48 protein-coding genes, 3 tRNA genes and 3 rRNA genes (1 of these 54 only partly in view) are annotated in these 57,039 nt (G+C 63.9%); 18 read left to right on the top strand and 36 right to left on the bottom strand.

From position 1 onward, the window contains the following. The 17 genes in view from CW360_RS06340 to CW360_RS06260 are tightly spaced (at most 26 nt apart) and all read right to left on the bottom strand, a layout consistent with a single transcriptional unit that may run on beyond the window. On the bottom strand, positions 1-984 hold the start of the coding sequence (locus CW360_RS06340) for a DUF6701 domain-containing protein (protein ID WP_157825256.1). 2,928 nt of this gene lie to the left of the window's left edge; only the first 984 of its 3,912 coding nucleotides appear in the window; the start codon lies at positions 982-984; the stop codon falls past the left edge of the window. Then, a complete protein-coding gene (locus CW360_RS06335) occupies positions 981-1,397 on the bottom strand; it encodes a hypothetical protein (RefSeq protein WP_101193120.1) in 417 nt (138 codons plus the stop codon). The genes CW360_RS06340 and CW360_RS06335 overlap by 4 nt, the downstream gene beginning before the upstream one ends. Further along, positions 1,387-2,247, bottom strand: a complete 861-nt coding sequence (locus tag CW360_RS06330; protein ID WP_093986214.1) for a PulJ/GspJ family protein — start codon at positions 2,245-2,247, stop codon at positions 1,387-1,389. The genes CW360_RS06335 and CW360_RS06330 overlap by 11 nt, the downstream gene beginning before the upstream one ends. Next, the gene (locus CW360_RS06325; protein WP_101193119.1) at positions 2,247-2,693 is read right to left on the bottom strand and encodes a prepilin-type N-terminal cleavage/methylation domain-containing protein; all 447 of its coding nucleotides are present in this window, start codon (positions 2,691-2,693) and stop codon (positions 2,247-2,249) included. Before CW360_RS06325 ends, CW360_RS06330 begins: the two co-directional genes overlap by 1 nt. Continuing rightward, positions 2,690-3,127 (bottom strand): prepilin-type N-terminal cleavage/methylation domain-containing protein, encoded by a 438-nt coding sequence (locus CW360_RS06320; RefSeq protein WP_101193118.1) that lies wholly within the window; start codon positions 3,125-3,127, stop codon positions 2,690-2,692. The genes CW360_RS06325 and CW360_RS06320 overlap by 4 nt, the downstream gene beginning before the upstream one ends. Positions 3,128-3,132: 5 nt before the next feature. Further along, entirely contained in the window at positions 3,133-3,582 is a 450-nt protein-coding gene (locus tag CW360_RS17190; RefSeq protein ID WP_101193117.1) for a pilin, read from the bottom strand. A gap of 24 nt (positions 3,583-3,606) precedes the next feature. Further along, positions 3,607-4,137 carry a prepilin-type N-terminal cleavage/methylation domain-containing protein gene (locus tag CW360_RS06310; RefSeq protein ID WP_101193116.1) on the bottom strand — a complete coding sequence of 177 codons (531 nt, stop codon included), beginning with the start codon at positions 4,135-4,137 and terminating at the stop codon, positions 3,607-3,609. Between the two features lie 26 nt (positions 4,138-4,163). Beyond that, positions 4,164-4,679, bottom strand: coding sequence for a hypothetical protein (locus tag CW360_RS06305; protein ID WP_101193115.1), 516 nt, complete (start codon positions 4,677-4,679; stop codon positions 4,164-4,166). Continuing rightward, on the bottom strand, positions 4,679-5,911 hold the full coding sequence (locus CW360_RS06300) for a type II secretion system F family protein (RefSeq protein WP_101193114.1): 1,233 nt from the start codon (positions 5,909-5,911) through the stop codon (positions 4,679-4,681). Before CW360_RS06300 ends, CW360_RS06305 begins: the two co-directional genes overlap by 1 nt. After that, positions 5,911-7,635, bottom strand: a complete 1,725-nt coding sequence (locus CW360_RS06295) for a GspE/PulE family protein (RefSeq protein ID WP_101193113.1) — start codon at positions 7,633-7,635, stop codon at positions 5,911-5,913. The genes CW360_RS06300 and CW360_RS06295 overlap by 1 nt, the downstream gene beginning before the upstream one ends. Beyond that, complete coding sequence (locus CW360_RS06290) at positions 7,636-9,072, bottom strand: tetratricopeptide repeat protein (RefSeq protein WP_101193112.1); 1,437 nt, start codon at positions 9,070-9,072, stop codon at positions 7,636-7,638. Next, a complete protein-coding gene (locus CW360_RS06285) occupies positions 9,069-10,007 on the bottom strand; it encodes an ExeA family protein (RefSeq protein WP_101193111.1) in 939 nt (312 codons plus the stop codon). Before CW360_RS06285 ends, CW360_RS06290 begins: the two co-directional genes overlap by 4 nt. A 3-nt stretch (positions 10,008-10,010) precedes the next feature. Next, the gene (gene mshL / locus CW360_RS06280) at positions 10,011-11,597 is read right to left on the bottom strand and encodes a pilus (MSHA type) biogenesis protein MshL (protein WP_245874681.1); all 1,587 of its coding nucleotides are present in this window, start codon (positions 11,595-11,597) and stop codon (positions 10,011-10,013) included. Positions 11,598-11,602: 5 nt separating this feature from the next. After that, positions 11,603-11,950, bottom strand: coding sequence for a Type II secretory pathway component (locus tag CW360_RS06275; protein ID WP_101193109.1), 348 nt, complete (start codon positions 11,948-11,950; stop codon positions 11,603-11,605). Then, on the bottom strand, positions 11,943-12,614 hold the full coding sequence (gene gspM / locus CW360_RS06270) for a type II secretion system protein GspM (protein ID WP_093986202.1): 672 nt from the start codon (positions 12,612-12,614) through the stop codon (positions 11,943-11,945). Before gspM ends, CW360_RS06275 begins: the two co-directional genes overlap by 8 nt. Further along, the gene (locus tag CW360_RS06265) at positions 12,607-13,209 is read right to left on the bottom strand and encodes a PilN domain-containing protein (protein ID WP_093986201.1); all 603 of its coding nucleotides are present in this window, start codon (positions 13,207-13,209) and stop codon (positions 12,607-12,609) included. Before CW360_RS06265 ends, gspM begins: the two co-directional genes overlap by 8 nt. After that, positions 13,209-14,120, bottom strand: a complete 912-nt coding sequence (locus tag CW360_RS06260; protein WP_170307364.1) for an MSHA biogenesis protein MshI — start codon at positions 14,118-14,120, stop codon at positions 13,209-13,211. The genes CW360_RS06265 and CW360_RS06260 overlap by 1 nt, the downstream gene beginning before the upstream one ends. 136 nt (positions 14,121-14,256) lie before the next feature. Here CW360_RS06260 and trmL point away from each other — a divergent pair, with 136 nt between their 5' ends. Beyond that, complete coding sequence (trmL, locus tag CW360_RS06255; protein ID WP_093986199.1) at positions 14,257-14,712, top strand: tRNA (uridine(34)/cytosine(34)/5-carboxymethylaminomethyluridine(34)-2'-O)-methyltransferase TrmL; 456 nt, start codon at positions 14,257-14,259, stop codon at positions 14,710-14,712. A gap of 107 nt (positions 14,713-14,819) precedes the next feature. After that, positions 14,820-16,736, top strand: a complete 1,917-nt coding sequence (locus CW360_RS06250; protein WP_093986198.1) for a beta-ketoacyl synthase — start codon at positions 14,820-14,822, stop codon at positions 16,734-16,736. A gap of 18 nt (positions 16,737-16,754) precedes the next feature. Here the strand turns inward: CW360_RS06250 and cysQ are convergent, their stop codons facing one another. Continuing rightward, entirely contained in the window at positions 16,755-17,576 is an 822-nt protein-coding gene (cysQ, locus tag CW360_RS06245) for a 3'(2'),5'-bisphosphate nucleotidase CysQ (RefSeq protein ID WP_101193108.1), read from the bottom strand. Continuing rightward, a complete protein-coding gene (gene nudE / locus CW360_RS06240; protein WP_101193107.1) occupies positions 17,573-18,139 on the bottom strand; it encodes an ADP compounds hydrolase NudE in 567 nt (188 codons plus the stop codon). The genes cysQ and nudE overlap by 4 nt, the downstream gene beginning before the upstream one ends. 87 nt (positions 18,140-18,226) lie before the next feature. On the opposite strand from nudE, the gene yrfG reads away from it, so the two are divergent. Continuing rightward, positions 18,227-18,904 carry a GMP/IMP nucleotidase gene (yrfG, locus tag CW360_RS06235; RefSeq protein WP_093986195.1) on the top strand — a complete coding sequence of 226 codons (678 nt, stop codon included), beginning with the start codon at positions 18,227-18,229 and terminating at the stop codon, positions 18,902-18,904. Between the two features lie 7 nt (positions 18,905-18,911). On the opposite strand, the gene ptsP is transcribed toward yrfG, so the two are convergent. Then, complete coding sequence (gene ptsP, locus CW360_RS06230; protein ID WP_101193106.1) at positions 18,912-21,191, bottom strand: phosphoenolpyruvate--protein phosphotransferase; 2,280 nt, start codon at positions 21,189-21,191, stop codon at positions 18,912-18,914. A gap of 18 nt (positions 21,192-21,209) precedes the next feature. Further along, entirely contained in the window at positions 21,210-21,689 is a 480-nt protein-coding gene (locus CW360_RS06225) for an RNA pyrophosphohydrolase (RefSeq protein ID WP_093986193.1), read from the bottom strand. A 139-nt stretch (positions 21,690-21,828) separates the two neighbouring features. Here CW360_RS06225 and CW360_RS06220 point away from each other — a divergent pair, with 139 nt between their 5' ends. Further along, a complete protein-coding gene (locus CW360_RS06220; protein WP_101193105.1) occupies positions 21,829-22,485 on the top strand; it encodes a histidinol-phosphatase in 657 nt (218 codons plus the stop codon). Between the two features lie 19 nt (positions 22,486-22,504). Here the strand turns inward: CW360_RS06220 and CW360_RS06215 are convergent, their stop codons facing one another. Continuing rightward, complete coding sequence (locus CW360_RS06215; RefSeq protein ID WP_093986191.1) at positions 22,505-22,945, bottom strand: DUF2269 family protein; 441 nt, start codon at positions 22,943-22,945, stop codon at positions 22,505-22,507. Positions 22,946-22,949: 4 nt separating this feature from the next. Then, positions 22,950-24,539 carry a threonine ammonia-lyase, biosynthetic gene (gene ilvA / locus CW360_RS06210; protein ID WP_371870535.1) on the bottom strand — a complete coding sequence of 530 codons (1,590 nt, stop codon included), beginning with the start codon at positions 24,537-24,539 and terminating at the stop codon, positions 22,950-22,952. Positions 24,540-24,602: 63 nt separating this feature from the next. Between ilvA and rpiA the strand changes: the two genes are divergently transcribed. Next, positions 24,603-25,274, top strand: a complete 672-nt coding sequence (gene rpiA / locus CW360_RS06205) for a ribose-5-phosphate isomerase RpiA (RefSeq protein WP_093986189.1) — start codon at positions 24,603-24,605, stop codon at positions 25,272-25,274. 42 nt (positions 25,275-25,316) lie between these two features. Here rpiA and CW360_RS06200 read toward each other — a convergent pair whose 3' ends face one another. Beyond that, positions 25,317-25,883, bottom strand: a complete 567-nt coding sequence (locus CW360_RS06200) for a TetR/AcrR family transcriptional regulator (RefSeq protein ID WP_101193104.1) — start codon at positions 25,881-25,883, stop codon at positions 25,317-25,319. Between the two features lie 85 nt (positions 25,884-25,968). On the opposite strand from CW360_RS06200, the gene CW360_RS06195 reads away from it, so the two are divergent. Beyond that, positions 25,969-26,697: an SDR family oxidoreductase gene (locus tag CW360_RS06195; protein WP_101193103.1), complete on the top strand. Its 729-nt coding sequence runs from the start codon at positions 25,969-25,971 to the stop codon at positions 26,695-26,697. 64 nt (positions 26,698-26,761) lie between these two features. Beyond that, positions 26,762-27,355 carry a 2-hydroxychromene-2-carboxylate isomerase gene (locus CW360_RS06190; RefSeq protein ID WP_101193142.1) on the top strand — a complete coding sequence of 198 codons (594 nt, stop codon included), beginning with the start codon at positions 26,762-26,764 and terminating at the stop codon, positions 27,353-27,355. Positions 27,356-27,416: 61 nt separating this feature from the next. Here the strand turns inward: CW360_RS06190 and gabT are convergent, their stop codons facing one another. After that, positions 27,417-28,694 (bottom strand): 4-aminobutyrate--2-oxoglutarate transaminase, encoded by a 1,278-nt coding sequence (gene gabT, locus CW360_RS06185; RefSeq protein ID WP_101193102.1) that lies wholly within the window; start codon positions 28,692-28,694, stop codon positions 27,417-27,419. Positions 28,695-29,038: 344 nt separating this feature from the next. After that, on the bottom strand, positions 29,039-30,490 hold the full coding sequence (gene gabD / locus CW360_RS06180; protein WP_101193101.1) for an NADP-dependent succinate-semialdehyde dehydrogenase: 1,452 nt from the start codon (positions 30,488-30,490) through the stop codon (positions 29,039-29,041). Positions 30,491-30,761: 271 nt separating this feature from the next. On the opposite strand from gabD, the gene CW360_RS06175 reads away from it, so the two are divergent. After that, entirely contained in the window at positions 30,762-31,217 is a 456-nt protein-coding gene (locus CW360_RS06175; protein WP_371254551.1) for a c-type cytochrome, read from the top strand. A 35-nt stretch (positions 31,218-31,252) separates the two neighbouring features. Here the strand turns inward: CW360_RS06175 and CW360_RS06170 are convergent, their stop codons facing one another. Together CW360_RS06170 and CW360_RS06165 are read right to left on the bottom strand one after the other, a co-directional pair. Beyond that, on the bottom strand, positions 31,253-31,945 hold the full coding sequence (locus tag CW360_RS06170; protein ID WP_101193100.1) for a cytochrome b/b6 domain-containing protein: 693 nt from the start codon (positions 31,943-31,945) through the stop codon (positions 31,253-31,255). 17 nt (positions 31,946-31,962) lie between these two features. Further along, positions 31,963-32,409, bottom strand: a complete 447-nt coding sequence (locus CW360_RS06165) for a DUF2147 domain-containing protein (protein ID WP_245874680.1) — start codon at positions 32,407-32,409, stop codon at positions 31,963-31,965. A 132-nt stretch (positions 32,410-32,541) separates the two neighbouring features. On the opposite strand from CW360_RS06165, the gene CW360_RS06160 reads away from it, so the two are divergent. Continuing rightward, positions 32,542-32,618: transfer RNA gene (locus CW360_RS06160), tRNA-Arg, on the top strand. Positions 32,619-32,827: 209 nt separating this feature from the next. Here the strand turns inward: CW360_RS06160 and CW360_RS06155 are convergent. Beyond that, positions 32,828-33,448, bottom strand: coding sequence for a TetR/AcrR family transcriptional regulator (locus CW360_RS06155; RefSeq protein WP_101193099.1), 621 nt, complete (start codon positions 33,446-33,448; stop codon positions 32,828-32,830). Between the two features lie 150 nt (positions 33,449-33,598). On the opposite strand from CW360_RS06155, the gene CW360_RS06150 reads away from it, so the two are divergent. The 4 genes from CW360_RS06150 (at position 33,599) to CW360_RS06140 (ending at position 36,890) form a co-directional block, all read left to right on the top strand. Then, positions 33,599-34,039 carry a hotdog fold domain-containing protein gene (locus CW360_RS06150; protein ID WP_093986183.1) on the top strand — a complete coding sequence of 147 codons (441 nt, stop codon included), beginning with the start codon at positions 33,599-33,601 and terminating at the stop codon, positions 34,037-34,039. Positions 34,040-34,530: 491 nt separating this feature from the next. Then, on the top strand, positions 34,531-35,535 hold the full coding sequence (locus tag CW360_RS06145; protein ID WP_101193098.1) for a DGQHR domain-containing protein: 1,005 nt from the start codon (positions 34,531-34,533) through the stop codon (positions 35,533-35,535). After that, entirely contained in the window at positions 35,536-36,513 is a 978-nt protein-coding gene (locus tag CW360_RS16745) for a hypothetical protein (RefSeq protein WP_157825255.1), read from the top strand. 182 nt (positions 36,514-36,695) lie between these two features. Continuing rightward, positions 36,696-36,890 (top strand): DUF3079 domain-containing protein, encoded by a 195-nt coding sequence (locus CW360_RS06140; protein ID WP_101193097.1) that lies wholly within the window; start codon positions 36,696-36,698, stop codon positions 36,888-36,890. On the opposite strand, the gene CW360_RS06135 is transcribed toward CW360_RS06140, so the two are convergent. Then, a complete protein-coding gene (locus tag CW360_RS06135) occupies positions 36,871-38,106 on the bottom strand; it encodes an HD-GYP domain-containing protein (protein WP_101193096.1) in 1,236 nt (411 codons plus the stop codon). The two genes, CW360_RS06140 and CW360_RS06135, sit on opposite strands and share 20 nt — an antisense overlap. Positions 38,107-38,286: 180 nt before the next feature. Between CW360_RS06135 and CW360_RS06130 the strand changes: the two genes are divergently transcribed. Genes CW360_RS06130 through recD form a run of 5 tightly spaced genes read left to right on the top strand, consistent with a single transcriptional unit; the run spans position 38,287 to position 50,793 of the window. Next, positions 38,287-40,650: a penicillin acylase family protein gene (locus CW360_RS06130; RefSeq protein WP_101193095.1), complete on the top strand. Its 2,364-nt coding sequence runs from the start codon at positions 38,287-38,289 to the stop codon at positions 40,648-40,650. A gap of 54 nt (positions 40,651-40,704) precedes the next feature. Beyond that, positions 40,705-41,655 carry a class I SAM-dependent methyltransferase gene (locus CW360_RS06125; protein WP_101193094.1) on the top strand — a complete coding sequence of 317 codons (951 nt, stop codon included), beginning with the start codon at positions 40,705-40,707 and terminating at the stop codon, positions 41,653-41,655. 38 nt (positions 41,656-41,693) lie between these two features. Continuing rightward, the gene (gene recC / locus CW360_RS06120) at positions 41,694-45,107 is read left to right on the top strand and encodes an exodeoxyribonuclease V subunit gamma (protein WP_101193093.1); all 3,414 of its coding nucleotides are present in this window, start codon (positions 41,694-41,696) and stop codon (positions 45,105-45,107) included. Further along, positions 45,104-48,739, top strand: coding sequence for an exodeoxyribonuclease V subunit beta (gene recB / locus CW360_RS06115; protein ID WP_101193092.1), 3,636 nt, complete (start codon positions 45,104-45,106; stop codon positions 48,737-48,739). The genes recC and recB overlap by 4 nt, the downstream gene beginning before the upstream one ends. After that, positions 48,736-50,793 carry an exodeoxyribonuclease V subunit alpha gene (gene recD, locus CW360_RS06110; protein ID WP_101193091.1) on the top strand — a complete coding sequence of 686 codons (2,058 nt, stop codon included), beginning with the start codon at positions 48,736-48,738 and terminating at the stop codon, positions 50,791-50,793. Before recB ends, recD begins: the two co-directional genes overlap by 4 nt. On the opposite strand, the gene CW360_RS06105 is transcribed toward recD, so the two are convergent. From CW360_RS06105 to CW360_RS06080, 6 genes are all read right to left on the bottom strand, one after another. After that, the gene (locus tag CW360_RS06105; protein ID WP_101193090.1) at positions 50,765-51,643 is read right to left on the bottom strand and encodes a pseudouridine synthase; all 879 of its coding nucleotides are present in this window, start codon (positions 51,641-51,643) and stop codon (positions 50,765-50,767) included. The genes recD and CW360_RS06105 overlap by 29 nt on opposite strands. Before the next feature lie 63 nt (positions 51,644-51,706). After that, positions 51,707-51,822 (bottom strand): 5S ribosomal RNA (rrf, locus tag CW360_RS06100). A 130-nt stretch (positions 51,823-51,952) separates the two neighbouring features. Further along, positions 51,953-54,844: ribosomal RNA gene (locus tag CW360_RS06095) — 23S ribosomal RNA — on the bottom strand. A gap of 241 nt (positions 54,845-55,085) precedes the next feature. Further along, a tRNA-Ala gene (locus CW360_RS06090) sits at positions 55,086-55,161 on the bottom strand. Between the two features lie 6 nt (positions 55,162-55,167). Next, positions 55,168-55,244: transfer RNA gene (locus tag CW360_RS06085), tRNA-Ile, on the bottom strand. An 89-nt stretch (positions 55,245-55,333) separates the two neighbouring features. Then, positions 55,334-56,870: ribosomal RNA gene (locus CW360_RS06080) — 16S ribosomal RNA — on the bottom strand. The 16S, 23S and 5S rRNA genes sit together here with 2 tRNA genes alongside, the layout of an rRNA operon. Between the last annotated feature and the right edge of the window lie 169 nt (positions 56,871-57,039).

Here is a 57,039-nt window from a genome sequence, read left to right as displayed (position 1 = left end):
GACGAAAATGGTCGAGTAATGGGGCGCGGTAAAGTTGCCGAATGCCTCGCTGTTATTGAGGGTTACGGCACCGGACTGGGTGGTCACCGTCACCGGGCTATCCGGCGTACCCAGCTGGCTGTCGGTGAAGGTCGCGCTGCCCCCTGTCACCGAGCCGGAGGTCAGGGTTACCCCGCTGAACAGGGCCGGATTGCTGTTCGCGGCAAAGTTGCCGCTCAGCGTCCCGCCGCTGATGTTCAGCCCGGAGTTGGCATTGGCGCCGCCGAGCAGGTTGCTGCCATTGCTGGTCAGGGTGCAGCAGTTGCTAGTCACCAGGCCATTGACCTGGCCGCCAGTGAGGTTGATGGCGCCATTGCTTGCAGTCAGGCTCCCTTGAACCTGGCTATTGGTACTGGTAACGCCATTTTGACCATTCACATTACCGAGCACAGTGCTGTCCGTAAGGCTTATAGCTCCACTGCCTGCAGTCAGGCTCCCTTGAATCTGGCTATTGGTACTGGTAACGCCATCTTGACCACTGACGCTCCCACCAATCTGGCTGTTAGCCAAGATAACCGCACCAGTACCGCTGACAGCAGCAGACACTGCAGTTCCACTCAGCGAAATGCCCCCGGAAGCAGACAAGACCGAACCCTGAATGCTGTTGCTGCCAATCGCGTCGACGCTGCCATAGTCCGAACGCAGGGAAATACGGTAGTCGCTGTTACCGATGCTGTTGTTGTTCAGCGAAAAGCCCGCCAGCGCATACACAGTGATATCGCTGGGGCTGGTGCCCCAGCCGGTATTCACACGCAGGATGTCACCGCTAGCCAAACTGACCCGCCCCGTGCAGGTATAGGTGCTACCGGATTGCGACCAGCTCCCCGAGCAGGGTGGATAGTTGCTGGAAACGAACCAGCCGTTGCCAAATCCGTAAGTAGCCGCACTGGCCTGGCCGGCCAGCAGCAGTAGCAGCATGCCCAGCAGGGCTGACCCTCTATTCATGGCAGGCTGACCTCGATTTGCGCCTGCAGGCGACGGAACGCATAGTCGGGACGACCGCCTGGCAGGCCGTTGCCGGCCTCGGCGGTGAGCAAAAGAATCTGCAGGTTGCGCGCCCCGTCGACATAGGGCCCACGCGCCTGGCAGCTCACCGTTACCGTGAACTCGGCCAGGTTGCTGGCTGCCAAGGCAGGGCTGCCCGCCGCACAGGCCGCACTGCCCAAGCTACGCGCGATGCCCCACTCCAGGCCGGCACGCGCGGCCTGGTAGGCCCGCGCCTGCTGGATGGCCAGGCTGTTGCCGCCATGCTGGTCACTGGCCAGGCGGCTCATCGCTGCCACCAGCAAGGCCACCACGATGATCAGGAACATCGCCGCGACCAGGGCGAAGCCGCGTTGTGAGGACTCAGGGCGCATTGTCCACCTGCACTTGCTGCAACAGCTCGACCGCTTCATTGTCGCGGCTCAAGCCCAGGGTCAGGCTGACCAGGCCGGCGCGCTGCTGGCTGCCGGGTTGATAGCTGAAGGCACAGCGGCTGACATCGCTGGCCAATACCTCGCTCTGCTCGGCGCTGAAAGCCGGCGCCAGGCTGCTGCGGGTGTAGCGCAGCAGGCGGCGGTTGGCCAGATCACAGCGCAGTCCCACCACTTCATCCGCCAGGTAAAAGCGGCGCTGCGGCGAGGCAAAGCTGAAGGCAAAACTGCCGCCGGGCGGTTGCAGGCGCAGCACGCCCTGCCCGGCCTGGCTGGCAAAACTCAGGGTACTGCCGCTGGGGCTGATCACATGCCGGCCATCGGCATCAGCGGCAGCCCACAGGTTACTGCCGGGCACCGCTACACCACCACTCTGCGCGCCCACGTTGTACAGCACCAGCCAGCGCGCGCCGGCCACCGCCAGGGCCGGGTCGAGCACCTGGAAGGCCTGGCAGTCATTGCCCGTCGCCGTGCACTCGGCGGCTGTGCCGGGAGCGAAACGCAGGCCATCGCCACCCAGCCGGTTGGGCAGGTAGCGACCCGCCGCCTGGATACGCAGCAGCTCCAGGTCACTGCCCTGCACGCGCACCGAGTTGGGTACCGCCAGGCGGATGTCGCGGGCCATGCGACTCAGCGCCAGACCCGCCTGATCGACCAGCTCGGCACGCCGGCTCTGGTCGACCAGGCCCTGCATCGGGCGCACCAGCACGGTGCTGATCATCACCGCGACCACCCCGGCCAGGGCAATGACCATGACCAGTTCGACCAGGGTAAAGGCGGCCTGGCGACGCATCAGTAGTTGCTCCGATAGCCACCCAGGCGCAGCTCATCGCCCTTGGGGTCGGTCACCCGCACTTCGACATAACGCGCCGCCACGCTGGCCGCCCCCGCCGCCAGGCTGCTGTCGCTGACGCTGACCCGTACGCGATAGCCGGCCAACTGGTTGAGCACACCACCGCGCGCATCCTGCGGTGGCTGCTCATCGAGGTTGTGGTAGTCGAGCACATCGTCAAAACAGGCCCGCTGGCTGCAGGCGGCAGCACCGGGGTCGGCATAGGCCTGGGCGAGGATTTCTTCCAGGTAGGCTTCAGCCAGCAACAGGCTCTGCTGGCGCAGCATGGGGTCGGCACTGCGCCCAGCCAGGCTGGCCATCGCCGAATACAGCGCGGCGGCGGCGATACCGATGATCACAATGGCTATCACCAGCTCGACCAGGGTCATGCCACGCTGGCGCTTCATGGCCCGGTCTCCACCCAGCCGGCGGGAGCATGCACGCGCAGGCTGTGCCCACCGAGGTTGACCGCCACACTGCGGTCGGCCTGGCCGAGGGCGTTGAAGGTGACCGGAAAACTGTTGCCCGACAGGCTGACGCCCGCCGGCAGGGGAATATCCGCATAAGGGCCGTCGGCGGCCAGCAGGCTGGCACTGTAGCTGCCGCTTTCACAGTTGGCGGCACGGCGCAGGCGCAGCCCGCTGTTGTCCAGCTGCGCCTGTACCCGGCAGCCACTGGCCAGCGCGTGCTTCTGTGCATAACGCACGGCACTGGCCAGCTGCTCGTGGAACAGCCGCTCGTCGAACACCTGTCGCTCAAAGAAACGCGGCCCCACCACGGCAGCCAGGATGCCAATGATCACCATGACCATCAGCAACTCGACCAGGGTGAAGCCGCGCATATGGCTTAGCAGCCGCCGGTAGTAGCCGCAATAGTGGGCGGTGTTACCGTGCTGCCGGAAACCGTTGCAGCGGTATAGACCACTTGGCAGTTGGTTCCTGTGTAGCCCGTAACGGTGTAGGTGATAGCACCCGTACCCGGTGTTGCAGTCACACCACTGACCTGAGCTGCACGAGTGATGCCGTTCTCAGTGGCCGCCGGGTAGCCGTTGACCATGTCGATCTGCAGACCTTCGAGGGTCACCGTGGGAGCTGCACTATTGCCAGCGGCCAGGAACGCGGCACGGGAAATGGCTGAAGCCGAACGCAATGAGCCGGCAATACCGTTCATGGAGGCCACACGAGCCTGGTTGCTGAAATCCGCAAACCGCGGCAGGGCAAAGGCCGCCAGGATGCCGAGGATCACGATGACCATGATCAGTTCAATCAGGGTAAAGCCGCCTTGTTGTTTCTTCATGGGTAGCACTCCGGGTGGAAAGTCTTACTGGAAGGTATAGGTCACAGCGCCGGTGTTGGCGTTGTACTGGATACTGTCGTTAGCGCCATCACGCTGGTAGGTGAAGGTGCATAGCGTGCCAGCGGCGCTGGGCACATAGTCGTTGCTGGTCGCCGCGCCGACGGTGGGCGCCGAGCCTTGCAGGATGCTGGTAAACACCTGGGTGCAGGTCGTCGCACTCATGGCGGTCGTGGCGGCCGGGTTGCCGGCGCGCCCGGTACCGATCGGCCAGCCATTGGCATTCACGTCCACCGTGTTGTCGCCAAAGCCCTGCACATCGATCTGGCAGTTGCCGCCCGCACAGCCGTTGCTGCCGCCGTTGCGGTTGAGTTCCCATTGCGAACGCACCAGCAATACCGCCGACGCCAGGGCGCCGGCGGTGCCTTTCAGGGCTGCTTCGTGGGCATCCTTGGTGGCGTTGATGAAACGCGGCAGGGCCACCGCGGCGAGAATACCGAGGATGGCAATCACCACCACCAGTTCAATCAGGGTAAAGCCACGTTGTGGTCGCTGCATGAGTAACACTCCTGGTCGGTCGCCCGTCAGCGGGCGGATGACGGAAATCCGTCGTTCCTGACAGACTGCAATTCAAAAGCCAATCCGTCGTCACGTTGTGATGCAGTTTGCATTTTTTCGGGAAGCCTGCGCAATTGCCACAGGTACAACCCGTCTCCTGCTGGTGCACGCCGGTCGGCATAACGTGCCTGATAGGCCAGCCAGCCGCGTTCGGCGAGGTAATACCAACACCCCGCACGGCGCTGGCCTGGCGGCGGCAAACTGCCGCAGTAGTCGTCCGGCTGCCAGCGCAACAGCTGGAACGGGTTGCCCCGCAGCCAGGCCTCCGGCAAGGGCTGCCCAGCTGCCAGGCGCTCGGCGGCCAGGTCGCTCAGGCCACGCGCCAACGCGCCGTGCATGGCCTGCATGTTACGCATCTCCAGCACGCCGAGGATGCGCCAGGTCAATAGCCAGAGCAGGCCAATCGCCATCAGCAGCACCAGCCACAGGCCCAGGCGCTGCCAGCGTCGGCGCAGGGTCCAGGCCGTCAGCGCTTCACGCATCAGCGCCCCTGCGCCGCCGAGCCGAGTTCCCACATGGGCAGGAACACGCCCAGCGCCAGGATCAGCACCAGCACGCCCATCGCCACGATAAGGATCGGCTCGATGGCATCGGCCAGCTGCTTGAGGTCGTAGTCCACTTCCTGCTCGTAGAAATCCGCCACCTCGACAAACAGATCATCCAGCGCGCCGGTTTCCTCGCCCACCGCCATCATCTGCAGCACCAGTGGGGTAAACAATCCGCTGGCTGCCGCAGTACGCGTCAGTGCCTCGCCCCGCTCGATGCCTTCGCGCATGGCCAGTACGGCCTGGCCGATGTGTCGGTTGCCGACGCTGGCACTGTTGATCGACAGGGTCTGCAACAGGGGTACACCGGCGCGGTACATCATGGCGAAGGTGCGCGTGAAGCGCGCCAGGGCGATACGTTCGAAGATCCCACCGACGATGGGCAGGCGCAGCTTGAGGCGGTCCCAGTGCAAGGCGCCCTGCTCGGTTTTCGTCCAGCGCAGGAAGCCATACAGCCCGCCGGCCAGCAGGATCAGCAGCAGCCACCAGTAGTCCTGGAAGAACTGCGAGGTGCCGATCAGCACGCGCGTCGCCCAGGGCAGCTCGGCCTTGAACTGCTCGAAGACCTTGGCAAAGGCCGGGATCACGAACAGGTTGATCACCGCCAGGGCCACGCCCATGGCGCTGAGCACGAACAACGGGTAGCGGGTGGCCTGCTTGAGGCGCTTGCGGGTTTCCCGCTCCAGCTCCAGGTAGCTGGACAGCTGGCGGAAGGCCCCGTCCAGCTGGCCGGTGTTCTCGCCCACGCTGACCATGCTGATGAACAGGGTATTGAACACCCGGGGATGAACATTCATCGCCACCGCCAGGCCCAGGCCGCGCTCCAGGTCACTACGCACCGCCTGCAGCACCTCGCGCAGGTAGAGGTTGCGGGTCGATTCGGCCAGCCCGCCGATGGCACGGATGATCGGCACGCCGGCCTTGCTCAGGCTGTACATCTGCCGGCAGAAGATGATCAGCTCATCCAGCTCGACACGTCGCCGGCGCAGGCGTTCGAGCAGTTGCTGGAGTACATCGGCGCCCTTGTCGGCCTGCTGGGCATCGATCTGCAAAGGGGTGATCTGCTGCGCCAACAGCTCGTTGGCCGCCTGGTCCAGGCTGGCCGCCTCGACCAGCCCGCTGACCCGTGCGCCCTGGGCATTGCGTCCGCTGTAGCGAAACTGCGCCATTACAGGCTATCCACGTCGGTCAGGGTCGCGCACACCTTGAGCACCTCGTCGATGCTGGTCACCCCGGCCAGTGCATAGTCCAGCGCACAGGCCGCCAGCGGCCGGTAGTGCGGGTTGGCCCTGGCCGCCTCGGCAAAGGCCTGCGGATCGTTGCGGCGCAACGCGGCGATCATCGGCTCGTCCATTTCCAGCAGCTCGTAGACCCCCACCCGGCCGTTATAGCCGGTGTTGTGACACTGGTGGCAACCCGCGCCGTGACGGAATACCTTGCCGGCCAGGCTGCCGCCGTGCAGGCGCTCCAGCCAGGCCAGCTGCTGCGGGTCGGCCTGCTGTTCCTGCATGCAGTTCTCGCAGACCCGGCGCACCAGGCGCTGCGCCAGCACCGCATTGAGCGCGGTAGCCACCAGGAAGGGCTCGGCCCCCATGTCCACCAGGCGCATGGCCGAAGTCTGCGCATCGTTGGTGTGCAGGGTGGACAGCACCAGGTGGCCGGTCAGCGCGGCGCGCAGGCCGATTTCGGCGGTTTCCTGGTCACGCATCTCGCCCACCAGCACGATGTCCGGGTCCTGGCGCAGGGCGGCGCGCAGTACGCGACCGAAGGTCAACTCGATCTTCGGGTTGACCTGCACCTGGTTGACGCGTGGCAGGCGGTATTCCACCGGATCTTCCACGGTGATGATCTTTTTCTCCGGGCTGTTCAGCTCGGCCAGGCCGGCATACAGGGTGGTGGTCTTGCCGGAGCCGGTCGGGCCGGTGACCAGCACCATGCCAAAGGGCCGCTGCAACAGACGGCGGAAACGCGCCAGCATGTCTGCCGGCATGCCGGTGTGATCGAGGTTGAACAGCCCGCCACTCTGGTCGAGCAGACGCATGACCACCGACTCGCCATGCTGCACCGGCATGGTGGATACCCGCACGTCGATGCTGCGGTTGCGTACGCGGATGTTGAAACGACCGTCCTGCGGCAGACGTTTCTCGGAAATATCCAGCCCGGACATGATCTTCAGGCGCATCACCAGGGCCGATGCCACGCGGTGTTCGTTCATCACCTGTTCATTGAGCACGCCATCGATACGCTGGCGGATACGCACCACGCCTTCGTCCGGTTCGATGTGGATGTCCGAGGCCTTCATCTGCACGGCATCTTCGAACAGCGTTTGCAGCAGGCGCACCACCGGCGCATCCGAGGTGCTTTCCGCGCCCAGTTTGCTCAGGTCGAAATCGCTTTCCTGCAGCGAACCTTCCAGTTCGCCAGCCAGCGAGGCGATTTCGCTGGTGCGCCGGTACAGGCCATCCAGGCTGGAAAGCAGCTCGCTTTCCCGGATCACTGCCGGCTGCACGCGGGTTTTCAGGACACGCTCCAGCTCGTCGAGGGCGAACAGGTCAAGCGGATCACTCATGCCGACCAGCAGGCCGCCACCCTCGCGGGACAGCACGATGGCCCGGAAACGCCGCGCCATGGCTTCCGGCAGGCTCTGCACCAGCTGGGCATCGAGTTTGAAATGCTTGAGTTCGATAAAGGGAATGCGCAGCTGTTCGGACAGCGCGGTGAGCAGCTGCACCTCGCTGACAAAACCCAGGTCGACCACCGCCCGGCCCAGCTTGGCACCGCTGATCTTCTGGCTCTGCAGGGCCTGTTGCAGCTGTTCGTCATTGATCAGCCCGGCCTGTACCAGCAGGTCACCCAGGCGCACCTTGCGCTGACGTACGTCGTTCTCGGCCATTTACTGTCCTCCCAGGGCGCGCAGGCGCGCAGCGATATAGTCGCGGGTGGCCGGCTCCAGCGCGCTGTCCTGCAGGGCGCGCTGGTAGTGGAGGCGCGCCTGCTCGGCCTGTTGCAGACGCTCCATGGCCAGAGCCAGGCCGAGGTGCCAGGCACCCTGGCTGCCACGCCGGGCCAGCAGCGCCTGATAGGTGGCCGCGCTTTGCGCCCACTGCCCGGCCTGCTGCTGGGCCGCAGCCAGCACCGCGTGGTAAGCCGGGTCGCTGTCCAGGCTGGGCGCCTGCTCTTGCAAAGTGGCCAGTGCCACCGCCGGCTGGCCCTGTTGCAACTGGGCACGGGCCAGCAACAGGCGCAGTTCAGTGTCGCCTGGCTGCGCCTGCAACTGGCCCGGCAACCAGGCCAACAGAGGCTCCAGCTGGCCGGCCGCCAGGTAGGCACGCGCCAACCAGCGGGTCACGTGGCGATCGCCCGGCTGGCGCTGGTGCAACGCCTGCAGCTCGCTGATCGCCTCGGCATAGCGCTGCGCGGCCAGCGCCTCACGGGCCCGCTGCAAGGGGTCAGGCAGCCCCTGGATATGGACCTGCGGCGCGGCCTGCGGACTGCTCACCGGCCAGCAACTGTCGCCGTGCAGGCATACCGCGCTGCTGCCACGCGCGGCCTTGGCCGGCGCAGGCCGAGCCGGCGCGCGCTGGGTTGCCGGCGGTTGTGGCCAGGCAATCGGCGCCGGCTCCTCGCGCACCTGGCCAAAGCCTGGCGGCACGTCCGGGGGCGACTCGCTCGCCGGCTCCGCCACAACCTCAGCCACCGGCAGGTCGAGCGGCGTTTCCTGCACACGCTCTTCGTCGTTGCGCTGCAGGTCCACCTGCAGCCAAAGCTGCCAGCGCGTACCCAAGGCTTCCAGACGGTCTTCGACCTGTAGTTCACCGCCCAGGCCGACCAGCAGCACATGCACCGCATCGCCCTGCTGCTCGACCCGCCAGGACAGGCTGCGCCCCTGCTGCTGCAGACGACCATGGCGCGGCTCGCCGGGCAGCAGCGTGCCGGGCAGCACCAGGCTGACCGCACCACTCTCGTCGAGGCGCTGATAGCTCAGCGTGCGATCCAGCAACAACTGCAGGACAAAGCGACGTGGCTGGTGCTGCGGCAGCACTTCGAGCAGCTGCACCGGCGTCACGGCAGCCGGCTCTTGGACCTGCGCCTCGCGCGGCGGCGGGATCGCCGGCACGCCCTTGACCACCCGGCCGAGCAGGTTGCCGATGAGGAACGCACCAAGCATCACCGCGGCAAACCACAACAAGCCGCGACGCAGGCGCAGGCTGCGGTCGCGGCGCGCCGCAGCAGCCTCGTCAACCGCATACAGGTCATCGGCCAGCGGGCTGTCACCCGGCGCGGCGCGGCGTTTCTCCAGGTCGCGCAGCATGTCGTTGACCAGGCTCATGGCAGCCACTCCGCCACATTCGGCCAGCCGCGCAGCGCCAGCCAGCTGCCGGCCAGCAACGCCAACAGCGCCGCCAGGCATAGCAACAGGCCACGCAGTCCGGGGCGCAGGGCGCCGCCACGCACCGCGCCTTCGGTATCGGCAATCGCCCGCTGCACATGCACTGCGCCGATCTGCCGGCAGCCTTCGCCAAAGGCCGCCATCAGCGCCTTGTTGGCGAGAATATTGAGCAGCCGGGGAATGCCACCACTGCCGCGCGCCAGGCGGCGCAATGCCGCTTCGCTGAACAGCGGCTCGCCACGGTAGCCGGCCACAGCCAGACGCTCCTGCAGGTAACGGCGGATATCCACCAGGTCCAGGGGCCGCAGGCTGTAGGAAAAGGTGATGCGCTGGCGCAACTGACGAAAGGCCTCCTGTTGCAGGGTGCTGTCCAGCTCCGGCTGGGCGAACAGCACCACCTGCAGCAGCTTGCTGCGTTCGCCCTCCAGGTTGGTCAGCAGGCGCAGCGACTCCAGGGTGCGCGGCGGTAGCGCCTGGGCTTCGTCGATCAGCAGCACGGTACTCTTGCCGGCCGCCGCCAGCTCGATCAGCCGCTGGTTGATGCGCTGCAGCAAACTGTGTTCGTCCAGCTCCGCGGTGTCCTGCAGGTGCAGCTCATGAGCCAGCGCCTGGCGCAGGGCCAGCGGGGTAAGACAGGGATTGGGCAGGTAGGCCGCCTGGAAGCGCCGCTTGTCCAGCAGGTTGAGCACGGTACGGCACAGCAGGGTCTTGCCGGTACCCACCTCACCAATCACCTTGATGAAGCCTTCGCCCTCGGCCAGGGCCAGGCGCAGCAGATTCAGGCAGCCCTGATAGGGCGCCAACTGCACCAGGAACTCGGTATTCGGAGTCAGCGCAAAGGGCTTCTCACGCAGGCCGAAGAACGCTTCGTACATGGCCTACCTCAGTTCCTGGAAGCTTTCCGCACTCCTGCGCAGCTCCTCGCGCCAGGTGTCTTCGCCAACCACCTGGGGACGCATGAGAATCACCAGCTCACTTTGCCGCAGACTCTTGCGCTGCTGCTGGAACAGCGGACCGATGATCGGCAGGCGCGAGGCCCAGGGCAGGTTGGCGTCTTCGTTCTGGTTGGCGTTCTGCAGCAGGCCGCCGATCACCACCACCTGACCGCTGCGGGCACGCACGATGGAGTCCGACTGGCGCGTGGTGGACAGGGCCAGCGGCAGGTTGAAGACATTGTCGTCGTTACCCAGGGTGATGCTCTTGTTCTGGTCCTGTACGCGGCTGACGGTGGGCCGCACATGCAGGGTGACCTGGTCGTGCTCGTCGATCTGCGGCGTCACGTCCAGGGAAATTCCGGAGAAGAACGGCGTCAGGGTAATGTCCAGGTCCGGCGCGGTGCCGCCACCGGACAGGCTGGTGGTGGTGGTGGAAACATCGGTGACGAAGAACTCGTCGGTGCCGACCTTGATCACCGCCTTCTGGTTATTCAGCGTGGACACCCGCGGGCTGGACAGCACGCGCACGTTGCCCTGGGTTTCCAGCAGCTGCACCACGCCGGTGAAGTCGCCTACGCTGAGCGAGCCGGTGAACACCCCACCCACGCCCTGGCTACCGCTGAGTGCTTCGCCACTCAGGCTGAGGCCGAAGGTGCTGTTGCCTTCCTTGCCCAGCTGGGTCCAGTTGATCCCGGCCTGGAAGCCATCGGACAACTCGACTTCGAGAATCTTGCTTTCCAGGATCACCTGGCGCTGCAGATTGCGTTGTGCCTGGCGCAGGAAGGCCTGGACATTTTGCTGATCGGCGGTGCTGGCCTTGACCACCAGCAGGCCGGCCTGCGGGTTGATCACCACGTTGTTGCCCGGCTCGCTGCCGATGATCATGTTCACCACATCCTGCAGCTCCTGCCACAGATCGACTCGGCTGGTGGTCAGCAACTGGCTGGCATTGACGGTCGACGAGGTACTGCTGGTAGTGGTACCGCCAGCACCGCTGCTGACGTTGTTGTCGGTGGTCACCTGGCCGGAACTGATCCGCGTGTCGGTACTGCCTTCGCGCAGCAGGTTGAGGTAGTTGATGTCATAGCTGCGAGTGATCGGCTGATTGGGCAGGATCTGGTAGCCGTAGCTGGTCCGCCGGAAGTCGTAGCCGTAGCTGTCACGTACCGCGCTGAGCGCCTCTTCGAGGGTTACGTTGCGCAGGCTGAAAGTCACCAGGCCATCCACCTGCGGATGTACCACGAGGTTCTGCCCGGCACCCTGCATCAGGCTGAGGAAGAACTCGCGCGCCGGCATCTCGCTGACCGCCACATCGAAGCGCGGGCCGGCACTGTTTGGCAGGTCCAGGCGCAACGGCGGCAGCAGGGCGGCCTGCACTTCGGCGGGCGGCGGGCTGGCCAGCGCCTGCTGGAGGCTCTCGTCGAGCAGTTGCTGACCCTGCCGGGCCAACTGGCGGTCGCCATCCTCGAAGCTCTGGCAGGCCCCCAACAGGGCCAGTACGGCGAGCAGTGGCAGGTGTTTGCTGATCATGCTCATCATCGACTCGGTTGCACAATGGAAGGAGCCAGGCGCAGCCATTGCACCTGGTCATGGCGTTGCAGTTTGACCGCCTGGCTGTCGATCGCCAGGATGCGCGCCTCGCCCAGCCAGTCGCCCACACGGCGTTGCTGGCCGTCGATCACCGCGTAACGCTGTGCACCGGCCAGCACGATGGCTTGCAGGCGCAGGGGCGCTTCGGCGGCTGCCGGGCTGGCCGAGGGCGAGGCACTGCGCGGCGCCTGGGTAGGGTCCAGCGCAGTCTGCGTGGCCGCCCAGGCCGGAAATGCCAGCAGGGCCAGCAGGGCCAGCCGTGCTGCACGAGGCTTGAATTGCTTGTCAGACACCCAGCCACCCCTGTTCACGACTCAAGGTATACAGCAGCAAGACAATCCGCGCGCCGCCCGTTTCCTGTACCTGGTAATCGAGGCTTTGCCAGTACAGCCGCACCTGACTGCCGCGCACCGCCTGCAAATAACCGAGCAGCTCGAAATAGCCCCCCTCCAGGGTCAGGCGCACCCCATGCCGGTACAACTGCAAGGGCAGTGCGGCCGGCGATTGTGCCGCGTCGGCGGCAGGCAGCGTATTGTCCTGGGGCAAGTCCAGCGGTTCGCTGAAGCTTTGCAGGGCCAGCACACGCAGTTGCGGACGCGCCTGCAACAGCTCGCGCAGAACCTGCTGCATCTGTGCCGGACTGGCCAGGCCCGCGGTATCGCTGGCAATGCGCGCCTGCAGCTCGCCGGCCTGCGCCTCGCTCTGCTGCAACGCCTGGCGGTAGGCCAGGTTGGGATCGGCAGCAGCACGCGCCTGCAGGGCGGCCAGCTCCGCCTCAGCCTGTTCGATGCGCTGCACGTCGGCCTGCTGGGCCTGCCGGCTGTGCTGCAAACGCAAGCCCTGCGGGTCAGCCCACAGCAGCACATAGGCCATCAGCACGACCACCAGTCCGGTGGCGTAGATCAGCCATTGCTCGCGCGGCGCCAGCAGCCGCCAGCGTTGCCAGAGTTCATTCATCTGCCGTCTCCTCAACACCCGCACTGCGCAGGCGGAACTCGAACAGCCCATCCTCGCCACGCTGCAATTGCAGGTCGGCGAACTCGCGCCCGGCAAACACCGGGCTCTGTCCCAGACTGCGCAGGTACAGCGGCAGCAGCTCCTGGTTATTGCTGCGCCCGCTCAGCTGCATCTGCCGCCCGCCGTCCTGCAAGAGGATGTGGCGCAGCCACAGGCCCTGCGGGGGATGCTGGCTGGACAGCGCCTGCAGCGGCGCGACGAAGCCCTCGCCCTGCAGGCTCAGCGTCTGCAGGTGATCGAGCAGTGCCTGCAGACGCGCTGCACGCTGCTGGCTGGCCAGCAGCTGCTCGGGCAGGCGGGCATCCAGTTCGGGCTCACGGAAGCTTTCGCGCTGTTGCGCCAGGCTGGCGGTCAATGACTCGGCGGCCTGTTGCAGGCGCTGTTGTGCGCTCTCAGCCTGGCGCACCTGACCATGCAGCCACAGGCCGTGGCCCAGCAACAGCAGCCAGAGCAGCGCCTGACCGGCAAGCATCAGGCGCACGCTGGGGCCACTACGGCGCCGGCGCTCCTGCTGGAACAGGTTGAGGTTCTGCATCAGCCGGCCTCCTGACGCAATGCTGCGCCCACCGCACCGATGCAAAAGGCCTGCGCGGCATCATCCAGCTCCGCCGCCGGCTGACCGGGAAACAGCTCGGCCAGGCGCAGGGGCAGTACATGCACGGCCAGCCCGCTGCTCAGCGCCGCCAGGGTCGGCTCGCCCAGGCGCTTCATCGGTAGCAGCAGGAGGCGGGCGATATAGCCCTTGCCCAGTTGGCCTTCGTAGTAATCCAGCGAGCGCTGCACTTCGAGGATCACGTTAGCGAAATCCTCGCCGGCCTGGTCGAGGCCCTGTTCGATGCGCCGACTCATGTACAGTTCGCTGCCGTTCTGGATGCAGATCAGCCCTTCGCTGGAACGCAGGCGCAACAGCCCCAGGTTGATGCCCTCGGCACCCGCCAGCAGCCCCAGGTTGCGAAACGCCATCTCGGTGATATCGATACTCTGCAGACGCAGGCCGGCATGTCGCACCAGGCGTTCGCCCGCCTGCATGCGCGCCTTGTCGAGCACCGCGCAGAAACTGCGCCGGGCGCGTCCGCGGTAGGCGTCCTCGGGCAGATTGAAGCCATCCACCACGTAGTCGGTAAGGCTGTTGCCGACCAGTTCGCGGACTTTCCAGCGCAGCGCGTCACGCAGCTCGTCGGCAGCCACTTCGGGGGCATCCAGCAGGTGAGCCTGATAGTCGGCCGGGTGCAGCAGCAGGTTGACCGGCATGTCCTGCAGGCCATGTTCCTGCACCAGTGCCTTGAGTGCGGCCTCCTGCTCGGCGGGCGGCACAGCGCGGAACTCGCAGCGCTGCAGCAACGGGCTGCCATCCTCGCGGCGCTCCACCTGCGCCAGGGCGATGCCTTGCGGCCCACACTCGATGCCGATCAGGCCTGCAGCGACCCGCACCTTCCTCGTCTTCAACCAACGCAAACCTGCGCCCCCAGAACAGCCTGCAACGCACTTCGGGCAAACCCGGTGCCAGGCTGTAGAATGCTTTGCTCGTGCCGGCGCACAGCGCGCCAGCTCCCTGCCTCAACCTGTATCCAGGCCTCTTGTTATGTTTCATGTCGTGCTGTTCCAGCCGGAAATTCCGCCCAATACCGGCAACATCATCCGCCTGTGTGCCAACACCGGCAGCCAGCTGCACCTGATCGAGCCACTGGGTTTCGAGCTGGATGACAAGCGCCTGCGCCGCGCCGGGCTGGACTATCACGAATACGCGACATTGAAACGCCATCACAGCCTGGTCGACTGTATCACAGCTATCGGCGGCGGCAGGATTCTGGCGCTCACCACCAAGGCTAGCCACAGCTATGCCGAAATGCACTATCTGCCCGGTGACATATTCCTCTTTGGCCCGGAAAGTCGTGGCCTGCCCGCGGAGATTCGCGACAGCCTGCCAGCCGAGCAGTTGCTGAAGATCCCCATGCGCCCGGCGTGCCGCAGCCTCAATCTGTCCAATGCGGTGGCCGTGGTGGTCTACGAAGCCTGGCGCCAGCAGGGATTCGCCTGAGCCGGCACAACGTGACCTGACAGTCACACTCCGCGTCAGCATAGGCACCCCTGGCTGCGACCCCCGGTCGCGCCCACGCCTTCAGTGCTGCCCAAGGAGTTCCAGGCATGTCACGTTTACCTGTCATCGTCGGTTTCGGCGGTTATAGCCCTGCCGGGCGCAGCTCGTTCCACCATGCCTTCCGTCGTTGCGTGCTGGACAGCCTGCCCACCCAGGCCCGCCAGGAAACCCTCGCTGGCCTGGCACAGATGATGGGCCTGATCAGCAGCCAGCATGGCCAGTACCAGAGCCTCGCCGGGGAGCCGTTGAGCCTGGCGCAGATCGAGCAGGACCATGCCCAGGCGGTCCGCGACGGCACGCTGATCCGGCGCATCGAGGCGCGCTGCCTGGATGTCGACGCGGCACCCTGGCAGAAGAACCTGAGCATCACCGGCACCGCCGGCAAGCCGCTGGTCTTCATCACCCAGCGCAAGCAGCTACCCGAGCCGCTGCCCAGCGACTGGGTGGTCGAAGCACTCAATGCCAGCGAAGTGCAGGTCACCGTCTACGAAGGCTGCGACGTCAAGGTCGACAGCCTGCGCGAACTGCCAGTGAAATCCGCCGGCCAGCTGCCCAGCGGCTTCGAGCCGGCAGCGCTCTACCACTCGCACTTTCACCCGCGCGGCCTGCAGCTGGCGATTGTCGGCGCCACCGACGCCCTGCGCGCCAGCGGGCTGAGCTGGGAGTACCTGTGCAGCCAGGTGGCGCCGGACCAGATCGCGGTGTTTTCCGGCAGCGTGATGAGCCAGCTCGACGATGCCGGCTATGGCGGCCTGCTGCAGTCGCGCCTGAAAGGTCAGCGGGTCAGCGCCAAGATGCTGCCGCTGGGCCTCAACACCATGCCCGCCGACTTCATCAATGCCTATGTCCTGGGCAGCGTGGGCAGCACCGGCAGCGTCACCGGGGCCTGCGCGACCTTCCTCTATAACCTGCAGAAGGCCATCGACTGCATCCACAACGGCAGCGCGCGGGTGGTGCTGGTCGGCAACAGCGAAGCGCCGCTGACCGCCGAGTGCATCGAGGGCTACGCCGCCATGGGCGCGCTGGCCAGCGAGGAAGGCCTGCGTCAGGTTCAGGAGCGCAACGGCGAAGGCAGCGCGAGCATCGACTGGCGCCGCGCCAGCCGGCCCTTCGGCGACAACTGCGGGTTCACCCTGGCCGAGTCGAGCCAGTACGTGCTGCTCATGGATGACGAGCTGGCCCTGCAGCTGGGCGCCGACATCCATGGCGCGGTGCCCGAGGTATTCATCAATGCCGACGGCTTCAAGAAATCCATTTCCGCGCCCGGCCCGGGCAACTACCTGACCATGGCCAAGGCGGTGGCCAGCGCCATCGACCTGCTCGGCGAAGACTGCGTGCGTCGCCACAGCTTCGTGCATGCCCACGGCTCCAGCACCCCGGCCAACCGAGTGACCGAGTCGGTACTCCTCGACCGCGTGGCGCAAGCCTTCGGCATCAGCCAGTGGCCGGTCTGTGCGATCAAGGCCTACCTGGGCCACAGCCTGGCCGCGGCCAGTGCCGACCAGTTGATCGCCGCGCTGGGCAGTTTCCAGCATGGTCTGCTGCCGGGCATCAAGACCATCTCCGCAGTGGCCGACGACGTGCAGCGAAGCCAGCTGGACATCCTCACCGCCGACCGCGAGCAGCAGGCCCAGCTGTGCTTCCTCAACTCCAAGGGCTTTGGCGGCAACAATGCCAGTGCCGTGGTGCTGGCACCGGCGCTGACCGAGCAGCTGCTCAGCCGCCGGCACGGCGCGGCACGCCTGGCCAGCTGGCGCCGGCAGCGCGAGCAGACCCGCGCCGTCGCCCAGGCCTATGAGCAGCACGCGCTGCACGGCCAGCTGGATATCCTCTACCAGTTCGGCCACCAGCTGATCGACGAGCAGCAGCTGCAGATCGACCGCCAGGGCATCCGCGTCCCCGGCTTCGCCCAACCGATCCGCTATGCCCCCTGTCGCTATGCGGACCTGCGCGAAACGCGCTAGATGCCGCTGCGCAGCCGCTCAGTCCAGGCTGCGCGCCAGCTGCAACAGCTGGCTACGCCAGGGCGCGGCCTGCGGCAGGGCGAGAAAGTGCGGATTGAGGAAATCGGCACGCGGCGGATAGCGCAACGGTTCGCCGTGCAGGTCGAGGACCAGCCCACCCGCCCCTTCCAGCACCGCCTGCGCGGCCGCGGTATCCCACTGCGAGGTGGGGGCCAGACGCGGATAGCAGTCGGCGGCGCCTTCGGCGAGCAGGCAGAACTTCAGGGAACTGCCCACGCTGGTCAGCTGCAGGTCAGCGAACCACTGGCCCAGCCCGGCCAGCAGACGCTCCTGCGCCGGGCTGCTGTGCCGGCGACTGGCCACCAGCACGAAGGCCTCCTCCGGGGTATCGCGCACCGCCAGCGGCTGGGCCGCCTGGCCGGGATCGACGCGCCAGGCGCCGAAACCGGCACCGCCGTAGTAGACACGCCCACTGGCTGGAATCCCCACCAGGCCGAAGTGCACCTGGCCGCCTTCGATCAGCGCCAGGTTGACGGTGAACTCATCGCTGCCGGCAATGAACTCCTTGGTGCCGTCGAGCGGATCGACCAGCCACCAGCGTGACCAGCCAAGGCGCTCGGCCAGGGGGATTTCCGCGTCTTCCTCGGAGAGCAGCGGAATGCCCAGGCCCAGCGCCTGCAAACCATCACGCAGGCAGGCATGTGCAGCCAGGTCGGCGGCGGTGACCGGCGAGCTGTCGCTTTTTTCGCTGACTTCCAGCGGTTGCCGCCAGTACGGCAGGATGGCCTGGCCGGCCGCACGGACCAGTTCGATCAGCGCCTGCAGGGGTAACTCGTTCATGGGCGGAACAGGCCTCGCTGGATGAGCAGATCACGCGCCAGATACAGCGCCGCCAGGGCGCGCCCTTCGCTGAACAGCGGATCGTGGATAAGTTGTGCCAGCTCGCCCAGGTGCACCTGGTCCACCCGCATGGGCTCCGGCTCGTCACCCGGCAGGCGCTCGGCATACAGGTCACGGGCCAGCACCACCTGGATCTTCTGGCTCATGTAGCCCGGCGACAGGCTCAACTCGGCCAGCCACTCCAGCTCGCGGGCGCCGTAGCCGGCCTCTTCCTTGAGCTCGCGGTTGGCCGCCGCCAGCACATCTTCGCCGGGCTCCACCAGCCCCTTGGGCAGGGACAGCTGGTAATCATCGGTGCCGCCGCAATATTCCTCGACCAGCAACGCATGACAGTCGTCGCGCATCGCCACCACCATCACCGCGCCATAACCGGTGCCGCGGCTGGCCAGGCGCTCATAGGTGCGCTCGACGCCGTTGCTGAAGCGCAGCTGCAGCTCTTCGACACGAAACAGGCGGCTGCTGGCAACGATCTCACGGGCCAGCACGGTGGGTTTCTCACGCATCACGGCACTCCTTGTGGCAGGCGGTTATCATACCCTGCCCGGCCAGCCTGTCTGTGCCCCCGGACCCACCTGCGCGACGAAATCATCATGTCCGACACCCTGCCCTGGAACGCCATCGACACCGTGCTGCTGGATATGGACGGCACCCTGCTCGACCTGCACTTCGACAACCACTTCTGGCTGCAACACCTGCCGCAGCGCTATGCCGAGCATCACCAGTGCAGCCTGGCCCAGGCGCGGGCCGAGCTGCTGCCGCTGTTCGAGGCGCACGCCGGCCAGCTGACCTGGTATTGCCTGGACTTCTGGAGCGCCGAACTGGGCCTGGACGTGGCCCTGCTCAAGCGCGAAGTCGCCCACCTGATCCAGCTGCGCCCACACGCCCAGGCGTTTCTCGCCGCACTGCGCCAGGCTGGCAAGCGCGTTGCGCTGATCACCAACGCCCACCGTGACTCGCTGTCGCTGAAGCTGGAGAAAGTCGAGCTGGCACCCTGGTTCGAGCGGCTGATCAGCGCCCACGACTACGGCTTCCCCAAGGAAGACCAGCAGTTCTGGTTCGCCCTGCAGCAGGATTTCGCGTTCAGCCCGGCACGCACCCTGTTCATCGATGACAGCCTGCCGATCCTGCGCAGCGCGCAGCGCTATGGCATCGCCCACCTGCGCGCGATCAGCCATCCAGACAGCCGCCTGGGCGCCAAGCCCAGCGAGGAGTTCATCGCCATCGAGGATTACCGGCTGCTCTGTCAGGCACTGCTGAGCAGCGCCTGAGCGCCACTCAGGCCTGGACGTTGGCCGCCGGGTTGATCATGCGGCCCAGGCCCAGGTTGCGCAGGGCCAGGTGCAGGGCGCTGTGGATGACCTGCGGGTTGTCGATCTGCAGCACCTGGGCGAGCAGCTCGCGGGCCTTGCCCAGGCTGATCTGGCGCAGCAGCCACTTGACCTTGGGCAGGTTGGTGGCGTTCATCGACAGTGAATCGAAGCCCATGGCCATCAGCAACATGGCCGCCGCCGGGTCGCCGGCCATTTCGCCGCAAATGCTCACCGGCTTGCCTTCGGCATGGCTGCCTTCGACCACCAGTTTGAGCGCATGCAGCACCGCCGGGTGCAGGAAGTCGTAGAGATCGGCCACCCGTGCATTGTTGCGGTCGACCGCCAGCAGGTACTGGGTCAGGTCGTTGGAACCCACCGAGATGAAGTCGGCCTGCCGCGCCAGGTCGCGGATCTGGTAGACCGCCGCCGGCACTTCGATCATCACCCCGACCGGCGGCATGACCACGTCCAGTCCCTCGTCACGCACTTCGCCCCAGGCACGGTGGATCAGGTGCAGGGCTTCTTCCAGCTCCTGCACGCCGGAAATCATCGGCAAGAGGATGCGCAGGTTGTTCAGCCCTTCACTGGCCTTGAGCATGGCGCGCACCTGCACCAGGAAGATTTCCGGGTGGTCGAGGGTAATACGGATGCCGCGCCAGCCGAGGAAGGGGTTGCTTTCCTTGATCGGAAAATACGGCAGCGCCTTGTCGCCACCGATATCCAGGGTCCGCATGGTCACCGGCAGTGGGTGGAAGGCCTGCAGCTGCTCGCGGTAGATCGCCAGCTGCTCCTTCTCGCTGGGGAAACGCTCACGCGCCATGAACGGCACTTCCGTGCGATACAGGCCGACGCCCTCGGCGCCGCGCTCCTGGGCACGGGTGATGTCGGCGAGCAGCCCGGTATTGACCCACAACGGCATGCGCTGGCCATCCAGCGTCTCGCAGGGCAGCTCGCGCAGGGCATCCAGGCCCTTGTTCAGCTGGCGCTCTTCCTCGACCACCTCGTCGTACTGACGACGCAGCTCGGCGGACGGGTTGGTGAACACCTCGCCATGGTAGCCATCGACGATCAGCTGGATGCCGTCGACCTTGGCGTAGGGCAGGTCGACCACCCCCATGACCGTGGGAATACCCATGGCGCGGGCGAGAATCGCCACGTGCGAGTTGCCCGAGCCGAGCACCGAGACCAGGCCGGCCAGCTTGCCTTCCGGCACTTCACCGAGCATCGCCGGGGTCAGCTCCTCGCTGACCAGAATGGTGTTGTCCGGGTAGGTGAGTTTTTCCTTGTGCGCCTGCTGCAGGTAGGCGAGCAGCCGGCGGCCGAGGTCCTTGACGTCCGACGCCCGCTCGCGCAGGTAGGCATCATCCATCAGCTCGAAGCCCTTGACGTGCTCAGCCACCACCTGGCGCAGCGCACCTTGTGCCCACTGCCCCTGGCGGATGATCTGGCTGACTTCCTGGCCGATGGCCGCGTCGTCGAGCATCATCAGGTACACATCGAACAGCGCGCGCTCCTCGGGGCGCAGCTGGGTGGCCAGCTTGGCCGACAGCGTGCGCATGTCCTCGCGGACCGCTTCAAGGGCCTGGGTGAAATTGACCAGCTCGGCCTCGATATCCTCGATGCGCTTGTCCGGCACCACGTCGAGGTCAGCCGGCGGCAGCATGACCAGCGCCGGACCCACCGCCACGCCGGGCGAACCGGGCACGCCAACGAACTTGGCCTCCTGAATACCCTTGCCCTGCTTGCCCAGGCCCTGAATGGTGCCGGTCGCCTCGGCATGCGCGATAACCCCGGCCAGCTGGGCGCTCATGGTCACCAGGAAGGCTTCTTCGCCCTCGTCGAACTGGCGGCGCTCCTTCTGCTGCACCACCAGAACGCCCATCACCCGACGGTGGTGGATGATCGGTGCGCCGAGGAAGGAGGCATAGCGCTCCTCGCCGGTCTCGGCGAAGTAGCGATAACGGGGGTGTTCCGAGGCATGCTCCAGATTGAGCGGCTCTTCACGGCTGCCGACCAGGCCGACCAGGCCCTCGTTGGGGCTCATGCTGACCTTGCCGATCGCCCGCTTGTTGAGGCCGTCGGTGGCCATCAGCACGAAGCGGTTGCTCTCCGGGTCAAGCAGATAGACCGAGCAGACCTGGCTGCCCATGGTCTCCTTGACGCGCTGCACTATGATCGTCAAGGCCGCCTTGAGATCCTTGGCGGCGTTCACTTCCTGGACGATCTTGCGCAGCGTATTGAGCATGCCGAATATCCTGTGTGTTCAGTCCCGCGCCAGCAGACGCGGGGCCAACTCCTTCAAGGCGCGCCGATAGACCTCACGCTTGAAATTGACGACCTGGTTGAGCGGGTACCAATAGCTGACCCAGCGCCAGCCATCGAACTCGGGCTTGCCCGAGGCATCCATGCGCACCCGTTGCTCGTCGCCGGTCAGACGCAGCAAAAACCATTTCTGTTTCTGGCCGATACACAGCGGCTGGCTGTTCGTACGCACCATGCGCTGGGGCAGACGATAACGCAGCCAGCCGCGCGTACAGGCGAGGATCTTCACATCCTGAGGCGTCAGGCCGACTTCTTCGTTGAGCTCGCGGAACAGCGCCTGTTCCGGACACTCCTGGGCGTTGATACCGCCCTGGGGAAATTGCCAGGCATCCTGGTTGATACGCCGCGCCCACAGCACCTGGCCAACATCATTGGCGAGGATGATGCCGACATTGGGGCGAAAACCATCGGAATCGATCACTTGAACCACCTCGCAAACGCATGTGCCGGCATTGTTCCACAAAGCCGGCAACAGCGGCAACGCAGCCTTGGCGCGGCTGGGAAAGCCCAGGCAAAGCGGCTATTCTGGCGCGCCCACGACCACCTGGAAACCGCACGACATGCCCCGTCTGGCCCTCTTCGATCTCGACAACACCCTGCTGGCCGGTGACAGCGACCACAGCTGGGGCGAATTCGTCTGCCGTCGCGGCCTGGTCGACGCCCAGGCCTACGAGGCACGCAACAATGCCTTCTACGCCGACTACTGCGCCGGCCAACTGGATGTAGTGGCCTACCAGAATTTCAGCCAGGAGATTCTCGGCCGCAGCAGCCTGGCGCAGCTGGCGCAATGGCATGCCGAGTTCATGCAGGAAGTCATCGAACCGCTGATTCTGCCCAAGGGCGAGGCCCTGCTGGCACAGCACCGCGCCGCCGGCGACCTGCTGGTGATCATCACCGCGACCAACCGTTTCGTCACCGCGCCGATCGCCGTGCGGCTCGGCGTGGATACGCTGATTGCCACCGAGTGCGGCATGCAGGACGGTCGCTATAGCGGACAGATCACCGGCACGCCCTGCTACCAGCACGGCAAGGTGCTACGCCTGCAGCAGTGGCTGGCGGAAACCGGGCACAGCCTGGAGGACAGTTACTTCTACAGCGACTCGCGCAACGACCTGCCGCTGCTCGAGGCGGTCAGCCATCCGGTAGCCGTCGACCCCGACGAGGTGCTGCGCGCCACCGCCGAGGCGCGCGGCTGGCCGGTGCTCAGCCTGCGCTGAACACCCGCCCGGCGCCTGCTTACATCGGCTTGGCGCCCATCAGCGCGGAAATCGCCAGCAACAGCAGCAGGCTGCCCAGCGCGTACAGCGTACAGAGCAGGCGCGGGCGATCCGCCGCCGGGCTGCCCGACAGGTTCTGCCAGGCGGCCAGGCGACCGGCCAGCAACAGCCCGAACAGCAGCAGCAGGCCATACAGCGCGGTACTCAGCAGCAGCCACAGCTGGCTCAGCGGCCAGCCCGCGTAGTCAACCAGCAGCCAGCCGCTCACCGGCAAGCTCAGCGCCAGCACGAACAGCGCCGGCAGGCTGTAGCGGCGGGTCACCCGCAGCTTGCGTTGCAGCACGGCGACGTCGCCGCTGCGCTGCGCCTTGAACAGCATGAAGGTATGCGCCAGCACGCCAAGCAGCAGGAGTACGGCAGGCAGGCTGTGGCTGATTTTCAGCAGCAGGTAGGCATTCATATGGTTATCCCAGGAACAGTGAATAGGCAGGGTTGTCGCTTTCATCCCAATAGGGGTAGCCGATGGCATCCAGGGCCGCCGGAATCAGCTGGCGCTCCTCGTGCGGCACCTGCAAGGCCGCCAGCACGCGGCCATCGGCGGCACCGTGGTTGCGGTAGTGGAACATCGAGATGTTCCAGCGACCGCCGAGCTTGTTGAGGAAGTTGAACAGCGCGCCCGGCCGCTCGGGGAACTCGAAGCGGAACACGCATTCATCAGGCACCGCCGCCGCATGGCCGCCAACCATGTGACGGATATGCAGCTTGGCCAGTTCGTTGTCGGTCAGGTCGAGCACCGGGAAGCCCTTGTCACGCAGCCCTTGCACCAGCGCGGCACGCGGATCGTTTTCCGGGTGGGTCTGCACGCCGACGAAGATGTGCGCCTCGCCGTCGGTGTGGTAACGGTAGTTGAACTCGGTGATCTGCCGCTTGCCGATCGCCTCGCAGAACGTCTTGAAGCTGCCCGGCTGTTCGGGAATGGTCACGGCGATGATCGCCTCGCGCTTCTCGCCCAGTTCGGCGCGCTCGGCGACATGGCGCAGGCGGTCGAAGTTGATGTTGGCGCCCGAGTCGATGCCCACCAGCACCTGGCCATGCGCGCCGCGCTCTTCGACATATTTCTTGATCCCGGCCACCGACAGCGCGCCGGCCGGTTCGGTGATCGAGCGGGTGTCGTCGTAGATGTCCTTGATCGCCGCGCAGATCTCGTCAGTGCTGACGGTGATCACTTCATCCACATAGTGTTTGCAGACGTCGAAGGTGTGCTGGCCGATCTGCGCCACCGCCACGCCGTCGGCAAACAGCCCGACGCTCGGCAGCACCACGCGCTCGCCAGCGGCCATGGCGGCCTGCAGGCAGTTGGAGTCATCCGGTTCGACACCGATCACGCGGATCTCCGGGCGCAGGTATTTGACGTAGGCAGCAATACCGGCGATCAGCCCGCCGCCGCCCACCGGCACGAAAATGGCGTCGAGCTGACCCGGCTGCTGGCGGAGGATTTCCATGGCCACGGTGCCCTGGCCGGCGATCACCAGCGGGTCGTCATAGGGGTGGATATAGGTGTAGCCCTTCTCCTCGACCAGCTTGAGCGAATGGGCCAGCGCCTCGGGAAAAGCATCGCCATGCAGCACCACCTTGCCGCCACGCGCCCGCACGCCCTGTACCTTGAGTTCCGGCGTGGTACGCGGCATGACGATGGTTGCCTTGACGCCCAAGTGCTTGGCGGCCAGCGCCAGGCCCTGGGCATGGTTGCCGGCCGAGGCAGTGACCACGCCACGCGCCCGCTCGGTTTCGCTGAGCTGGGCCAGCTTGTTGTAGGCGCCGCGAATCTTGAACGAGTACACCGGCTGCAGATCCTCGCGCTTGAGGAGAATCTGGTTACCCAGCCGCTCGCTGAGCTGGCGGGCCGCTTGCAGCGGGGTTTCCACCGCGACATCGTAGACGCGCGAGGTGAGGATGTGTTTCACGTACTGTTCAAGCATTGCGGCAGGTCTTTGGCTGGCGTGTGAACCGGCGAGTCTACCCCACTGTTTTACCGCGCGACCACAGAGAAACAGGGGTTTTCCGCCGTGCAGCAGCTATAATCGCCGGCCTGTTTCCTTCATTCCCGACGGTGCCGCATGACCCAGGATCAACTCAAGCAAGCCGTGGCCGAAGCGGCCATGGACTACATTCGCCCGCGTCTGGAAAAGCACAGCGTGATCGGCGTCGGCACCGGCTCCACGGCAAACTTTTTCATCGACGCCCTGGCCCGCCACAAGTTCGACTTCGACGGCGCGGTCGCCAGCTCCGAAGCCACCGCCAGCCGCCTCAAGGCACACGGCATCCCGGTGTATGACCTGAACAGCGTCAGCGAGCTGGAGTTCTATGTCGACGGCGCCGATGAAAGCGATGAGCGCCTCAACCTGATCAAGGGCGGCGGCGCCGCACTGACCCGCGAGAAGATCGTCGCCGCCGTGGCGCGCACCTTCATCTGCATTGCCGACGAGAGCAAGCTGGTGCCGGTACTCGGCCAGTTTCCGCTGCCGGTCGAGGTGATCCCCATGGCGCGCAGCCATGTGGCCCGGCAACTGGTGCGACTGGGCGGCGACCCGGTCTACCGCGAGGGCGTAGTGACCGATAACGGCAACGTGATCCTCGACGTGCACAACCTGTCCATCGTCGACCCGCAGCGCCTGGAAGCCGACATCAATGCGATTGTCGGGGTGGTCTGCAACGGCCTGTTCGCCGCGCGCCGCGCCGACCTGCTGCTGCTCGGCACCCGCCAGGGTGTCCGCCAGCTGAGCCGCTAAACGCTCCGCCAGCCAGACCCGGCCAGTGGCCGGGTCGTCCGCTCAGTCGCCGGAGCGTTCAGCAAGCTGACATTCCAGCAGACGCCGGCTGGCATCCAGCACCTCGGCCTGGCGCTGCGGCGTGGCCAGCATGCGCGCCACCAGCAGCGCGCCGACACACTGGGCGAGGATCGCCCAGGCCAGCTGCGGGTCTTCCAGCGCCTCCCCCCAGGCCTGCTGCAGGCGCACCAGCCAGTGTTCGACGTTCTCGCGCACCGCGAGGTCGGCACGGGCGATCTCCGCGCCCAGGGTAGGCAAGGCGCAGCCGTTATCCGGCTGTTCGACATGACGCATGCTCAGGTAGATGTCCAGGCAACGCCGCAACTTGTCGGGGGCGCTGCCGTCGCCGCCCAGCAGTGCCACGCTGTGGCTCAGTTCGCGTTCGACGATGGCGGCGAACAGTGCATCCTTGGAGGCGAAGTGCCCATAGAAGGCACCGCCGGTAAGGCCGATGGCCTTCATCAGACCGTCCACCCCGGTCGCGGAAAAACCACCACGCTTGGCCAGCGCACCGCTGCTGGCCAGCAACTTGTCGCGGGTCTGCGCCTTGTGTTCGGCGGAATAGCGCATCAGCAAACTCCTGCTTGACGGGTCGCGAAAGCTTAGCATAACGTCCATTTACTAAACGATCATTTAGCAAATGAGGTGAGGCACCATGTCCGACAAAAAGGTAGTCCTGGTGATCGGCGCCGGCGACGCCACCGGCGCGGCCATCGCCCGGCGCTTCGCCCGTGAAGGCTATGTGGCCTGCGTGACCCGGCGCAGCGCCGACAAGCTGCAGCCGCTGGTCGAGGAGATCCGCGCCGCCGGCGGCGAAGCGCATGGCTTTGCCTCCGATGCGCGCAAGGAAGAAGAAGTGGCTGCGCTGGTCGAGGGCATCGAGCGCGACATCGGTCCGATCGAGGCGTTCGTTTTCAACATCGGCGCCAACGTGCCGTGCAGCATCCTCGACGAGACAGCACGCAAGTACTTCAAAATCTGGGAGATGGCCTGCTTCTCCGCCTTCCTCACCGCCCAGGCCGTGGCGCGGCGCATGGTCAGCCGCGAGCGCGGCACCCTGCTGTTTACCGGCGCCACCGCTGGGTTGCGCGGCGCGGCCCACTTCGCCGCCTTCGCCGGCGCCAAGCATGCATTGCGCGCCCTGGCACAGAGCATGGCGCGCGAACTGGGCCCGCGGAACATCCACGTCGCCCACGTGGTGGTGGACGGCGCGATCGACACCGCTTTCATCCGCGACAGTTTCCCCGATCTGTATGCGCGCAAGGCGCAGGACGGCATCCTCGATCCCGAACACATCGCCGACAACTACTGGTTCCTGCATAGCCAGCCACGCGATGCCTGGACCTTCGAGCTGGATCTGCGTCCCTGGATGGAACGCTGGTAACGACGGGCCGCACGGCGCCGAGGCGTCGTTGCCTATGCACAACACACCACAAGAGCGCAATTCGATGAGCAAGACCGTAGAGTTCTACTTCGATTTCGGCAGCCCCGCCACCTACCTGGCCTGGACCCAGCTGCCCAGACTGTGTGCCGAGAGCGGCGCGCAGCTGGTGTACAAGCCGATGCTGCTCGGCGGGGTATTCCAGGCCACCGGCAATGCCTCGCCGGTCACTGTGCCGGCCAAGGGCCGCTTCATGCTGCAGGACTTGGCGCGCTTTGCCCGCCGTTACCAGGTGCCGATGCAGTTCAACCCGCATTTCCCGATCAACACCCTGCCGCTGATGCGCGCGGCGGTCGCGGTGCAGCAGCGCCTGCCGGAACGTTTCGAGGCCTTCCTCACCCTGATTTTCCAGGCCATGTGGGTGCAGGCGCGCAACCTCGGCGACCCGGCCGTGCTGGCCGAGGTGCTGGTCGCCGGCGGTTTCGACCCTCAGCAGCTGCTGGCCCTGACAGCCGAGCAGGCGATCAAGGACGCGCTCAAGGCCAACACCGACGAAGCGGTCAAGCGCGGCGTGTTCGGCGCGCCGAGCCTGTTTGTCGGCGACGAACTGTTCTTCGGCCAGGACCGCCTGGACTTCGTCCGCGAGGCGCTGATGCGCTGACCTGGCGCCGACACAAAAAAACCCGCCGGATGGCGGGTTTTTTTGTAGAGCGCAGTGCGCCTCAGGCCAGTTCGTCGAAGCACTCGGCGACGATGGCCAGGCCCCGCTCCAGCTGCGCGTCGGGAATGGTCAGCGGCATGAGGAAACGGATGACGTTGTAGTAGGTGCCGCAGGACAGCAGGAGCAGCCCCTTGTCACGGGCACGCGCGACGATCTTGCCCACCAGCTCGGCGGCCGGTTTGCTGTGGTCGCCGCCCTCGAACAGCTCGATGGCCACCATCGAACCCAGGCCACGCACGTCACCGATCACCTTGTGCTTGGCGGCGATGGCATTCAGGCCGGCCTTGAGCTTCTCGCCCACCGCCTGCGAGCGCTCCAGCAGCTTCTCTTCCTCGAACACTTCCATCACGGCCAGCGCCGCGGCGCAGGCGATCGGGCTGCCGGCGTAGGTGCCGCCCAGGCCGCCAGGGGCGATCACGTCCATGATCTCGGCTTTGCCGCACACGCCGGAAATCGGGAAGCCGCCGCCCACCGATTTGGCGAAGGTAGTCAGGTCCGGGACGATGCCCAGCTGCTCGCAGGCGAAGAAGGTGCCGGTACGCCCGGCGCCGGTCTGTACTTCGTCGGCGATCAACAGGATGCCGTGCTCGTCGCACAGCGCGCGCAGGCGCTGCATGAAGGCCGGCGAGTTGACGTAGAAACCGCCCTCGCCCTGCACCGGCTCGATGATGATCGCGGCGATGTCGCGCGGCTGCGCATCGTTCTTGAAGATGCGCTCGATGCTGGCAATCGCGTCATCCTCGCTGATGCCGTGCAGCGGGCACGGCGCCAGGGCGCGGAACACGCCGCCGGGCATCAGGCCCATACCGGCGGAGTACGGCACGACCTTGCCAGTCAGGCTCAGGGTCATCATCGTGCGGCCGTGGTAGGCGCCGGTGAAGGCGATCACCCCGGCGCGGCCGGTGGCGGCGCGGGCGATCTTCACGGCGTTCTCCACCGCTTCCGAGCCGGAAGTGACCAGCAGGGTTTTCTTGGCGAAATCACCCGGTACGCGCTTGGCGATGGCTTCACAGAGGGCGATGTAGGGCTCGTAGGCCAGAACCTGGAAGCAGGTGTGGGTCAGCTTGGTCAGCTGTTCCTGCACGGCGGCGATCACCTTCGGGTGCAGATGGCCGGTGTTCAGCACGGCGATACCGCCGGCGAAGTCGATGTACTCGCGGCCGTCGACGTCCCACACGGTGGCGTTCTCGGCGCGCTCGGCGACGATCGGGTGGATCTGGCTGACGCCACGGGCCACGGCGGCCTGGCGACGCTGCAGGAGGGATTCGTTCTTGCTCATGGTGTCCTCATAAGCCGTAACGGACGGCTCGGTCCAAGGATGATGACGGGGCTAGGCAGAGCAGACAGCTAACGATGATCGAACTGTCGCCTGCCCGCTGGCCGTCGGCTGGGTTAGCCGGTGCCACCACCGGAAACGCCGACGCCGGGTGACTACAGCTCCTGCCTGCCACCCGACACCCACGGATTCATAACTGGAAAGCTTGAAACTGATTCATAGCCTCGCGAGCTAGAGCCAGGCAAGGCGGAGGTGGCCGAGGGAGCGCAGTTTACGAGCTGTAAATGAGCATCCCGAGGCCGCCTCCAACGCAGGCTGGCCGACGCGCAGCAGGCTATGGATCGGTTTCATACGCCGCCCAGGCACAGGTATTTGATTTCGAGATAGTCCTCGATGCCGTACTTGGAGCCCTCGCGGCCCAGCCCGGAGGCTTTTACCCCGCCAAACGGTGCCACTTCGGTGGAAATCAGCCCGGTGTTGATGCCGACCATGCCGTACTCCAGCGCCTCGGCGACGCGGAACACGCGACCCAGGTCGCGGGCATAGAAGTACGAGGCCAGGCCGAACTCGGTATCGTTGGACAGGCGGATTACCTCGGCCTCGTCCTTGAAACGGAACACCGGCGCCAGCGGGCCGAAGGTTTCGTCCCTGGCCACCGCCGCATTGTGCGGCACGTCGACCAGGATAGTCGGCTCGAAGAAGCTGCCACCCAGAGCGTGCGGCTGACCACCGAGGGCCAGCTTGGCGCCCTTGCCCAGCGCGTCAGCGATGTGCTCCTCGACCTTGGCCACCGCCTTGCTGTCGATCAGCGGGCCGGTGGTGGTGCCGTCTTCCAGGCCGTTGCCGATCTTCAGCTTGGCCACGGCGGCCTTCAGCTTGTCGACGAAGGCCTCGTACACGCCGTCCTGTACGTACAGGCGGTTGGCGCACACGCAGGTCTGCCCGTTGTTGCGGTATTTGGAGATCAGCGCGCCTTCCACGGCGGCATCCAGGTCGGCGTCATCGAAGACGATGAACGGCGCGTTGCCGCCCAGTTCGAGGGACACCTTCTTGATGTCGTGGGCGCATTCGGCCATCAGCTGGCGGCCGATCTCGGTGGAGCCGGTGAAGCTCAGCTTGCGCACGATCGGATTGCTGGTCAGCTCGCCACCGACTTCGCCGGCGCTACCGGTGACCACGCTGAACACCCCAGCCGGAATACCCGCCTGGGCGGCCAACTCGGCCAGCGCCAGCGCGGAAAACGGCGTCTGCGAAGCGGGCTTGAGCACCATGGTGCAGCCGGCAGCCAGCGCCGGACCGGCCTTGCGGGTGATCATCGCCGCCGGAAAATTCCACGGGGTAATCGCCGCGGTCACGCCGATCGGCTGCTTGATCACGATGATGCGCTTGTCCGGCTGGTGGCCGGGAATGGTGTCGCCGTAGATGCGCTTGGCTTCCTCGGCAAACCACTCGATGAAGGACGCGGCGTAGGCGATTTCGCCCTTGGCCTCGGCCAGCGGCTTGCCCTGCTCCAGGGTCATCAGGCGGCCCAGGTCGTCCTGATTGGCCATGATCAGCTCGAACCACTTGCGCAGCTTGCCGGCGCGCTCCTTGGCGGTCAGCGCACGCCAGGCCGGCAAGGCGCGCTCGGCGGCTTCGATGGCACGGCGGGTCTCGGCGCGCCCCATCTTCGGCACGCTACCAAGGATTTCGCCAGTCGCCGGGTTGTTCACGGCGATGCTCTGGCCACTGTCGGCATCCAGCCACTGCCCATCGATATAGGCCTGCTGGCGGAACAGCTGCGGGTTGTTCAGGTGCATGGGATCTCCTCGGAGCCGCCCGTGGCGGTTGTGACGCTGTTGTTCTTATGGGCCAGCAGGCCGTTTGAAATGTCAAACGCATCCTAGGACTGACTCCGCCCAAGGGCAAGAGGCTGTTCGAAAAAAACAACGAATTGTTAGGCGATTCCCGCACACACACCCGGCAATGCCTTGACACACATGTGCGGCAAACACGTACCCGGCAGGGTATAGTCTTGCCCGCGGCCACAAGCCGCCGCTATTCAAATGAAGGAGTCATACCGTGAAAGCAATGATGATCAGCGCCCTCGCCGGCGCGCTGCTGGCCAGCACCGCAGCCCAGGCCCAGCTCAAGCCCGAAGAACAGGTGGAAATCCGCCAGGCTGGCTACCAGTTCATGGCCTGGAACATGGGCAAGATCAAGGCCCAGGTCATCGACGGCAAGGAACCCTACGACCAGGCCAAGGTCGCCGCCGCCGCCAATGCCATCGCCGCCATTGCCAACTCCGGCATGGGCGCGCTGTACAGCCCAGACACCACCACCGCGCAACTGGGCAAGCAGACCCGCCTGAAGCCGGAATTCTTCGACAACCTCGAAGAAGCCGGGCGCATCGGCGGTGAGTTCGTCAAGCATGCCAACCAACTGGCCAGCGTAGCCGCCGGCAACGACCAGGCGGCGATCAAGAAAGCCTTTGGCGACGTGGGCGGCTCCTGCAAGTCCTGCCACGACAAGTTCCGCGCCGACTAAGCCCCCTGCAGGCGGCCTGCCCGGCCGCCTGCACGCTACCAGGCCAGCGCCGGTGCTGCAGCGGCCGGCGCTGGCATGAAGTGCGCCGGCAGACGCTCTACCGCCCAAACCACCGCGACGGCCAGTAGCAGCGCCAGCAATGCCACAGGCCACCGGCCGCCCCGCGCATCCGCTTGCTGCGCATGCTCGCGCCGCGCCCGACCACTAAGCATGGCCCGCCATAGCGGCTTGCCGCGCAACGCGTAAAAGCCAATCGCCGTCACATGTAGGCCGATCAGCGCCAGCAACCACCACTTGCCCTGGCGATGCAGGCCACTCAGCCAGTCACTGGTCGCCGCGCTGACCAACGGCTGCAAGGGCCCATGGGTAGCAATGTCGTCCGTCGCCAGTAACCCGCTCAGCACCTGCGCGAACAACAGCCCGAGCATCGCCAGCAGCGACAACACGCCCAGCGGATTATGCCCAGCCGCCTGCCACTGGCCACGCAGGTAACGCGGGAGACCCGCCAGGCTACGCAGGATGTAGCCCCAGCGCGCATAGGTGGAACCACACAGCCCCCAGACCAGGCGAAACACCAGCAAGCCGAGCACCAGCGAACCCAGGCGGGCATGCCAGGGCATCAGGCTGCCGCCCAGCCAGCCAGTCAGCAACGCCGCCGTGACACTGCCGGCCAGCAACCAGTGAAACAGCCGCAGCGGCCAATCCCAGAGTCTGAAACTGTCCTGCATCCCCCACCTCCCTTCGCTCACGGTGCCAAACGACGCCAGGTTTGCGTACGCCCAAGCGCCTCGATACCGATGAAACCACGCAGGTGCAACTGCTGGCCATCCTCATCCAGGCTGACCTTGGCCTTGTAGACCTCGCCTTTGGCCGGGTCGAGCACCTGGCCGCCCACCCAGCGGCCATCCTCGTCGGCACGCAGCCCCCAGAGGATGGTCATGCCCTTGATCGGCTGGGCATGGCGCTCGCCCTCACAGGCCTCGCACAACGGATTGTCCTGTCCCGAATGATTGAGCAGTTCCACCACCCGCCCGCTCAGCTGACCTTCGCCGGAAACCTGCAACTCCACCACCGACTTGGCCTTGCCGGTCTCGTCATCGATGGTCTGCCAGCGTCCCTGCGGCGAAGGCCCGGCCTGCACCGTTGCCACTACCAGGGTCAACGCCAGACCTGCCACTACACGCCACTGCATCATCAGCTCCTCAGCACAAACGGCCCCACGGCCGGGGGCCGGCACTCTACTGCAGGCCCTGCCTCAACGAAACCACCTGCCCAGCCGGCATGGACGCGCCCCGGCAAGATGCGTATGATTCGCCCGCGCAACGCATCCGTAGCTCAGCTGGATAGAGTACTGCCCTCCGAAGGCAGGGGTCGTGGGTTCGAATCCCGCCGGATGCGCCATCTTTCTCTGCATTACCCGCCTTCTCCAGGCTGAACGATTCGCCCCCTGAATCGATGACTCCCCGAAAAGCTCCACATAAACGTCTGCAGGCGTCCGAACAACGCTGTACTCGATTTGGGTTGGGTGATAGCGGGGCGGCTTCAACCAGCAAGAACCAGACGCTGCTAAACGAGATGAGGCTGTTTACCGGCGTAAGCGGAGCGCGCGCTCAATCGCCATTCCCAACATTCAGCCACGCAGACTCTGCGAGCAATTGTCTGTGGATATCTGGGCTTTGCTTGACACGACCGGAGAGCCATGCACGGCAGTAACTCTCAGCCGGCCCGATAATCAGCGAGGGTATGAGCTCGCGCGGCAGATCCTTCAGGTCACGCTGGTGGGCTGGGTCGCTGAACCAATCTCTCATCTGAGCATTCCTGACGCGATTGGCTTCCTTGAGCTGATCACTGAAGGCACTTTGCGCGACTGCGTAGCGGGCCTGGTATTGAAAGCGCGCCCAGTCTGGCTGGCCAACGACCCAATCCACATAGCTAAAGACCAACGCACAGACCCACTCTCGGGTCGAACTTACGCCGCTTACGTAGCCGTCTCGCAGGCGTGCTTGGTCGTCCAGCGCCGCCATGTAGAGCGCCGCTATCACGCCTTCCTTGTTTCCAAAATGGTGATAGATCGATCCGACACTCGTCTCGCTCTCAGCGCGGATGATATCGATGGTGGTTGCATCGATTCCGTACTCGTTGAACAGCCGCAAGGCGCAACGAAGAATCTGCCGCTTGGACTCGGCACGACGCCCGGGGTAGCAGCGCTCAAGGAGATCAGCAGGTTCCATTCTTCAGTCCGGCTAGAAAAACGCGATGGTAAGTGAAACGGAGAGCCCGTACGAGTCGTTGACGGCGCCCCAAAACAAGAATATTGTTCTAGAACAGAATTCAGTTCTGTTTTTTTACCCTACCGCTCACCAGATCAGAGGTCACCCTTCATGAGCCAGACTCTCGGCATGTACCAAAGCGTTGGCGCTTCCGCTTTCAGCAACATGGCCTGCCAAATGGCCCCTTACTTCGCCACCATTACCCCGGAAATTTCCGTGCTGACTCCCGGTCGCGCTGAAGTGAAAGTGCCTTTCCGCAAGGAAATCACCAACCATCTCGCCTCCGTCCACGCTATCGCACTGTGCAACGCGGCTGAACTCGCCGGCGGCATGATGACCGAGGTATCCATCCCTGGCGGCGCAAAATGGATTCCGAAAGGCATGACCGTCGAGTATCTGGCTAAAGCCAAGACCTCCGTTCATGCAATCGCGGACGGCAGTGACGTCGACTGGGAGTCGGCGGGCGATAAGGTGGTTCCGGTCGAGATTTTCGATGAGGCTGGCGTGAAGGTTTTTACCGCGCGCATCACCATGAACGTAAAGCTTGGCTAAGCAGCTGGCCGGCCAGCCGCTTTGCTAGCGGCTGGTTTTTTAGATTTACATCGAATCGATGTGTAAGGCTCAAGTGATCCATCAACCAACTCCATTTGCACAATCCACTCGTGCCAAAGCTGGCGTAGCGCCTCAGGTAAATGAGCCATTTTTAGGTCGTGGGTTCGAATCCCGCCGGGCGCCATCTTTCTCTGCGTTACCCGCCTTCTCCAGGCTGAACGATTCACCCCCTGAATCGATGATTTCCCGAAAACTCCCACAAACGCTTGCAGGCGTCCGAGCAGCGTTGCACGCGATGTGGGTTGGGTGATAGCCAAGCTGAACGGCTTCAAGCGGCCATTAGCTGTCGATATGAATGCGCCCACCTTTTGCATTGCTTTGCTTGAAAAGCACTATCTTGCTCCGATATTGTGTAGCCGTTTCCGCAGATAAATTAGGCACCACGTCGACTAATAAATAATATATTCGACCCATAAATCATAGGAAGTACAATGCCGCAAGTAAACTTTACGAATACCGCTTTAAATTTGACCCGAGGTTCCGTAGGGTTTTATGTGACCGCGATGGCGCCTGGCGAGATATTAAAATTTGCACGAGTTTCGCGAGTATCAGAAGATCTTATTCAAGGCTTCCAACGAACGCTTGAGGTATCTCGTGCAAAGAAAATTGCAAGTTATATTACAGAAGGGCATGTGCTGCCCGGCGCAATTATATTAAGCGCACAAAAATCACTTGATATCGAATTTGATGAAGACACATCAAAGATTAGCTTCCCAATCGTAGAAGGTAGCTTTCTTGTAATTGATGGTCAGCATCGCCTTTACGGTTCCCATCTAGCCGAACTGGCGGGACAAGAAAATATAAAGCTTCCAGTATGCATTTTGAGCAACTTAAATCTAACAAAAGAAGTCGAATATTTTATAGATATCAACTCAAATCAAAAAGGAGTTCCAAAAACCTTACGAATTGAACTTACAAAATTCATAGCAGAGCCTGACTCCATAGATCAAATTAGGCTTCAATTATTCGAGGATTTGAATGCCGAAGAGGATTCTCCTCTGCATACTAAATTAAGCGCAATACAGCGAGCTCCTGGTTATCTTTCGCATGTGCCTTTTGAAATTGCCTTAAACAAGACTCTTGCCACTAGCCCGCTGAAGGACTTTAGCTACGATCACAAAAAGAAATTAATTAAAAACTATCTGATTGGCGTGGTGAAGAATCTCGCTGAAATAGGTCACGAAAGAAAGCTGACTCAGTCGGCATTTTTTCAAGCGATTTTCAGAGTATATGATAAGGCGTGCGATCAGGCATTGATGTTTGGGCAAAAATATAGCGCTGAAGCATTTTCAATAGTTTTTGAGTGCCTGCAAAATCTTGACTTCGAAGATCGTCATACTGGCACCAACGAAGAAGCTATTGCAAAATTAGCTGAGGACATTTCGCATCTTCTTGATATTCAATACAAAACAAAAACGCCAAATGATCTTTTTTGAATGAGCAACGGCAGACTTATTGATGTTATCGCGACAAATTCCACCAAAAAGATACAAGAGGTGCTGGATGAGGTCGCCCTTGCACTATCACCTGAACTGATGTCTATCGACAGCCTGAAACAATCAATACTTGATGACCCGTTCATTGAGGTAACTGCTGTCTCAAAAGGTTCCTTCAAGGCGTTTACTAATAACGGTATTATTTTTAAAGAGGCAACCTTAAGAGACTTCTATTGCGGCCAAATACGAGTCAAGGCTCAACATCAGACTCTAAAATCTCTAAAGTCTGGAAAAATAGCTCCGCCTTGGGATCTAACAACAGCTTATTATTGTGCGTTTTTTTCGGCCATTGAGCTATTAAGACTTCAAGGATTGTTCCAGGTTAGTTTTGATGCATGCGAGCACGCCACCTTACTTGCAAAGGCCAAGGGAAATTCAGGTTTTTTAGAAGACACTCAAAATTTCACAGGTAGACTTTCAGCTTGTGGGGAGGTAATTTCATTCACCACTAACGGTCAAAAACCGCACCAGTCAGTTTGGAGGAATGTATACGAAGATTTAACTAGGCCGCTGGCGGAAAAATATCCAGACTGGAAAGAAATTCATACTCTTAATTTAATTATCTGCGGAACAAATAACTGGTCAAAGCCTAGCGATATTCGCAATAGCTGGAATTACAAAAAAGCAGAGTTTTATTCTGATATTAGCCAGCCACTCATCTCTGAGTTCTATTCGCTAATAGAAAACTCAAGCTCGGCATGTCGCTGGCTTGAAAGGTCGATGGGCTCAGTGCCTACAGAAAAATCTCTTGCCACCTCCATTGCTGTTGTTTGCGAGGTTTTTTCTTCCTCTGTTATTTCCGCCTATCAAAATTTGACACCAGTTGCGGACATCCAAACACGCAACCTTCGTCAGCGTTCGTCTCGAAGTGAAAGGCGACGTGCTAAAGGAAAAAAGAGAAGACTCCGGGGTAAATAATCTGGTCGTCTTCTTTGAGACAATGGGGACAGATTTAATTTCCTACTTGATACGTCCGCTCCTAGCCGAAAGCCACCATTCCCCCGTACGTCGCCTAAACCGCCCAGGCTGTGACATCCGCGCCATTGCAGTTGTCCACAGACCGTGGCGCGACGTTCAGCGCCTGTCACGGGAGTGCTGTGATGGCCAAGAAATTTCCTGTCAACCCGCCCCATCCCGAGCGTATCTGCTGGGGCTGTGATCGCTATTGTCCGGCCGATGCGCTGGCCTGTGGCAATGGTACGGACCGCACCCAGCACCCGGCGGAAACCTTCGGCGCGGACTGGGCCGAAGCCTGGGGCGTGGAGGCGCCGCCGGCTAAAGCCCCGGAGGAATGACCAGGCCCTTGCGCCGGTAGGCTTCGATGTCGATGCCAAAGGCGCCGCTGCCATGGATTTCGCGGATACGGTAGGCGCGGCCGGCCGGGTCGCGGTCGCCACGCGCCAGGTCGACAATCCGCTCACGGCAGGGCTGCTGCTGGGCGTCCAGCACCACCAGCACGCGCGGCTTGAGTTTGCTCTGTGGGTCGCAGCCGATGACGATGCCGACTTCGCCATTGCTGAATTCGGCAATCTCGCCGGGCGGGTAGATGCCGATCATACGGATGAAATGGCCTACCAGTTCTTCGTCGAAGTGGGTGTTGGCAGCGTCCAGCAGGATGCGCAGGGACTCCAGGCTGGAGCGCCCCTTGCTGTAGATGCGGTCGCTGTTGATCGCGTCGTAGCTGTCGACCACCGCCACCAGCTTGGCGAAATAGGGAATGCGGCTGGCATCCAGCCCGCGCGGGTAGCCGCGGCCATCCAGGCGCTCATGATGGGTGTAGGCCACGTCGACCGTGGCGGCGGTGACCTGCTGGTTGCTCATCAGCAGTTTGCGCCCTTCGCTGGCATGGCTTTGCATGATGCGCAGTTCTTCGCTGGTCAGCGCCCCAGGCTTGTTGAGGATGGCGCTGGGCACCTTGATCTTGCCCACGTCATGCAACATGCCGCAAACCCCAAGCTGTTCCAGCTGGTAGACCGGCAGGCCCAGCTCGCGCCCCAGGGCAATGGAGAGGATGGCCACGCGCAGCGAGTGTTCGGCGGTGTAGTCGTCGCTGTTCTTGATGCGCGCCAGCCAGAGCATGGCCGACGGGTTGCTGAGGATGCTGTCGACACACGCCTTGACCACCGTCTTGACGGCCGCCACGTCCAGCTCCTGGCCCAGCTTGACCGCCTGCAGGATGCGCAACGATTCCTCGCGGGCGGCATGCCAGACCGGCGCAGCCTGGTCGACCGCCTGGTTGAACTCGACCTTGGCGATCTGCGCCTGCAGCGGCGCCTGTTGCGCGGCATTTTCCAGCGCCTGCTCACTACTGCTTTGCGTACGGCGGGCATCCACCCACACATAGGCGCAGGCTTCCTGGAGCAGGCGGATTTCCTCGGCCTGGCGGATACGGAAGCCCTGGTAAAGGAAGTTGGTATGCGTCCAGGGGCGATCCAGCTCGACCACGAACATGCCGATCTGCAACTGGCTGGTGTCGACCTTGAGGCGGTCGTTGCGTACATCATCGCCCATCAAGGCAACTCCAGGGGGTATCGTGGGGCGGCATGAAAGCAGCCTTGTCCACACACGGCCAATGGCTTTTTCCTATGGGCGGCGAGGTGCTTTGCAATAGTCAGTCTAGCAGCCGCGAACACTGGGCAGCGGCTACCCGCAGCGGCACAATCGCTGTTTTGTTGCCCGGGAAAAGCACCGATGAAACGCCTGTTGCTGTCTGCTCTGCTGTTGCTCGTCGCCCTGCTCGGGCTGGCAGTTTATTACCTGGCCGACAAGCAGCCGCTGCGCGACGGACGGTTGCGCATGCCTGGCCTGCAGGCGCCGGTAGAGGTGCGCTACGACGAGCGCGGGGTGCCGCATATCCGTGCGCAGAACGACGCCGACCTGTACCGGGCGCTGGGCTTCGTGCATGCCCAGGACCGCCTGTTCCAGATGGAGATGCTGCGCCGCCTGGCCAATGGCGAGCTGGCCGAGGTGTTCGGCGCGGCACTGCTGGATACCGACCGGCTGTTCCGCACCCTGCGCCTGCGCCAGCACGCCCGCCAGTACGTGGCGCGCAGCGACCAGCAGAGCCCGGCCTTCCTGGCATTGCAGGCCTATCTGGAGGGGGTCAACCACTACCAGGCGAGCCGCCCGGCACCGCTGGAGTTCGACCTGCTCGGCCTGGAGCCGCGCCCGTTCAGCGCCGAGGACAGCCTGGCCATCGCCGGCTACATGGCCTACAGCTTCGCCGCGGCGCTGCGCAGCGAGCCGCTGCTCACGCATATCCGCGACCAGCTGGGCGCCGCTTACCTGGCGCCGTTCATGGAAAACCCAGCGAGCAGCGCCGCCCTGCCGCTGAGCGCAGGCGACTGGCACGACCTGCAGCAGCTGGCCAGCCTGAGCCTGAACAGCCTGGCGCAAAGCGGCCTGCCGCAGTTCGAGGGCAGCAACGCCTGGGCCATCGCCGGCACCCATACGGCCAGCGGCAAGCCGCTGCTGGCCGGTGATCCGCACATTCGCTTCGCCGCGCCGGCGGTGTGGTACGAAGCGCACCTGAGCAGCCCGGATCTGGAGCTCTATGGCCACTTCCAGGCGCTCAACCCGCACGCCCTGCTGGGTTTCAACCAGCGCTTCGCCTGGAGCATCACCATGTTCCAGAACGATGACCTCGACCTGATCGCCGAGCGGCGCAACCCGGACAACCCGCTGCAGGTCTGGCATGCAGGGCGCTGGGTGGACCTGCAGGTCGAGCAGGAGACCATCCTGGTCAAGGACGCCGCGCCACACAGGCTCACCCTGTACCGTTCGCCCAACGGCCCGCTGATCAACGCGGCGCTGCCCAACCCCCAGGGCGACACACCGCTGGCCATGTGGTGGGCCTTTCTGGAAAGCGACAACCCGCTGCTCGACGCTTTCTACCAGCTCAACCGCGCCGACAGCCTGCCGCGCGCCGAAGCCGCTGCTGCGCTGATCGGTGCACCGGGGCTGAACCTGGTGTGGGCCAGTGCCGACGGCGACATCGCCTGGTGGGCGGCGGCGCACCTGCCACGCCGTCCGGCCGGCGTCGACCCGGCGTTCATCCTCGACGCCAGCCGTGGCGAGGCCCGCAAGGACGGTTTCCTGCCGTTCAGCGCCAATCCCCAGGAGGTCAACCCGCCACGCGGCTATGTGCTGTCGGCCAACCAGGCGCCACAGGATGTGTCCGTGCCCGGCTACTACAACCTCGCCGACCGCGCCGCGCAGCTCGACCGCCAGTTGCGCCAGCCCGACGTGCGCTGGGACCTGCAGAACAGCCAGGCGCTGCAACTGGACAGCGCCAGCGGCTACCCGCAGCGGGTGCTGGCCAGCCTGCTGGACACCCTGCGTGCGACAGCCCGCGCCGATGAACAGGCCCTGGTCGAGGAACTGGCCCGCTGGGACGGCAGCCATACGCTCGACTCGCGCGCCGCGGTGCTGTTCAACCAGCTGCTCTACCAGCTGACCCGGGAAATCCTCCATGACGAGCTGGGCGATGCCTTCTTCGACAACCTGCTGCAGACCCGGGTGATCGACAGCGCCCTGCCGCGCCTGCTGGCCGACCCACTCAGCCCCTGGTGGGACCGCCGCGACACGGCAAGCCGCGAGACGCCGCCGGAGATCATCGCCCGGGCCTGGCGCGCCAGCCTGGCGCATCTCGATGCGCAGTTCGGCCCGCGCAGCGACTGGCAGTGGGGGCAGGCCCATCGCCTCAGCCACCCGCACCCGCTGGGGGTCAAGGCCCCCTTGAGCTGGCTGTTCAATGTCGGCCCGTTCCCTGCCCCCGGCGGTCACGAAACCCCCAACAACCTCTCGCACAAGCTCGGCCCGGCGCCCTGGCCGGTGGTCTACGGGCCATCCACGCGGCGCCTGATCGACCTGGCCGACAGCCATACGGCACTCGGCATCAACCCGCTCGGGCAAACTGGTGTGCGCTTCGACCGGCATTACCGCGACCAGGCCAGCGACTACCTGGAGGGGCGCTACCAACCCATGCACAGCAGCCCGCAGGCCATCCGCCAGCACAGTCGCGGCCTGTTGCTGCTGGAGCCGGCCACCCCCTGAGCACAGCGCGCCAGCAGCGCGTAAAATGCCCGCCCCACTCAGCAGGCCCAGCACATGACTCCAGACGTTCTCGCCACCTTGCAGCAACACCTGTTGCAGTGCCTCGCCTCGCCGCCCAGCGAGGTGCGCCGCCTGCTGCACGGCCGCGGGCGCTGCTGGCCGGGGCTGGAACAGCTGACCGTGGACTGGCTGCAGGGCACGCTGCTGGTCTGCCTGTACCGCGACCTCGGTGCGGCGGCACTGGCCGCGCTGCAGGACAGCCTGCACGCGCTGACCCGCCAGCCACAGTGGGCCAGCAGCGGCGCCGAGCGCCTGCTCCTGCAGTTGCGCTACCTGGCCGACAGCCCGGCGCTGTGGCTGCATGGCACGCCCGTGCAACAGTGCCAGGTCAGCGAGCAGGGCCTGCACTATCTGCTCGACCTGGGCAGCAAGCAGAACAACGGCCTGTTCCTCGATATGCGCCTGGGCCGCCAGTGGGTGCGCGAGCAGGCCGCCGGACGCCGGGTGCTCAACCTGTTCGCCTACACCTGTGGCTTTTCCGTGGCAGCGCTGGCCGGCGGCGCGCAGCAGGTGGTCAACCTGGACATGGCCCGCGCCGCGCTCAGCCGGGGCCGCGACAACCACCGGCTGAACGGCCAGCCTCTGGAGCGGGTGAGTTTTCTCGGCCATGAGCTGTTCCGCTCCTGGGGCAAGCTGCGCAAGCTCGGCCCCTACGATCTGATCATCATCGACCCGCCGAGCCTGCAGAAAGGCAGCTTCGTGCTCAGCCAGGACTACCCCCGCGTACTGCGCCGGCTGCCCGAACTGCTCGCCCCGCAGGGCCTGGTGCTGGCCTGCGTGAACGCCCCGGAAGTCGGCACTGAGTTTCTCCTGCACAGCATGGCCGAGGCCGCGCCCAGCCTGCAGTTCGTGCAACGCCTGGACAATCCGCCGGAGTTCGCCGACCGCGACCCGCAATGCGCGCTGAAGGCCATGGTGTTCCAGGCCCCCGCGGCACAGGGATGACGTATGCTGTGCCGGCGGCGACCGGCAAGGAATCCAAGATGCACGACGACGAGGCACTCACGCCCGGTTTCATGGTGATCCATGGCAACCACCTGGAAGCATTGCGCGAACTGGCGCTGACCTGGATGCGCCGCTACCCCTTGCATCCCCTGGAAAACGAAGTGCTGCTGGTGCAAAGCAACGGCATTGCCCAGTGGCTCAAGCAGGCCCTCGCCGAAGACCGCGCCGGCATTGCCGCCGCCGTGCAGGTCGAGCTGCCGGCACGCTTTCTCTGGCAGACCTACCGCAACGTGCTGGGCAGCGCGAGCATTGCCCGCCAGTCGCCGCTGGACAAGGCGCCGCTGACCTGGCGGCTGATGCGCCTGCTGCCCGGCCTGCTGGATGAGCCGTGTTTCGCCCCGCTGCGACGCTTTCTCGCCGATGACCAGGACCTGCGCAAGCGCCACCAGCTGGCCGAGCGGCTGGCCGACCTGTTCGACCAGTACCAGGTGTATCGCGCCGACTGGCTGCAGGACTGGGCTGCCGGGCGCGACCAGCTGCATACCTCGCGCCAGGGCATCCGCCCGCTGGATGCCGACTCACGCTGGCAGGCAGCACTCTGGCGGGCCCTGCTCGCCGATGTCGGCAGCGCCGAACTGGCGGCCAGCCGCGCCGGTGTCCATCCACGCTTCATCGCCCAGCTGGCCGCCCTGCAGGAGCGCCCGGCGGGACTGCCGCGCCGCGTACTGGTGTTCGGCATCTCTTCGCTGCCGGCACAGATGGTCGAAGCGCTGGCCGCCCTGTCGCGCTTCAGCCAGGTGCTGCTGTGCGTCCACAACCCTTGCCAGCACTACTGGGGCGACATCGTCGCCGACAAGGACCTGCTGCGCCACGCCTACCGCCGCCAGCTGCAACGCCCGGCCTGCGGGGTCGGCCACCCCCTGCTGGCCGCCTGGGGCAAGCAGGGCCGTGACTACATCAACCTGCTCGACCGCTATGACGAGCCGGACGCCTACCGCGCGCACTTCAGCGCCTGCGGGCAGCGCATCGACCTGTTCAGTGCCGGTGACTGCAGCCATCTGCTCGGCCAGCTGCAGGACGACATCCTCAACCTGCGCAGCCTTGCCGAAAGCCGCGCGCAGTGGCCGGCGGTCTGCCCGGATACTGACCAGTCGCTGCGCTTTCACCTGGCGCACAGCGCCCAGCGCGAAGTGGAAATCCTCCACGACCAGCTGCTCGCCCGCTTTGCCGCCGACCCCAGCCTGCGCCCGCGCGACATCATCGTCATGCTGCCGGACATCGACAGCTACGCCGCGTCGATCCAGGCGGTGTTCGGCCAGTACGAGCGCCACGACCCGCGCTACATTCCCTTCACCCTGGCCGACCAGCAGGCGCGCGGCCAGGAGCCGCTGCTGATCGCCCTGGAACACCTGCTGCGCCTGCCCGACAGTCGCCTGGGGGTCAGCGAAGTGCTCGACCTGCTCGACGTGCCGGCGCTGCGCGCCCGCTTCGCCATCGCCGAGGCTGACCTGGCGACCCTGCAGCGCTGGATTCGCGGCGCCGGCATCCGCTGGGGCCTGGACGCCCGGCGACGTGCCGAGCGCGGCCTGCCCGAAGGGCTGGAGCAGAACACCTGGCGCTTCGGCCTGCGCCGCATGCTCCTCGGCTATGCCGTGGGCCAGGGCCAGGCGTATGGCGAGATCGAGCCCTACGACGAGATCGGCGGGCTGGACGCCGTGCTGATCGGCCCGCTGCTGCAACTGCTCGACACCCTCGACCAGCTGCACCAGCAACTGGCCCAGGCGCAGCCCGCCAGCGCCTGGGGGCAGTGCCTCGGCCAGCTGCTGGATAACTGCTTCAGCGCCCAGGACGAGCACGACCAGGGCTTGCTGCTCAAGCTGCGCCAGGCCCTCGAAGACTGGCTGGAGCTGACCACGGCAGTGCAGCTGGACGAGCCGCTGCCGCTGGCCGTGGTCCGCGAGGCCTGGCTGGGCCTGCTCGAGCAGGGCAAGCTCGGCCAGCGCTTCCTCAGCGGCGCCGTGAATTTCTGCACGCTGATGCCCATGCGCGCCATCCCCTTCCGGGTGGTCTGCCTGCTCGGCATGAACGATGGCGACTACCCGCGCAGCACCCTGCGCCTGGACTTTGATCTGATGGCCGGCGACTACCGCCCAGGCGACCGCTCGCGCCGCGAAGACGACCGCTACCTGCTCCTCGAAGCCCTGCTGGCGGCCCGTGAGCAGCTGTACATCAGCTGGGTCGGACGGAGCATTCGCGACAACAGCGAACGCCCGCCGTCGGTGCTGATCGGCCAGCTGCGCGACCACCTGCAGAATGCCTGGCGGCTTGACGGCAGCGGCGAGTTGCTCGACGCGCTGACCCAGGAGCATCCGCTGCAACCCTTCAGCCGGCGCTATTTCAATGGCAGCGACGCCGGCCTGTTCAGCCATGCCCACGAGTGGGCGGCGCTCTACCAGCCGGCCAGCGCAGTCACCGACGACGCACTGCCGCCGAGCGAGCAGGACACCCTGAGTCCCGAGCAGCTGCAGGCATTCCTGCGCGATCCGGTGAAGTATTTCTTCAACCAGCGGCTCAAGGTGTTCCTCGACGAGCAGCGTCAGGACCTCAGCGACGACGAGCCCTTCCTGCTCAACGGTCTGCAGCAACACCAGCTGCACAGCCACCTGCTGCAGGCCGCCAGCCAGGCACTGGAACAGGGGCCGCAGGCCGTACAGCAGGCGCTCGCCGAGCAGGCCGCCGTTCTGCAACGCAGCGGCCTGCTGCCGCTGGCCGGTTTTGGCGAGCAATTGCGCGAACAGCTGCAGGCCCGCCTGCCCGAGCAACTGGCCCGCTACCAGGCGCTCTGCCAGACCTGGCCACAGCCTGAGGACAGTGCCCGCCCGCTGCACCTGGACGTTCCCCCGCTCAGCCTGCAGGGCTGGCTGAGCGGCCTGCGCGGGCGCAGCGACGACGCGCAGCTGGCGCGCATCGAACTGCAGGCCGGCGGTCTGGCACGCGGCAAACAATGGAAATGGCATCGCCTGCTGCGCCCCTGGGTCACGCATGTGCTGGCCTGCGCGCAGGGCCTGCCCCTGCACAGCCTGCTGGTCGCCGAGGATGTCAGCCTGCTCGCCGAGCCGCTGCCGAGCGACGTGGCCCGCGCGCAACTGCACGACTGGCTGCAGGCCTGGCAACAGGGCCTGCAGCAACCCCTGCCGGTGGCCATCAACAGCGCCATGGCCTGGCTGCAGGCCGATGTGCCGGACAAGGCGCAAGCGGCCGCGCAACAAGCCTACGAAGGCGGCTACCAGCTGACCGGCGAGTGCCAGCAGAGCGCCTGCCTGGCACGCCACTACCCGGACTTCGCCGCGCTGACCGCCAGCGGTGAGTTTGCCGGGCTGGCGACGAGCCTCTACCAGCGGCTGGGCAGCGCCTTCCGGGTTATCGACGAGCACCGCGAGGAGCACCCATGAGCGCCGCCCGCCCCCTCGCCCTGGACTTTCCGCTGTATGGCAGCCGGCTCATCGAAGCCAGCGCCGGCACCGGCAAGACTTACACCATCTCCGCCCTGTACCTGCGCCTGGTGCTCGGGCATGGCGGCGCGCAGGCGTTCGCCCGGCCGCTGCTGCCCCCGGAAATCCTCGTGGTGACCTTCACCGACGCCGCCACCCGCGAGCTGCGCGAACGTATCCGCAACCGCCTGGTGGAGGCGGCGCAGGCCTTCCGCGACGAGCAGGCCGGCGACCCGCTGCTGCGCCTGCTGCGCGCCGATTATCCACGCGAGGCCTGGGCCGACTGCGCGCAACGCCTGGACAGCGCCGCCCAGTGGATGGACGAGGCGGCCATCTCGACCATTCACAGTTGGTGCCAGCGCATGCTGCGCGAGCATGCCTTCGACAGCGGCAGCCTGTTCACCCAGCAGTTGCAGACCGACCACAGCGAGCTGCTCGCCGAGGTGGTGCGCGACTACTGGCGCCTGCACTGCTACCCGTTGCACGGCCAGACCTTGCAGTGGGTGATGCAGGCCTGGGGCAGCCCGGATGGCTTGCGGGCGGCGCTGCAGGCGCTGCTCGACGAGGCCGGCGCGGCGCCGCAGCAGTCGCTGCACAGCCTGCTGGAGGCCACCCTGAGCGAGCAGCAGCAGGCCCTTGCCGAGCTCAAGGCGCCCTGGTCGCAGTGGGTCGATGAGCTGCAGCAACTGCTCGACCAGGCGGTGGCCGACAAGCAGGTCGATACCCGCAAGCTGCGTGCCCAGTACTACCAGCCCTGGCTGGATCGCCTGCGCGACTGGGCGCAGGGTGAGGCGCGCGAACTGCGCCTGGATACCGGCTTCAAGCGCCTCACCCCGCAGGGCCTGGCCGAGGTGTGGAAACAGGGCGAGCCACCGGCGCACCCGGCGTTGGATGCGCTGAGCCAGCTGCCGGCACGCCTGCAGGCGCTGGCCGGCCCGCACCGCCAGGCCCTGCAGCACGCGGCGGCCTGGGTGTGCGCAGGCTTTGCCGAAGCCAAGCGGCAGCGGGCGGAAATGGGCTTCGACGACATGCTCAGCCGCCTCGACCAGGCTTTGCACGGCGACAACGGCCAGCGCCTGGCCGAGCTGATCGGCCGGCAGTTTCCGGTGGCGCTGATCGACGAATTCCAGGACACCGACCCGCTGCAATATCGCCTGTTCGCCCGCGTCTACCCGCTGCACGACACACAGGCCGAGCGCGGCCTGTTGCTGATCGGTGATCCCAAGCAGGCGATCTACGCCTTCCGCGGCGCGGACATCCACACCTACCTGCGCGCACGGGCTGCCACCACAGGCCGGCATTACCACCTGGATACCAACTACCGCTCCAGCGAGGCCATGGTCGAGGCGGTCAACCGGCTGTTTCTCGCTGCCGAACAGCGCCCGGACAGCCGGGGCGCCTTCCTGTTCCGCAACGGCGCCGACAACCCGCTGCCCTTCCAGCCGGTCAAGGCCGAGGGTCGCCGCGAAATCTGGCAGGTCGAGGGGCAGACCCCAGCAGCGCTGCAACTGCGCCTGTGGCCCAGCGAGCAGCCACTGAGTGCCGGTAAGTACCGCCAGGCGCTGGCCGAGAGTGCCGCCAGCGAAATCACCCGGCTGCTCAACCTGGCACGCCAGGGGCAGGCCGGCTTTCTCCGCGACGGGCAGCTGCACGCCCTGCAGCCCAGCGACATTGCCGTGCTGGTACGCGACCTCAAGGAAGCCCAGGCCATTCGCCGCGCCCTGGCCGCCCGTCAGGTACGCAGTGTCTACCTGTCGGACAAGGACTCGGTGTTCGCCAGCCCGGAAGCCGGCGACCTGCTGCTATGGCTGCGCGCCTGCGCCGAGCCGGACCAGGAGCGCCTGCTGCGCGCCGCGCTGGCCAGTCGCACCCTCGGCCTGTCGCTGAGCGACCTGGAACAACTCAATCAGGACGAGCGACAGTGGGAAGCGCGCGTCATGCAGTTCCGCGACTATCGCCAGCGCTGGCAACGCCAGGGCGTGCTGCCGATGTTACGCCAGTTGCTGCATGACTTCGCCCTGCCACAACAACTGATGCGCCGCAGTGACGGCGAACGGGTACTGACCAACCTGCTGCACCTGGCCGAGCTGCTGCAGCGTGCCGCCCGCGAACTGGATGGCGAACAGGCCCTGCTGCGCCACCTGCAGGAGCTGCTTGCCGGCCAGGCTGGCAACGCCGATGAACAGGTGCTGCGCCTGGAAAGCGACGAAGCGCTGGTACGCGTGGTGACCATCCACAAGTCCAAGGGCCTGGAATACCCGCTGGTATTTCTGCCGTTCATCTGCAGCTTCCGCGCCGTCGACGCCCGCCAGCCGGTGTACCTGCACGATGGCGAACAGCGCCGTCTGCAACTGGACGTGGATGATGAGGTGTTGCAAGAGGCCGATCAGCAACGCCTCGCCGAAGACCTGCGCCTGCTCTACGTCGCCCTGACCCGCGCTCGGCACAGTTGCTGGCTGGGCATTGCCGACATCACCCAGGGCAACGCCAGGGGCTCGCGTCTGGAGCGCTCGGCGCTCGGCTACCTGCTGGGCGGCGGAGCCCGCCTGGACAACAGCAGCCAGTTACTCGACTGGCTGCAGGCGCAGCAGGCCCTGCCATATTGCGACCTGCAGAACGCCCCGCCGCCCAATGACCATCCGCTGCAACAGGACGGCGCGACGCTGCCCGACCTGCACTGGCGCGTACCGCCGCGCGCGGCGGCCGAACACTGGTGGATTGCCTCCTACAGTGCCCTGCACTACCAGGAGGAAACACCCGGCAGTGCGCTGGCCGCCGACAGCGCACGCGAGGAAAAGGCCCGCGACCTGCACCAGCCGGCCAGCCCTGCACAGCCGGGCGGTCGCGCGGGCAGCCTGCACACCTTCCCGCGCGGCCCCAATCCCGGCACCTTCCTCCATGGCCTGCTGGAGATGGCGGCCGAGGAAGGCTTTGCCCAGCTCGCCGGGCAACCCGGGCAGTTGCGCGAACTGATCGCCCGGCGCTGCCAGCTGCGTGACCTGCAAGCCTGGATCGACCCGCTCAGCGACTGGCTGCTGGCCCTGCTGCAGCGTCCACAGGCATTGCCCGGCGGCGCGCAGGTCGCACTCTGCCAACTGCAACACTACCAGGCCGAGCTGGAGTTCTGGCTGGCCGTGCAGCAGGTCGAGGTCCAGCAACTGGATACCCTGGTGCGCCAGTACATCCTGCCCGGCGAACCACGCCCGGCGCTCAGCCGCGAGCGCCTCAACGGCCTGTTCAAGGGCTTCATCGACCTGGTGTTCGAACACCAGGGACGCTATTACCTGGCCGACTACAAATCCAACTGGCTGGGCGAGGACGACAGCGCCTATAGCCCGCAAGCCATGCAGGCGTGCATCCTCGAACAGCGCTACGACCTGCAATACGCGCTCTACCTGCTGGCCCTGCACCGCCAGTTGCAGCTGCGCCTGCCCGACTACCAGTACGCGCAGCACATGGGTGGCGCGCTTTACCTGTTCCTGCGTGGCCAGGCAGCGCCAAGCCAGGGGCTGTTTCTCGACCGACCGCCACAAGCCCTGCTCAATGCCCTGGATGAGCTGTTTCGTGGCCAGCACAAGGAGCGCAGCCGATGAGTCAACAACTGTCCCTGCTGTCTGCCCATGACCCGGCACTGCACGACCGCCAGGCCATGCTGGCGCTGCTCGACAGCTGGCAGGGCGAGGGCTGGCTGCGCGTGCTGGACGTCGCGCTGGCGCGTTTCTGTGTGGAACTGGACCCGCACAGCCCGCCACTGCTGTTGCTCGGTGCGGCGCTGAGCAGCCTGCAACTCGGTCACGGCCATGTCTGCCTGGACCTGGCCGCCTGCCTTGCCGAGCCGGGCCTCGGGCTGTCGGTCAATCCCTCCGCCAGCACACTGCCGCCGGCCCGCCTGCTGCAACAGATCAGCCTCGACGACTGGCTGAGCAGCCTGCAGCAGAGCCCCCTGGCCGGTACGGCGGAAGCCGGCAACAGCCCGCTGGTACTCGATGGCCAGCGCCTCTACCTGCGCCGCTACTGGAACTACGAGCAGACTGTGGCCAAGCAGATCGCCGCCCGCCTGCCCCGCCAGCAGGCACTCCCCGCAACCTTCTCCACGCGTCTACAGGAGCTGTTCAGCAGCCCGCCCGAGCAACACGGCAAACGCCTCTGCGACTGGCAGAAAGTGGCCTGCGCGCTGGCGGCACGCAGTGCCTTCAGCCTGATCACTGGTGGGCCGGGTACCGGCAAGACCACCAGCGTGGTGCGCCTGCTGGCCCTGCTCCAGGAAGCCGCCCTGCAAGCCGGCCAGCCATTGCGCATCCAGCTGGCCGCACCGACCGGCAAAGCCGCGGCGCGTCTCAGCGAATCTATCGGCGCCCAGGTCGCTGCCTTGCCGGTCAGCGAGGCGGTGCGCGAGCTGATCCCGCGCGTGGTCACCACTCTGCATCGCCTGCTCGGCAGCCTGCCGGACAGTCGGCATTTCCGTCATCACGCGGGCAATCCGCTGGCGCTGGATGTCCTGGTCGTCGATGAAGCCTCGATGATCGACCTGGAAATGATGGCCTGCCTGCTCGATGCCCTGCCCGCCACCGCCCGCCTGATCCTGCTCGGAGACAAGGACCAGCTGGCATCCGTGGAAGCCGGTGCACTGCTTGGCGACCTGTGTCGCGATGCCGAATACGGCTACTACGCTGCCGACCTGCAGCACTGGCTGGAGCAGGTCAGTGGCGAACGACTGGACGATCCGCAACTGCGCCCTGGCAGCGCCCAGAACCAACCGCTGGCCCAGCACACCCTGATGTTGCGTCACTCACGGCGCTTTGCCGGCCACTCCGGCATTGGCCAGTTGGCGCGCGCCGTCAATCAGGGCAATGCTGCTGACGCACGGCAGATCCTCGCCAGCCCAGCCGCAGACCTGCAGGTATTGCGCCTGCACGGCAGCCAGCAGCAGGCACTCGCACCGCGGTTGCTGGATGGCCATGGCGCGGCGCTTGGCTATACCCATTACCTGCAGGTCATGCAGCAGCGGCGTCCATCTGTCGAGACAGCTGACCAGCCATCCGCCTGGCTGCACTGGGCACGCCAGGTGCTGGCGGCCTTCGAGCAGTTCCAGTTGCTCTGCGCACTGCGCCAGGGCCCGTGGGGCGTGGAAGGGCTGAACACGCAGATTGCCGCCGCGCTGCTGCAGCGCGGCCTGCTGGACAGCGACCAGGGTTGGTACGAGGGGCGGCCGGTCATGGTTACGCGCAATGACTACAACCTCGGGCTGATGAATGGCGACATCGGTATCGCCCTGTGTATGCCGGACAGCACAACCCCGTCACGCCAGGTATTGCGCGTAGTGTTTCCACGCAACGACGGCCAGCAGGGACTGCGCCTTGTCCTGCCCAGCCGGCTGAGTGCCGTGGAAACCGTATATGCGATGACCGTGCATAAATCCCAGGGCTCCGAGTTCGCCCACTGCGCCCTGCTGCTGCCCGACACGCTCAACCCGGTACTGACCCGCGAGCTGATCTATACCGGGATCACCCGTGCCCGTGAGCACTTCACGCTGATCGAGAGCCATCCGCCAGTCTTCGAGCAGGCCATCCAGCGCCGCGTGCAACGCCACAGTGGCCTGCTCGACGCACTGCGCCAGGCTACAGCGGCAACAATTGCCGCTGGCTGAGGAAATGCCGGGGTAGCCCGCTGAGCGGATCGTCGAAATGCAGGCTGCGGGCCAGCAACTGCAACGGCTGGGTGAAGTCATCTACGTCGTGTGCCTGCAACTGCGGGTACAGCGGATCATGGCGCAAGGGTGCGCCAAGCGCCGCCATCTGCACGCGTAGCTGGTGTTTGCGGCCGGTTTGCGGCTGCAGTCGATAACGCCAGTAGGCGCTACCCCGCTCCAGTACCTGCAGCGTTGTCCAGGCATTGGCCGGCCCACTGACCGCCTGCATACGAAAGAACGGCTCGCCCGGCTGCAGGCAATGCGCCGCCTGATAAGGCCAGGCCAGCCCTAGCAAAGGGCCGGCAACGGCTTCATAGACCTTGTGCATACGTTGCTGACGAAACAGCGACAGGTAGGCATCTCGGCTGCTTCGTTGGCAGGACAGCAGCATGACGCCTGCGGTCAAGCGATCCAGACGATGCAGCGGCACCAGCTCGGGCAGCTGCAGTTGCCTCTGCAAGCGACGCAGCACGGTCTGCTCGACCCACTGGCCGGCCGGTGCCACCGCCAGGAAATGCGGCTTGTCGACCACCAGCAAGTGCTCGTCGTGGTGCAGGATCTCCACCGCAAAGGGAATCTCCCGCTCATTGGCTACTTCGCGGAAATACTCAACGCGCATGCCTTCGCGATAGGGGCTATCCACAGCCAGTGGCTGCCCCTGAAAAAGCACCTTGCCTTGCTGCAGACGAGCCAGCCAGGTGGCGCGATCCACCCCTGGCAGCACGTCACACAAGCCGTCGAGTAGCCAACGCCAAGGGCCGGCCGGCAAGTGCAGATGACTGGCGCCAATCAGGGGGGACTCAGACATGCTCTTTTCCCGCGCACAAAGAAGAAACCCCAGCTTCTTTCGAAGCTGGGGTTTCGTATAGGTGCTTGACGATGACCTACTCTCACATGGGGAAGCCCCACACTACCATCGGCGATGCGTCGTTTCACTTCTGAGTTCGGGAAGGGATCAGGTGGTTCCAACGCTCTATGGTCGTCAAGCAATTTTGTTGCTGTATCGTTTTGAGGCGCTACAGCGAATTGGGTATGTGATGTCTTGGTATTGCGTGTTCAGGCAAATTTTCGGTTTGTCGACTTCAACCGTCTAACAGCCAAATTGTTTGGGTGTTATATGGTCAAGCCTCACGGGCAATTAGTACTGGTTAGCTCAACGCCTCACAACGCTTACACACCCAGCCTATCAACGTCGTAGTCTTCGACGGCCCTTTAGGGAGCTCAAGGCTCCAGTGAGATCTCATCTTGAGGCAAGTTTCCCGCTTAGATGCTTTCAGCGGTTATCTCTTCCGAACGTAGCTACCCGGCAATGCCACTGGCGTGACAACCGGAACACCAGAGGTTCGTCCAACCCGGTCCTCTCGTACTAAGGTCAGCCCCTCTCAAATCTCAAACGTCCACGGCAGATAGGGACCGAACTGTCTCACGACGTTCTAAACCCAGCTCGCGTACCACTTTAAATGGCGAACAGCCATACCCTTGGGACCGGCTTCAGCCCCAGGATGTGATGAGCCGACATCGAGGTGCCAAACACCGCCGTCGATATGAACTCTTGGGCGGTATCAGCCTGTTATCCCCGGAGTACCTTTTATCCGTTGAGCGATGGCCCTTCCATACAGAACCACCGGATCACTAAGACCTACTTTCGTACCTGCTCGACGTGTCTGTCTCGCAGTCAAGCGCGCTTTTGCCTTTATACTCTACGACCGATTTCCGACCGGTCTGAGCGCACCTTCGTACTCCTCCGTTACTCTTTGGGAGGAGACCGCCCCAGTCAAACTGCCCACCATACACTGTCCTCGATCCGGATAACGGACCAGAGTTAGAACCTCAAGCATGCCAGGGTGGTATTTCAAGGATGGCTCCACGCGAACTGGCGTCCACGCTTCAAAGCCTCCCACCTATCCTACACAAGCAGGCTCAAAGTCCAGTGCAAAGCTACAGTAAAGGTTCACGGGGTCTTTCCGTCTAGCCGCGGATACACTGCATCTTCACAGCGATTTCAATTTCACTGAGTCTCGGGTGGAGACAGCGCCGCCATCGTTACGCCATTCGTGCAGGTCGGAACTTACCCGACAAGGAATTTCGCTACCTTAGGACCGTTATAGTTACGGCCGCCGTTTACCGGGGCTTCGATCAAGAGCTTCGCTTGCGCTAACCCCATCAATTAACCTTCCGGCACCGGGCAGGCGTCACACCCTATACGTCCACTTTCGTGTTTGCAGAGTGCTGTGTTTTTAATAAACAGTCGCAGCGGCCTGGTATCTTCGACTGGCATGGGCTTACGTAGTAAATACTTCACCCTCACCAGCGCACCTTCTCCCGAAGTTACGGTGCCATTTTGCCTAGTTCCTTCACCCGAGTTCTCTCAAGCGCCTTGGTATTCTCTACCCAACCACCTGTGTCGGTTTGGGGTACGGTTCCTAGTTACCTGAAGCTTAGAGGCTTTTCCTGGAAGCATGGCATCAACCACTTCGCATTCTAAAAGAACGCTCGTCATCAGTTCTCGGCCTTGATTTCCCGGATTTGCCTAAGAAATCAGCCTACCACCTTAAACACGGACAACCAACGCCGTGCTGGCCTAGCCTTCTCCGTCCCCCCATCGCAGTAACTAGAAGTACGGGAATATTAACCCGTTTCCCATCGACTACGCTTTTCAGCCTCGCCTTAGGGACCGACTAACCCTGCGTCGATTAACGTTGCGCAGGAACCCTTGGTCTTTCGGCGTGGGAGTTTTTCACTCCCATTGTCGTTACTCATGTCAGCATTCGCACTTCTGATACCTCCAGCAAGCTTCTCAACTCACCTTCACAGGCTTACAGAACGCTCCTCTACCGCGTCACTTACGTGACACCCGTAGCTTCGGTGTATGGTTTGAGCCCCGTTACATCTTCCGCGCAGGCCGACTCGACTAGTGAGCTATTACGCTTTCTTTAAAGGATGGCTGCTTCTAAGCCAACCTCCTAGCTGTCTAAGCCTTCCCACATCGTTTCCCACTTAACCATAACTTTGGGACCTTAGCTGACGGTCTGGGTTGTTTCCCTTTTCACGACGGACGTTAGCACCCGCCGTGTGTCTCCCATGCTCGGCACTTGCTGGTATTCGGAGTTTGCATCGGTTTGGTAAGTCGGGATGACCCCCTAGCCGAAACAGTGCTCTACCCCCAGCAGTGATACATGAGGCGCTACCTAAATAGCTTTCGAGGAGAACCAGCTATCTCCGAGCTTGATTAGCCTTTCACTCCGATCCACAGGTCATCCGCTAACTTTTCAACGGTAGTCGGTTCGGTCCTCCAGTCAGTGTTACCTAACCTTCAACCTGCCCATGGATAGATCGCCCGGTTTCGGGTCTATACCCAGCGACTAAACGCCCTATTAAGACTCGCTTTCGCTACGCCTCCCCTATTCGGTTAAGCTTGCCACTGAATATAAGTCGCTGACCCATTATACAAAAGGTACGCAGTCACCTAACAAAGTAGGCTCCCACTGCTTGTACGCATACGGTTTCAGGTTCTATTTCACTCCCCTCTCCGGGGTTCTTTTCGCCTTTCCCTCACGGTACTGGTTCACTATCGGTCAGTCAGTAGTATTTAGCCTTGGAGGATGGTCCCCCCATATTCAGACAAGGTTTCTCGTGCCCCGTCCTACTCGATTTCACTTCTAAGACCCTTTCATATACGGGGCTATCACCCACTATGGCCGCACTTTCCAGAGCGTTCTATTAAAGTCAAAGAAGCTTAAGGGCTAGTCCCCGTTCGCTCGCCACTACTAAGGGAATCTCGGTTGATTTCTTTTCCTCAGGGTACTTAGATGTTTCAGTTCCCCTGGTTCGCCTCACACACCTATGGATTCAGTGTGTGATACCTGACTTATGTCAGGTGGGTTCCCCCATTCAGAGATCTCCGGATCAAAGTCTGTTTGCCGACTCCCCGAAGCTTTTCGCAGGCTACCACGTCTTTCATCGCCTCTGACTGCCAAGGCATCCACCGTATGCGCTTCTTCACTTGACCATATAACCCCAAGCAATCTGGTTACTGTCTATAACGTGAAGACGACATTCGCCGAAAATTTGCATAGAGAACACGCAAATTTTACCTTGACTCGACATGCTGCCAGTGAAAGCAACACATCGGTCTACTTCTATCACATACCCAAATTTTTAAAGAACAGTTCTGGCGCAAAGTCCAGAACTCAACATCCAAGCCATTAAGACCAGATGCTCAGTTCTGAGCTTTCAGCGATTAGAGTAAATGGTGGAGCCAAGGAGGATCGAACTCCTGACCTCCTGCGTGCAAAGCAGGCGCTCTCCCAGCTGAGCTATGGCCCCTTCGATTGGTGGGTCTGGGCAGATTCGAACTGCCGACCTCACCCTTATCAGGGGTGCGCTCTAACCAACTGAGCTACAGACCCAATCGTACTCTCGGGTCTAAACCCAATCGCTTTTCGCAAGTGAATCAAGCAATTCGTGTGGGAACTTATGAAGAAGCTGTGTCTTCGATTAAGGAGGTGATCCAGCCGCAGGTTCCCCTACGGCTACCTTGTTACGACTTCACCCCAGTCATGAATCACTCCGTGGTAACCGTCCCCCCGAAGGTTAGACTAGCTACTTCTGGAGCAACCCACTCCCATGGTGTGACGGGCGGTGTGTACAAGGCCCGGGAACGTATTCACCGTGACATTCTGATTCACGATTACTAGCGATTCCGACTTCACGCAGTCGAGTTGCAGACTGCGATCCGGACTACGATCGGTTTTATGGGATTAGCTCCACCTCGCGGCTTGGCAACCCTTTGTACCGACCATTGTAGCACGTGTGTAGCCCTGGCCGTAAGGGCCATGATGACTTGACGTCATCCCCACCTTCCTCCGGTTTGTCACCGGCAGTCTCCTTAGAGTGCCCACCATAACGTGCTGGTAACTAAGGACAAGGGTTGCGCTCGTTACGGGACTTAACCCAACATCTCACGACACGAGCTGACGACAGCCATGCAGCACCTGTGTCTGAGTTCCCGAAGGCACCAATCCATCTCTGGAAAGTTCTCAGCATGTCAAGGCCAGGTAAGGTTCTTCGCGTTGCTTCGAATTAAACCACATGCTCCACCGCTTGTGCGGGCCCCCGTCAATTCATTTGAGTTTTAACCTTGCGGCCGTACTCCCCAGGCGGTCAACTTAATGCGTTAGCTGCGCCACTAAGTACTCAAGGTACCCAACGGCTAGTTGACATCGTTTACGGCGTGGACTACCAGGGTATCTAATCCTGTTTGCTCCCCACGCTTTCGCACCTCAGTGTCAGTATCAGTCCAGGTAGTCGCCTTCGCCACTGGTGTTCCTTCCTATATCTACGCATTTCACCGCTACACAGGAAATTCCACTACCCTCTACCGTACTCTAGTCATGCAGTTTTGGAGGCAGTTCCCAGGTTGAGCCCGGGGATTTCACCTCCAACTTACAAAACCACCTACGCGCGCTTTACGCCCAGTAATTCCGATTAACGCTTGCACCCTTCGTATTACCGCGGCTGCTGGCACGAAGTTAGCCGGTGCTTATTCTGTTGGTAACGTCAAAACAGCAAGGTATTAACTTACTGCCCTTCCTCCCAACTTAAAGTGCTTTACAATCCGAAGACCTTCTTCACACACGCGGCATGGCTGGATCAGGCTTTCGCCCATTGTCCAATATTCCCCACTGCTGCCTCCCGTAGGAGTCTGGACCGTGTCTCAGTTCCAGTGTGACTGATCATCCTCTCAGACCAGTTACGGATCGTCGCCTTGGTGAGCCATTACCTCACCAACTAGCTAATCCGACCTAGGCTCATCTGATAGCGCAAGGCCCGAAGGTCCCCTGCTTTCTCCCGTAGGACGTATGCGGTATTAGCGTTCCTTTCGGAACGTTATCCCCCACTACCAGGCAGATTCCTAGGCATTACTCACCCGTCCGCCGCTGAATCAAGGAGCAAGCTCCCCTCATCCGCTCGACTTGCATGTGTTAGGCCTGCCGCCAGCGTTCAATCTGAGCCATGATCAAACTCTTCAGTTCAATACTGATTGGGTTTTGAGAAAACCCTAAACTTGGCTCAGCAATCGCAAAAAACTCTCGAATTCACGAGTGTTACTTGTGATACTGATAATCTTGCGACATCAGTCTTACTCCACAAGCACCCACACGAATTGCTTGATTCAATTTGTTAAAGAGCGTTTCGATCAAG

This window comes from Pseudomonas fluvialis, assembly GCF_002835605.1.
Taxonomy (GTDB): domain Bacteria; phylum Pseudomonadota; class Gammaproteobacteria; order Pseudomonadales; family Pseudomonadaceae; genus Aquipseudomonas; species Aquipseudomonas fluvialis.
Note: the sequence above shows the minus strand (reverse complement) of the source record. Positions and strands in the feature narration are given on the sequence as shown.

Excerpts from the sequence above, each read along its gene's own strand:
- CW360_RS16745 (WP_157825255.1), top strand. The coding sequence starts at position 35,536 with ATGAGCAACGGCAGACTTATTGATGTTATCGCGACAAATTCCACCAAA.
- gspM (WP_093986202.1), bottom strand. The coding sequence starts at position 12,614 with ATGAATGAACTCTGGCAACGCTGGCGGCTGCTGGCGCCGCGCGAGCAA.
- CW360_RS06325 (WP_101193119.1), bottom strand. The coding sequence starts at position 2,693 with ATGAAGCGCCAGCGTGGCATGACCCTGGTCGAGCTGGTGATAGCCATT.
- CW360_RS06330 (WP_093986214.1), bottom strand. The coding sequence starts at position 2,247 with ATGCGTCGCCAGGCCGCCTTTACCCTGGTCGAACTGGTCATGGTCATT.
- CW360_RS06250 (WP_093986198.1), top strand. The coding sequence starts at position 14,820 with ATGTCACGTTTACCTGTCATCGTCGGTTTCGGCGGTTATAGCCCTGCC.
- CW360_RS06335 (WP_101193120.1), bottom strand. The coding sequence starts at position 1,397 with ATGCGCCCTGAGTCCTCACAACGCGGCTTCGCCCTGGTCGCGGCGATG.
- recD (WP_101193091.1), top strand. The coding sequence starts at position 48,736 with ATGAGTCAACAACTGTCCCTGCTGTCTGCCCATGACCCGGCACTGCAC.
- CW360_RS06150 (WP_093986183.1), top strand. The coding sequence starts at position 33,599 with ATGAGCCAGACTCTCGGCATGTACCAAAGCGTTGGCGCTTCCGCTTTC.
- CW360_RS06140 (WP_101193097.1), top strand. The coding sequence starts at position 36,696 with ATGGCCAAGAAATTTCCTGTCAACCCGCCCCATCCCGAGCGTATCTGC.
- recC (WP_101193093.1), top strand. The coding sequence starts at position 41,694 with ATGCACGACGACGAGGCACTCACGCCCGGTTTCATGGTGATCCATGGC.
- CW360_RS06220 (WP_101193105.1), top strand. The coding sequence starts at position 21,829 with ATGCCCCGTCTGGCCCTCTTCGATCTCGACAACACCCTGCTGGCCGGT.
- mshL (WP_245874681.1), bottom strand. The coding sequence starts at position 11,597 with ATGATCAGCAAACACCTGCCACTGCTCGCCGTACTGGCCCTGTTGGGG.
- ptsP (WP_101193106.1), bottom strand. The coding sequence starts at position 21,191 with ATGCTCAATACGCTGCGCAAGATCGTCCAGGAAGTGAACGCCGCCAAG.
- CW360_RS06130 (WP_101193095.1), top strand. The coding sequence starts at position 38,287 with ATGAAACGCCTGTTGCTGTCTGCTCTGCTGTTGCTCGTCGCCCTGCTC.
- CW360_RS06215 (WP_093986191.1), bottom strand. The coding sequence starts at position 22,945 with ATGAATGCCTACCTGCTGCTGAAAATCAGCCACAGCCTGCCTGCCGTA.
- trmL (WP_093986199.1), top strand. The coding sequence starts at position 14,257 with ATGTTTCATGTCGTGCTGTTCCAGCCGGAAATTCCGCCCAATACCGGC.
- CW360_RS06320 (WP_101193118.1), bottom strand. The coding sequence starts at position 3,127 with ATGCGCGGCTTCACCCTGGTCGAGTTGCTGATGGTCATGGTGATCATT.
- CW360_RS06195 (WP_101193103.1), top strand. The coding sequence starts at position 25,969 with ATGTCCGACAAAAAGGTAGTCCTGGTGATCGGCGCCGGCGACGCCACC.
- CW360_RS06295 (WP_101193113.1), bottom strand. The coding sequence starts at position 7,635 with ATGGCCGAGAACGACGTACGTCAGCGCAAGGTGCGCCTGGGTGACCTG.
- CW360_RS17190 (WP_101193117.1), bottom strand. The coding sequence starts at position 3,582 with ATGAAGAAACAACAAGGCGGCTTTACCCTGATTGAACTGATCATGGTC.
- CW360_RS06175 (WP_371254551.1), top strand. The coding sequence starts at position 30,762 with ATGATGATCAGCGCCCTCGCCGGCGCGCTGCTGGCCAGCACCGCAGCC.
- rpiA (WP_093986189.1), top strand. The coding sequence starts at position 24,603 with ATGACCCAGGATCAACTCAAGCAAGCCGTGGCCGAAGCGGCCATGGAC.
- yrfG (WP_093986195.1), top strand. The coding sequence starts at position 18,227 with ATGTCCGACACCCTGCCCTGGAACGCCATCGACACCGTGCTGCTGGAT.
- CW360_RS06290 (WP_101193112.1), bottom strand. The coding sequence starts at position 9,072 with ATGAGCCTGGTCAACGACATGCTGCGCGACCTGGAGAAACGCCGCGCC.
- CW360_RS06155 (WP_101193099.1), bottom strand. The coding sequence starts at position 33,448 with ATGGAACCTGCTGATCTCCTTGAGCGCTGCTACCCCGGGCGTCGTGCC.
- gabT (WP_101193102.1), bottom strand. The coding sequence starts at position 28,694 with ATGAGCAAGAACGAATCCCTCCTGCAGCGTCGCCAGGCCGCCGTGGCC.
- nudE (WP_101193107.1), bottom strand. The coding sequence starts at position 18,139 with ATGCGTGAGAAACCCACCGTGCTGGCCCGTGAGATCGTTGCCAGCAGC.
- CW360_RS06305 (WP_101193115.1), bottom strand. The coding sequence starts at position 4,679 with ATGCGTGAAGCGCTGACGGCCTGGACCCTGCGCCGACGCTGGCAGCGC.
- CW360_RS06105 (WP_101193090.1), bottom strand. The coding sequence starts at position 51,643 with ATGTCTGAGTCCCCCCTGATTGGCGCCAGTCATCTGCACTTGCCGGCC.
- CW360_RS06170 (WP_101193100.1), bottom strand. The coding sequence starts at position 31,945 with ATGCAGGACAGTTTCAGACTCTGGGATTGGCCGCTGCGGCTGTTTCAC.
- CW360_RS06145 (WP_101193098.1), top strand. The coding sequence starts at position 34,531 with ATGCCGCAAGTAAACTTTACGAATACCGCTTTAAATTTGACCCGAGGT.
- CW360_RS06135 (WP_101193096.1), bottom strand. The coding sequence starts at position 38,106 with ATGGGCGATGATGTACGCAACGACCGCCTCAAGGTCGACACCAGCCAG.
- CW360_RS06265 (WP_093986201.1), bottom strand. The coding sequence starts at position 13,209 with ATGCAGAACCTCAACCTGTTCCAGCAGGAGCGCCGGCGCCGTAGTGGC.
- CW360_RS06125 (WP_101193094.1), top strand. The coding sequence starts at position 40,705 with ATGACTCCAGACGTTCTCGCCACCTTGCAGCAACACCTGTTGCAGTGC.
- recB (WP_101193092.1), top strand. The coding sequence starts at position 45,104 with ATGAGCGCCGCCCGCCCCCTCGCCCTGGACTTTCCGCTGTATGGCAGC.
- CW360_RS06300 (WP_101193114.1), bottom strand. The coding sequence starts at position 5,911 with ATGGCGCAGTTTCGCTACAGCGGACGCAATGCCCAGGGCGCACGGGTC.
- CW360_RS06200 (WP_101193104.1), bottom strand. The coding sequence starts at position 25,883 with ATGCGCTATTCCGCCGAACACAAGGCGCAGACCCGCGACAAGTTGCTG.
- CW360_RS06310 (WP_101193116.1), bottom strand. The coding sequence starts at position 4,137 with ATGCAGCGACCACAACGTGGCTTTACCCTGATTGAACTGGTGGTGGTG.
- gabD (WP_101193101.1), bottom strand. The coding sequence starts at position 30,490 with ATGCACCTGAACAACCCGCAGCTGTTCCGCCAGCAGGCCTATATCGAT.
- CW360_RS06285 (WP_101193111.1), bottom strand. The coding sequence starts at position 10,007 with ATGTACGAAGCGTTCTTCGGCCTGCGTGAGAAGCCCTTTGCGCTGACT.
- CW360_RS06190 (WP_101193142.1), top strand. The coding sequence starts at position 26,762 with ATGAGCAAGACCGTAGAGTTCTACTTCGATTTCGGCAGCCCCGCCACC.
- CW360_RS06165 (WP_245874680.1), bottom strand. The coding sequence starts at position 32,409 with ATGCAGTGGCGTGTAGTGGCAGGTCTGGCGTTGACCCTGGTAGTGGCA.
- cysQ (WP_101193108.1), bottom strand. The coding sequence starts at position 17,576 with ATGAACGAGTTACCCCTGCAGGCGCTGATCGAACTGGTCCGTGCGGCC.